Below are 55,090 nucleotides of genomic sequence, written 5' to 3'. Positions count from 1 at the left end.
GGCTCGTCGCCCGTAGCCCCGGCCGGTCGGCCAGGCGCCCGAGCACCAGCATGCCGAGGAGCCCGAACACGTACGGGATCGCGGCGACGAACGTGGTCGCGGTGTTCCCCAGCCCGAACGGCTTGAGGATCTGCGGCAGGAACGTGGACACCGCGCCGTTGAGGTTCGTCAGGCCGTAGTACGCCACGGCGAACATCAGCACCTTCGGGCTCAGCAGCGTTTTCAGCACCTTGCGCCGGGTGCTGCCGCTCCCGCCGAGCGCTTCCTTTTCCGCGGCCTCGCGCGCCAGCGTGGCGGTGAGCCAAGCGCGTTCCTCCTCGTCGAGGAACTTCGCCTTGTCCGGGCTCTTCGGCAGCAGCCACGGCATCAGGATCCCCATCAGCACGGCGGGCACGCCCTCGATCAGGTACACCCACTGCCAGCCGTGCAGGCCGAGCCAGCCTTCGAGGTTGAGGATCAGGCCCGACAGCGGGGTGCCGATGATCAGTGCCACCGGGATGCCGGCGGTGAACGTCGCCATGATGCGGCCGCGGTGCGCGGCGGGGAACCACAGCGTCAGGTAGAAGATCACGCCCGGGAAGAAGCCGGCCTCGGCCGCGCCGAGCAGCGCGCGTGCGACGTAGAGGCTCGGCACGTCCCACACCAGCGCGTGGGCGGCGGAGATGATCCCCCAGGTCACGAGGATGCGCGCGATCCACCAGCGCGCCCCGAACCGGGCCATCGCGAGGTTCGAGGGCACCTCGAGCAGCACGTACGGCACGAAGAACACGCTCGCGGCGAACCCGAACGCCGCCGCGCCGATCCCCAGGTCGGCGTTCATCGTGAGCGCCGCGACCCCCAGGTTCGCGCGGTCGATGATCGCCAGGAAGTAGCCGATGATCAGCACGGGCAGCAGTCTCAGCGACAGCTTCCGCACCACACGTGACTCGAGCATGGATCCTCCGCCCACGGGCAACCGGACGCCTCGGCGCGTCCACCGGAAACGTTACCGGAAACGTTTCCGGGTCGCCAGTGGGTGATCCACCCGCGATACTGTGAGCGACAACCTGAAGGGATGGGGGACGCATGGGCCGGGTCGGGATCCGGGAGCTGGCGGCCGAGCTCGGCATGTCGATCAGCACCGTGTCGCGCGCGATGAACGCGCGAGGCGAGGTCAGCGACGCCACGCGCGAGCGCGTCCGCTCGGCCGCGGAGCGCCTCGGCTACCAGCCGAACCAGTCCGGCCGCACGCTGCGCCGCGGAGCGACCGGCACCGTCGCGCTCGTGATGCAGACCAACACCGCGCGCACCGCGATGGGCGAGACGTTCTACTTCAGCGTCTGCGACGGCCTGCAGCAGGAGCTCGCGAAACGCTCGATGGACCTGGTGCTGCTGCCGGTCGGGCCGGCCAAGGATCCCTACCGGTACCTGGTCAACGCCGTCGACCGGCACATCGCGGACGCCTACGTCATCTCCAACACCCACCGCGTCGACCGGCGGGTGGAGCTGCTGACCGAGCGCGGCGTGCCGTTCGTGGCCCTCGGCCGCGGCGGGCCCGAGGGCCACGCGTGGCTCGACCTGGACTTCGAGGGTGTCGCGGCGGAGACGGTGGAGCGGCTCGTGGCCGCCGGACACACCCGGATCGCCCTGGCCTACGACGACGGAGAGGTCAACAGCACCTGGGAGTACACCCGCGGCTGCCGGCAGGCGCTGGCCGCGCACGGGCTCGAGCCGGCCGCCGAGATCCGCCTGCCCGATACGCCCGAGGGCGGCGGGCTGCTCGCCGAACGCCTGCTGGCGATGGCGCCGGCGCCGACAGCCGTGATGCTGGCGCAGGAGACGCTCGCGCTCGGGCTCTACCGGCGCTTCGCCGAAGCCGGTGTGCGGCCGGGCGCCGACCTGGCCGTGGTGGGGTTCCGCAAGAACCCGGTGTGCGACTACCTCGTGCCGTCGCTGACGACGTTCGCGGTGTCCTTGGAGGCCTACGGGCGGCGGCTCGGCGAGATCGTGCTCGCCCGGGTCGCCTCGGCGAAGGACCCGGTGCAGGAGGTCTGGCCGATGACGATCTCACCCGGCGACAGTGACACCGCTCCCCCGCGTGCCGCCGAACGGCTGGGCTGAGCCGGGCCGTCCACTTCGGACGACCCGGCCCGGTCTCAGCCGGCCCAGTAGAGCCGCATCGGGTTGTCCACCAACAGTTTCTGCCGCGCTTCGGCGTTCGGCGCGATGCGGGGCACGAAGTCGACCAGCGTGCCGTCGTCGGGCATGTGGCTCTTCATGTTGGGGTGCGGCCAGTCCGTGCCCCACAGGACGCGGTCCGGGAACTCCTCCACGAGCGCGCGGCCGAAGGGCACCACGTCGTCGTACGGCGGCCCGGCCACCGTGAGGCGTTCCGGGCCGGTGACCTTCACGTGGAAGTTCGGGTGCTCGCGCAGCAGCGTGCGGAACCGGCCGAACTCCGGGCCGTCGACGGGTTTCGTCACGTCCGGGCGGCCCATGTGGTCCACCAGCACCGTGGTCGGCAGCGAGGTGAACAGATCCCACTTCTCGGCGAGGTCAGCGGCCTCGAAGTAGATCACGATGTGCCAGCCCAGCGGCGCGATCCGTGCGACCAGGTCGTGGTAGTACGCGTCGGGCTTCGGGTCCACGAGCCGGCGCACGAAGTTCAGCCGGATGCCGCGCACGCCGGCCGCGTGCAGTCGGGCGAGCTCCTCGTCGGACTCGGTGCCGCGGATCGTCGCGATGCCCCGCGCACGCTCGCCCGCGGCGTCGAGCGCGTCGACCAGCGCACTGTTGTCGGCGCCGTGGCAGGTCGCCTGCACGATCACCTGGCGCTCGATGCCCAGGAAGTCGCGCAGCGCGAACAGCTGCTCCTTGCCCGCGTCGGTCGGCGTGTACTTGCGTTCCGGGGCGTACGGGAACACCTCGCCCGGGCCGAACACGTGCGTGTGCACGTCGACGGTGCCGGGCGGCAGCACGAAGACCGGCTTCGAGGGGTCCGGGTCGTAGGAGAGCCAGCCGGGGTCGGCCGTGAACGCGCTCACACCCCCCTCGCCTTCAGGGTCTGGTCCAGGCGCGGGTAGACGCGGCGCACGTTGCCCTCGTACACCTTCGTCTTGTCCTCTTCGGACAGTCCGAGCGCGTCGACGTAGCGGCGGGTGTCGTCGAAGTGGTGCCCGGTGCGCGAGTCGATGCCCCGCACGGCGCCGACCATCTCCGAGCCGAACAGCACGTTGTCCACGTTGATCACGTCGAACAGCAGGTTGATGCCCGGCTGGTGGTACACGCAGGTGTCGAAGAAGACGTTGGGCATGACGCCTTCGTCGGGCTCCGGGCGGCCGAGCATGTCGGCGAGCCCGCGGTAGCGGCCCCAGTGGTACGGCACCGCTCCCCCGCCGTGCGGGATCACGAAGCGCAGGCCCGGGAAGTCGGTGAACAGGTCCGACTGCAGGAACTGCATGAACGCCGTGGTGTCGGCGTTGAGGTAATGCGCGCCCGTGGCGTGGAAGCTCGGGTTGTCCGAGGCAGACACGTGCACCATGGCCGGCACGTCGAGCTCCACCATGGCCTCGTAGAACGGGTACCAGCTCTTGTCCGTGAGCGGCGGCGCGGTCCAGTGCCCGCCGCTCGGGTCGGGGTTGAGGTTGCAGCCGACGAACCCGAGCTCCTCCACGCAGCGGCGCAGCTCGGCGACGGAGTGCTCCACCGGCACGCCGGGCGACTGCGGCAGCTGGCAGACGCCGATGAACTTGTCCGGGTACAGCTGCGTGACGCGGTGCACGAGGTCGTTGTTGACCCGCGCCCACTCGGTGCTCACGGCCTCGTCACCGATGTGGTGACCCATCGCCGAAGCGCGCGGCGAGAACACGGTGAGGTCGACGCCGCGGTCGGCCATCAGCGCCAGCTGACCCTGCACGGATTCGCGCAGCTCGTCGTCGCCGATCGCCGGGTAGGCCGGGGCGGCGGTGCCCGCGTCGTACGCGGCGCGCTGCGCGTCCCGCCAGCTCGTGTGGGCCGCGGGCACGGTCGTGTAGTGGCCGTGACAGTCGATGATCACTCGGTGCCGCCTTTCGGGTCTTCTTCGGACATTCGCGTGCGGACCGCGTCGAGCAGCGGCAGCAGCCGCGCCTCCAGCTCGCCGAGGTCCGCGGGCCGGTGGGCCGCCGCCCAGTCCTGGCGGCGCGCGATCGCCTCCGCCATCACGGGCTCGACACCCGTCTCGGCCACGGTCACCGCGGCCTCCCGCAGCTCTTCGGCCCGGCGGACACCGTGCTCCAGCGAGCGGGAGATCATGTACGCGGCGAGGCTTTCCCAGTCGTCGCCGGGCAGCAGGTTCGACAGCGACCCGAGCACGCGCCCCTCCACGCCCCACTCGCGCGCGGCGAGCAGCGACTCGGTGAGCAGGGCCTCGACACCCTTGATCACCACGGAGCGGCACAGTTTGGTGGCCGCGGCCCGGCCGACCACGTCGGCGTAGACCTCCAGCCCGCTGAAGCCGAGCGGACGCGCGAACTCCGCGAACTCGGCCGCGTGCGGGCCGCCGAGCAGCATCGGGGCCGCGAGCCGCTTGGGGTTGATCGGCGACATCACGGCCGCCTCGACGTAGCGGCCGCCGGCCTGCTCGATCACCTCGGCCGAGGCCTGCTTCTGGCCGGGTGCCGCGGAGTTGAGGTCGAGGAACCAGCAGCCCGCGGGCAGCCCGTCGGCGATCGACCTGGCCGCCGTGAGGTCGTTGGCCGCGGTCACGGCGCTGATCACCAGATCGGCGTCGCGTACGGCGTCGTGCGCGTCCGCCGCGGACGCCAGCCCGAACCGTCCGGCGTTGCGCGCGGCCGCGCTCGCCGGGTCCGCCAGCGCCACGTCCCACGCGGTGAGCTCCACCCCCGTGAGGTCTTCCGCCAGCACGGAACCCACCTCGCCGAGGCCCAGCAGGGCGATGGTCGTCATGCGGTCACCGGCTTCACCTGCGGCCGGCCCGCGACCGCGACGCCGAGGTCGACGTCCTTGGTCTCCGGGCCGATCAGCGAGCCGACGAACACGAGCGCGCCACCGAGCACCAGCAGTGCCGCGGCCGTGAAGCCCGACGGCATGATGTGCTCCAGCCAGCCCTGGTAGTAGGCGTAGAACGAGGTCAGGATCAGCGGCATGCTGTAGCCGAGGCCGAACCCGCTGCCGCGCACCGCGGGCGGGAACCGCTCACACAGGTACGACGGCGTGACGGCGAACGTGCTGCCGCCCGAAATCCGGATCACGAACGTGAGCAGCAGCACCGCGCCGAAACCCGAGTACCAGCCGAGGCTGATCGTCGCGAACGCGCCGGCGCACACCACGCCGATGCCGATGCCGGACCACGCGAGGAACTTGCGGCGGCCGATCTTCTCCGACAGCGCCCCCAGGAACGGGAACAGCACGGAGTGGATGGCCTGCACGATCACCAGCGCGGCCGTCACCTGCGTCGCCGACACGTGCGCCTGGTACTGCAGCGCGCTCGGCAACAGGCCGGAGGCCAGGTTGGACGCGAACCAGATGCCGCTCATGATCACGAAGACCTGGAGGAACTGCTTGCGCGAGGAACCCACGAGCACGTCGCGGATCGGTGTGCGCGACTTCTTCGCCGACTTCCACGTCTCGGACTCCTCGACCGTGCGCGAGAAGTACACGCAGAACACCGCGCACAGCGCCGCACCCACGAGGAACGGTACGCGCCAGCCCCACTGCGAGTAGGCCGAGTCGGGGCCGCCCGAGGGCGTGATCCGCAGCATGATGAACGTCACCAGCGAGATCGCGCAGTACGAGATCGGGAAGCCCATGCCCACGAGGCCGCCGTACCAGCCGCGCTTGCCGGTGGGCACCGCCTCCATCGCCAGCGGCGTGGCGCCGGTGTACTCGCCGCCGAGGAACACGCCGTCGATCAGGCGCAGCACCACCATCAGCACGACGCCGAGCAGGCCCACGGCGTGGTAGCCGGGCAGCAGCGCGATCAGCAGCGTGCAGATGCCACAGCCGGTGATCGACCACAGCGTCACGCGGCGGCGCCCCACCTTGTCGGCCAGGCGGCCGAAGATGAGCGAACCGAGCGGCCGGCCGATGAGGGTGGCCACGAAGATCAGCGACGTGATCACGGCCCGGCTGCCCGGGGACACCGCGGGCGGGAGGAAGTAGTTCATCGCAGGCGTGAGCGCCACCACCGGCAGGTATACGTCGAACATGTCGACGAAAAAGCCGAAGGAAGCGCCGATCACGGCGTTGCGGGTCGAGGTCTTCGCCCCTCGGGCAGCGGGCGGTGACGTGGCCGGTCCGGTCATCGTCGAGATCATCTCCTGTCGTGCCGGGCGCGTCATCGCGGCCGGGGTGGTCCCGGGGAACGTAACTCGCCGACCCGGATCGTCACAAGAGTCGTCTACGAAATTGTTGACAATCTCGTATGGGATGCTTAGCGTCACCATCGAGGAGAGGAGCCGGGATGACCACCACGCCGAAGGAAGGGGAGGCCGGCAAGCACGCGGCGCTCGACGCGCTGCGGGCCGCCCTGCTGGCAGGCGATGTCGTCCCGGGGCAGCGGCTGGTGGAGGCCGAGCTGGCCGAGACCTTCGGCGTCACGCGCGCGAGCATGCGCGCGGCCTTGATCGACCTGACCGCGGAAGGCCTGGTGGAGCGCATCCCGCACCGCGGGGCCCGGGTGCGGGTGGTGTCGATCGAGGAGGCCGTGGCCATCACCGAGTGCCGCATGGTGCTCGAGGGCCTGTGCGCGGCCAAGGCGGCGGAGAAGGTGACCGACGACGAGATCGACTCGCTGCGCGAGCTGGCGGGGCGGCTCCGGGCCGCCGTCGACGAGGGCGAGTCGATGAAGTACTCGGAGCTCAACCGCGAGCTGCACCGCACGGTGCGCGAGATCGCGGGGCAGTCCGTGGCGGCGGAGCTGCTGGAGCGGCTCCACGGCCAGATCGTCCGCCACCAGTTCCGGCTCGCCATGCGCGCGGGCCGGCCGCACGTGTCGCTGCCCGAGCACCTGGCGATCATCGAGGCGATCGCCCGCCGCGACCCGGACGCCGCCGAACAAGCGGCCCGGGCGCACCTGCGCAGCGTGATCACCGCGCTGCGCGAGACCGACAACTGAGCGATGGAGCAGGCTGAATGAACACAGTGGTCGTGACCGACGTCCCCCGGGCGCCCGGCGAGAAGATCGACGAGCTGGCCGGCTTCGGCGTCGCCACGGTGCACGAAGCACTGGGGCGCACGGGATACCTGGGCACCGAGCACCGGCCGCTGCACCGCGGCTCGCGCATCGGCGGCTCGGCCGTGACGGCACTGTGCTGGCCCGGCGACAACATGATGATCCACGCGGCCGTGGAGCAGTGCCGGCCGGGCGACATCCTCGTCGTCACCACCACTTCCCCGTCCACGGACGGGATGTTCGGCGAGCTGCTGGCCACCTCGCTCGTGTCGCGCGGGGTGCGCGGACTCGTGATCGACGCGGGCGTGCGTGATGTCGCGGAGCTGAAGGAGATGGGCTTCCCGGTGTGGTCGCGGGCGATCAGCGCCCAGGGCACCGTGAAGGCGACGGCCGGTTCGGTGAACGTGCCGGTGACCGTCGGCGGGCAGACGATCCGCGCGGGCGACGTGATCCTGGCCGACGACGACGGTGTGCTGTGCGTGCCGCAGCGCGACATCGACCGGGGCATCACCGCCTCGAAGGCCCGGCTGGCCAAGGAGGAAGCGACCCGGGCCGCGCTGGCCGGCGGCGAGCTGGGGCTCGACCGCTACAACCTGCGCGAGAAGCTCGAGTCGCTCGGCGTGCGCTACCTGACTGCCGAGGAGTACGCGAAGGAGCAGGCGTGAGCGGCCTGCCCTGCCTGCTGATGCGTGGCGGCACGTCCAAGGGCGCGTACTTCCGCGCCGAGGACCTGCCCGCCGACGCGGCGGAGCGCGACGACCTGCTGCTGCGCGTCATGGGCAGCCCCGACCCGCGTCAGATCGACGGTATCGGCGGCGCCCACCCGCTCACCAGCAAGGTGGCGGTGGTTTCGCCGAGCACCTCGCCCGACGCGGACGTCGACTACCTGTTCCTGCAGCTCGGCGTGGCCGAGGCGACGGTGAGCGACCGGCAGAACTGCGGGAACCTGCTCGCGGGCGTCGGCCCGTTCGCGGTGGAACGCGGCCTCGTGCCGGCCGGAGACGGTGAGACGACCGTGCGGATCCGCATGGTCAACTCCGACAGCACCGCCGTCGCCCGCTTCCCCACGCCCGGTGGGGTCGTGGAGTACGCCGGTGACACGGCGATCTCCGGCGTGCCCGGCACCGCGGCGCCGGTGGTGCTCGACTTCGCCGACACCGCCGGGTCGACGGGCCACGGCCTGCTCCCGACCGGGCACCTCGTGGACACCGTGGACGGTGTGCCGGTGACCTGTGTGGACAACGGCATGCCCGTGGTCGTCGCGCGGGCCGCCGACTTCGGGCTCACCGGCTACGAATCGGTCGAGCAGCTCAAGGCCGACACCGCGCTGCGGGAGCGCATCCAGTCGCTGCGCCTGCAAGCCGCCGAGCTGATGGGCCTCGGCGACGTGCGCGACAGCTCGGTCCCCAAGACCACGCTCGTCGCGCCGCCCGTGGACGGCGGCACGATCTGCACCCGCACGTTCATCCCGCTCGAACCGCACACGTCGATCGGCGTGCTCGGGGCCGTCAGCGTGGCCACGGCGCTCCTGCTGGACGGCGCCGTCGGCCACGAGCTGGCGAAGCTGCCCGGCACCTCGCGCATCGACGTCGAGCACCCGACCGGCCACCTGCAGGTCGAGGTCGAGGTGGACGCGGGCGAGACCCCGCCGCGGGTTCGCCGCAGCGGGGTCGTGCGCACGGCCCGGAAGTTGTTCGACGGCACGGTTTTCCCGCGCTGACGCCGTTTCTCCGGGGGCGCCGCTCAGGCGCCCCCGGGGAACGCGTGCCTGCGTCCGCCGACCACCGCGACCGCCGAGAAGACCAGCAGCACCAGCGAAGCCCACGTGATCGACGCCGTGCCCAGGCCCGCGATCAGGAGCCCGCCGGCGAGACCGCCGAGCGCGATCGAGCCGGAGAAGAACGAGATCACGATCGACTGCGCGACGTCGGCGGCCTCGGCCGTCGCGGTGATCGCGGCGCCGATGAACAGGCTGGGCGAGCTGCCGAACGCCAGCCCCCACGCCGCCGCGGCGACGTACACGAGCGCGGGCACACCCGAGAGCACCGCCAGGACCAGCACGCTCACCCCGAACAGCAGGGTGCTCGCGACGATCAGCTTGCGCAGGTGGTGGTCGATGTGCGCGCCGACCACGACCACGCTGAGCACCGACGTGACCCCGAAGGCGAACAGCACCCACCCGGCCTGGCTCTCCATGCCCGCGAACCGCAGGAAGTCGGTCACGTAGGTGTAGAGGATGTTGTGCGCCACCATGTACGTGGTGAGCGCGAACAGGATCGTGCGCAGCCCCGGCATCGCGAGGACCTGGCGCAGCGTGAACCGTTCGTGGCCCGCCTGGCCGGGCAGGTTCGCCAGGTTCACGACGAACCACAGCATGTTCAGCACGCTCAGCGCGGCCGAGACCCAGAACGCCGTCTGCCAGCCGCCGAAGGTGCTCAGCCACGTGCCGACCGGGACGCCGAGGGCCAGCGAGATCGGCGTGCCCGCCAGCGCGATCGCGATCGCACGCCCCTGCACGCTCGGCGGCGACAGGCGCGCTGCGTACCCGGCGAGCTGCGTCCAGACCAGCGCGGTGCCGAGGCCGGCGACGAACCGGATTACCATCGTGAGGGTGTAATCGGTGGACAACGCCGTGAGCGCGTTGGTGATCGCCACGGTGCCCAGCGCGACCTGCAGCACGGTCTTGCGCGACCACTTCGCGGTCAGGCGCGAGAGCGGGATCGCGGCGAGCGCGGTGGCGGCGGCGTAGACGGTGACGATCTGGCCGGTGGCCGCGACGCTCGTGTGCAGGGTCCGGCTGATCTCGGGCAGCAGGCCGGCCGGCAGGCACTCGGTGAGGATGCCGATGAACCCGGCGAGGAACAGCCCGAACAGGGCCTTCCCCGGGAGCCGGTCCCGGCTGCGCGCGGTGGCGGGCGAAGCTGTGGTGGTTTCGGTCATCTCACTGATCCCTCTTCCCGGTGCCGGGCCACTCGGCGGGCACGGGTTCACTGTGCGCCGGGCGCGAGGGGTTACCCAGGTGCCCGTTTCGCGTACGTCCGGCGTGCCTACTACTGGCAGGGACAGGCTCAGGAGCAGCAGTTTCGTGGCCCGGGCGCGATACTGAGGGACATGGCGACGCACCCGAACACCGAGCCGGCGCTGGATCCGCGCGCGGAGCTGAGCGAATTCCTGCGCTCGCGGCGCGCCCGGCTGAAGCCGGCCGGCGTCGGGCTGCCCGAGTACGGCCGGCGCCGGCGCGTGCCGGGGCTGCGGCGCGAGGAGCTCGCCCAGCTGGCCGGGGTTTCCGTCGCGTACTACACGCGGCTGGAGCAGGGCAACGGCCGCAACGTCTCGCTCGAGGTGCTGACCGCGATCTCCACCGCGCTGCACCTGTCGGCGACCGAACACGCGCACCTGCTGCACCTGGCCAAACCGCAGCGGCGCAACCGGCCGGCGCCGCGGCGCCGGCAGCAGGTGCGGCCGGTGCTGCAGACGATGCTGGACGCGATCGAGAGCGTGCCCGCGTACGTGTGGGGCCGGCGCACCGACGTGCTCGCGTGGAACAAGACGGCGTCGGCGCTGTTCGGCGACTGGGCCGCGCGGGCGCCGGAGGACCGCAACTGGGCCCGCATCGTCTTCCTGGATCCGGCCGCGCGCAGCCTGTACGCGGACTGGCGCACGAAGGCGGCCGACGTCGTCGGGCAGCTGCGGCTCGACGCCGGGCAGCACCCGAACGACCCGCTGCTCACCGAGCTGGTCGGGGAACTGTCGGTGAAGAGCGACGAGTTCCGCACGATGTGGGCCGAACACGACGTGAAGCGCAAAACGCACGCGACGATGCGGCTGCGGCACCCGCTCGTCGGCGAGCTGACGTTGTTCTACGAGACGTTCACCCTGCCCGAGGACCAGGACCAGGCGTTGTCGGTGTACCACACCGAACCCGGTTCGAAGTCGCAGGAAGCGTTGCGGCTGCTGGCCAGCTGGGGCCCGGACGCGGCGGCCTCGGCCGAGCACGCTCACGCGTCGGAGGCTTCGGAGCACTAGCCTGGACCGTGTGACCTCCGCCTACACGTCCACTGTGGACATCGCCCGGCCCGCCGGCGACGAGCGCACCGCCGAGCAGTGGGCGCGCGCCGCCTGGGAGGACGCGCCGGCGCCGCTGCGGGCGTTCCTGCGCGTCGGCTGGCGGTGCCTCGGCCTGCGGACCCGGCCGGGGCCGGGCCGCGTGCTCGGCTGGACGGTCGCGAGCTCCGAGCCCGGCCGGGTGGTGCTCGAAGCGCCGTCGAGCCTGCTGACCGTGCGCAACACCGTCGACGTCGGCTCACGGGTGCGCTGGACCACCACAGTGCGGTTCGACCGGGCGCCGGCCCGGGCGTTGTGGGCGATCGCGGCGCCCGTCCACGCGGTGGTCATCCCGTGGCGGCTGCGCGAGGCGGCCCGGCGCGGAAGTGGCCGGCACCGGCTGGTGACGACGTTCCAGCGTCGCGTCGGCAATCCGGTGCTGTCGCGGCTGCCCGGCCAGGTGCTGCTGGAGACCACGGGCCGCAGGTCGGGTCTCCCCCGCCACACGCCCGTCGGTGGGCGGCGCACGGGTGGCGAGTTCTGGCTGGTGTCCGAGTTCGGCACCCGCTCCCAGTACGTCCGCAACCTGCAGGCCGACCCGCGCGTCCGCGTACGGCTGCGCGGGCGCTGGCACCGCGGGACCGCCCGCGTCCTCCCCGACGACGACGCCGTGGCCCGGCTGAAGTCGTTGCCGCGCTTGAACAGCCTCGGCGTGCGGGCCTTGGGCAACGACCTGCTGACGGTGCGCGTCGACCTGGAGTGAGCGCTAGCGGGCCAGCCGTTCGGCGAGCCACTTCAGGGCCAGGGGGTAGCGGTAGTCGATGCCGCCGTGGCCCGCGTCGAAGAGCTCGAAGTGCAGGCGGTCCTCGGGCAGGCCGGCTTTGAGGAGTTCGTCGCGGAACGCCGTGGCGCCGAGGTCGAGGAACCACTCGTCGCGGGTGCCGGCGTCGATCCAGACCGAGTCCAGGGAACGCAGCGTCTCGGCGTGGGCCGGCGCCATGCGGACCGGGTCCCAGGCGAGCCAGCGGTCCCAGACGTCCGGTCGGAGCACGCCGGTCACCGCGTCGAACGGCAGCTCGGGCGTGCCGTCCTCGCGTGCGGAGAAGCACGCGGCGACACCGAAGGCCACGAGCAGCGACTCGTCACCCGGCTTGGTGAACGGCGGGCGGGAGCGGAAGTCGTCCCACCAGCGGAAGATGTCGTGGTCGTAGTCGCGCAGCACGCGCACGGCCTTGCCGAACTCAGGCACGTACGACAGTTCGTAGAGGGTGTCGCCGGCGTGCGTGGCGAGCGCGCCGAACAGGTCGGGGCGCAGCATCGGGGTGATCATCGCGCCGAAACCGCCGGACGACTTGCCGGTGATCGCGCGGGACTCGCGCGCGGCGATGGTCCGGTAGTGCGCGTCGACCCACGGCACGATCTCGTCGCACAGGTACGAGTGGTAGCGGCCGGTGCCGGGCGAGTCGACGAACTGCGAGCCGCCGTAGGAGGTCCAGGCGTCGACGTAGACCACGATGCAGGGTGGCGCGCCGTCGGCGAAGACGGCGTCGGCCGTTTCCAGGTAGGGCTGCCGGAAGGCGGTGCGGTTGGCCCACATCGTGACCTGGCCGGTGTAGCCCTGGATCACGTGGATCACCGGATAGCGCGCGTCGGAATCGTCGTAGCCCGGCGGCACGTACACCCACAGGGGCCGCTCGTGCGGGTCGCCGAGCGGGTTGTCCCGCAGCAGCTCCGAGGTGAACGTGTGGCGGTCGAGCCGGCCGGCGAGCGGGGCGTCCCAGGGCAGCATGGGGACAGTCAACCAGGTCCGCGCGGTGGGTGGCGGCGTTCCACAGTGGATTCGGGCCCGGCCGGGGTTCTTGACACACGCGGTTTTGCCCGACCATGCTCGCGTCCGGGCCTGGTGCCCCCTCGACAGTGGGAGGCACGGCGGGCCATGACGGTTCTCGAGTGGCTGCGAAGCCGGGACAACAACCTCTCGGCGCTGCGCCGTACGGGCCGGGCCGCGATCATCCTGCCGTCGCTGTTCGCGGTCGGGAACCTGGTGCTGGGCAACGCGCTGACGGGCCTGTTCGCGTCGGTGGGATCGGTGGCGCTGCTGCTGTTCGTCGACTTCGGCGGGCCGATCCGCGACCGGGTGTTCGCCCAGGGCGCGCTCGTGCTCGCCGGCGGCTTGCTGATCTCGCTGGGCACGCTGGTGTCGCAGGTCGTGTGGCTCGCGGCGGTTTCCACGGTGGTGGTGGCGTTCGTGGTGCTGTTCGCCGCCGTGGTGAGCTCCGTGATCGCGAGTGCGACGACGTCGTTGCTCGTGTCGTTCATCCTGCCCGCGACGCTGCCCGGCTCGCTCGCCACGCTGCCCGACCGGCTGCTGGGCTGGGGCATGGCGGGGGTCGTGTCGATGGCCGCGATCGCCGTGCTGTGGCCCTCGCCGGTGCGCAACCCGCTGCGGCTCGCGACGGCGCGCGCGTGTGCGTTGCTGGCGCAGCGGCTGCGGATCGAGGTCGAGTGCGTGCGCTGCGGGTTCCTGCCGAACGTGGTGGCGCAGGTCGACGACGTCGTCGCGGAGTCGAGCACCGCCGTCGCCGCGCTGCGGCACTCGTTCTTCGGCACGCCCTACCGGCCGACGGGGCTGACGACCTCGACGCGCACGCTGGTGCGGCTCATCGACGAGGTCGTGTGGCTCGAGGAGATCCTGGCGCGGATGCCCGTCGCCGAGGGCCACGGCGCCACGACGGCGGCGGTGTCGGAGGTCAAGCTGGCCGCCGCCGTGCTGCTCGACCACGGCGCGGGGCTGCTGAAGGCGGTGGCTTCGGCGCCCGACGACCTGGTGGTCGAGCTCGCGCGGCTGCGGGACGCGCGCGGGGAGATGGAAGCCGTCGCGACGTCCGCGTTGCCGGATCCGGACACGGCGGAGTTCGTGACGTCGCTCGAACCGAGCTTCCGCGCGCAGGAGATGAGCTTCGCGATCTCGGCGATCGCGCAGAACATCGAGCTGACCGTGGCGGCGCGGCGGCGGACCTGGTGGGAGCACCTGATCGGGCGACGGCCGGACGGCGCGGGGTCGGCGTTGTCGTCGGTGCAGGAACGGACGGGCGCGCACGTCGCGTGGAACTCGGTGACGCTGCACAACAGCCTGCGGGGCGGCATCGCGCTCGGGGCGGCCGTGCTCATCGCGGAGCTGACCGGGGTGGAGCACTCGTTCTGGGTCGCGTTCGGCACGATGGCGGTGCTGCGGTCCAACGCGCTGAGCACCGGGCAGAGCGCGGTGCGCGCCTTGCTCGGCACCGTCGCGGGGATCGTGGTCGGCAGTGTGCTGATCCTGCTGCTCGGCCACGACACCGCGGTGTTCTGGGCGCTGCTGCCGATCGCGGTGGTGTTCACGGGGCTGGCGCCCGCCGTGATCTCGTTCGCGGCCGGGCAGGCCGGGTTCACGGTTTTGCTGTTGCTGCTGTTCTCCCTCATCCAGCCGGCCGGGCTGCGGATCGGGCTGGTGCGGGTGGAGGACGTGGCGCTCGGCTGCGCGGTCAGCCTCGTGGTGGGGATCGTGTTCTGGCCCCGCGGCGCCGCGGCCGAGCTGCGGCGCGCCGTCGCCGACGGCCTCGCCGAAAGCGCCCGCTACCTGCGCGGCGCCGTCGAGTACGGCGTGAGCCGCTGCGACGCGCTGGTCGCCCCGACCACCGAGCCCGGCGACGAGAACCGCCGCGCCGCCGCGGCGGCCCGTCGCCTCGACGACGCGTTCCGCGTTTTCCTCACCGAACGCGGGCCCAAGCACGTGCCCCTGGCCGACGTCGCGGCGATGATCACCGCGGTCGCCGTGCTCCGCCTGACCGCCGAGGCCGTGCTGGACCTGTGGCGCCGCGAAACCGGCGGCCCCGTCGGCGACCGCACCGCCGCGCGCACCGAGGTCCTCGCCGCGAGCGACGAACTGGCCCGCTGGTACGAAGCCACCGCCGCCGCCCTCACCGGTTCCGGCGTCCCCCCGCCCCTCAAGTCCCGCGACCCGGCCGCCGACGCCCGCCTCCTCACGGCCGTCCACCGTGACCTCTCCGGCGACGACCACCAGGGCACCGCCACGGCCGTGAAGATGATCTGGACCGCCGACCACCTCGACGCGGCCCGCCGCCTGCAGCCCACGCTGGTCGGCCCGGTGACCGCGGCTGCGCGGCATTCGTCGTTGTTGAGCTGAGGAGCAGCTTCGGGGCGCTGCCGAAGCGCGCCGGCGATGCCCAGTGTCCCGCGGCCACGAGGGCGGGCAGACCGTCACATCCGCGCCAGGTGTCCTGCGCGCCGTTCAACGGCCTTCGCCCCATGCCCGCCCAGGTCGCTGCGCTCGTCGCTCCTGAGCGCCCGGCCGTTGCCTTTCGCGGCGAGCCCGAGCCGACCGCCGTTCAGCAGCCCCGGGCGCCCGTCGTCGCTGAGCTGCGCCAACTCGCCTCGCGCGGTGAAGCACCGTCGCGGCGAGAAGGGCCCGCCGATGCGGCGGCGGGCAGAGCGCTGCGCCCTGCCCGCCGTTCAACCGCCTTCGCACCAAGCCCACGCAGTTCGTGCGGTAGCCGGGCGACTCCTACTCCGTCGCCTTGCCCACCAGTGTCTCGAGGCCCTTGCCCAGTGCCGCCACCGCGGCGGCGCTGGCGGCGCCCAGGCTGTGGCGTTCGGCGAGCCAGCCGGCGTCGTTGTAGGTGACGTGGGTGGCGCCGTCCTCGTCTTCCCAGGCGAGGGCGCGCAGGGGCAGGTCGAGGCCGCTCGTGGGGCCGTCGGCGAGCAGCGGGGTGCCACCGCGGCCGTGGCCGAACACGAGCAGCTGCATGGGCCGCAGCTCGAGGCCCGCGGCGACCGCGTTGGCCGCGTGGTCGATGCGCGCGAACACGATCAATCCCGCGCCTTCGGCCAGCGAAACGAGCCGGTCCACGGTCTCGCCCACTCCTCGGCTGCTCGCGACCGTCACCAGGCCTTCTCCCGCCATCACCACTCCTTCGTCCGCGCCGGGTTCCCGCGTGGACGCTACTCCCCCGCGTTATTCCCGATCGGGCGGGAAAACCCGGGCTTTCCCAATGGCTGGTTCCGGCTGCCGCACCCGTGCGTCCCGGCGCACACTGCGAAGGCAGGCCGAGCGGAAAGGACGCGCACATGGCAGGTGGACCCTTGCTCGCCGTCGCACTGGAGGGGGCCGGCTGGCACCCGGCGGCGTGGCGGGAGCCGGCGGCACGGCCGGCCGAGCTGCTCACGGCCGGGTACTGGACCGACCTGGTGCAGGAGGCCGAAGCGGCGAAGCTGGACTTCGTCACCTTCGAAGACTTCCTGTCCCTGCGCACCGACGCACGCGGCCCGTTCGAGGACCGCACCGACGTCGTGCAGGGCCGGCTCGACGCGGTGCTCATCGCGTCGCGGGTCGCGCCGCTGACCTCGCGCATCGGGCTGGTGCCGACGGCCGTCGTCACCCACACGGAGCCGTTCCACCTGTCGAAGGCCATCGCGACGCTCGACTTCGTCAGCGGCGGCCGCGCGGGCGTGCGCGTGCAGGTGTCGCGCCACGAGGAGGAGTACCGCAACTTCGGCCGGCGCGAACCGGCCGACGCGGCGGACCTGTTCGACGAGGCCGCCGACTACGTCGAGGTGCTGCGCCGGCTCTGGGACAGCTGGGAGGACGACGCGGAGATCCGCGACGTCGCCACCGGCCGGTTCGTCGACCGCGAGAAACTGCACTACATCGACTTCGAGGGCCGCTGGTTCTCGGTGAAGGGCCCGTCGATCACGCCCCGGCCGCCGCAGGGCCAGCCGCCCGTCGCCGCCCTCGCGCACAACGACCGGGCCTACCGGCTGGCCGGCAAGGCCGCCGACCTCGTGTACGTGACACCGCAGGACCGGTCGGACGTCACGAAGATCCGCGCTGCCGTGGACGAGCGGCTGCGCGTGTTCGCCGACCTCGTGGTGTTCCTCGACGAAAAGCCGGGCGCGGCCGCCGATCGCAAGGCGCGCCTCGACGACGTCGCGGGCGCCGAATACACCTCCGACGCGCGCGTGTTCACTGGCACGCCCGCCGAGCTCGCCGACCTGCTGCTCGACTGGCACGCCGCCGGCCTGACCGGGTTCCGCCTGCGGCCGGGCGCGCTGCCCGACGACCTCACCGCCGTCACGCGCGGCCTCGTGCACGAGCTGCGCGGGCGCGGCGCGTTCCGCCACGACTACGAAGCCGCCACGCTGCGGGGCCTGCTCGGCCTGCCCCGCCCCGCGAACCGCTACGCCGCCTGAGGAGGGACCCGATGACCGAGCCGAAGCAGATCCACCTCGCGGCGCACTTCCCGGGCGTCAACAACACCACCGTGTGGAGCGACCCGGAGGCGGGCAGCCACATCGAGTTCAGCTCGTTCGTGAAGCTCGCGCAGACGGCCGAGCGCGCCAAGTTCGACTTCTTCTTCCTCGCCGAAGGCCTGCGGCTGCGCGAGCAGAACGGCCTCATCTACGACCTCGACGTCGTCGGGCGCCCGGACACGTTCACGGTGCTCTCGGCGCTCGCCGCGGTCACCGAACGGCTGGGGCTCGCGGGCACGATCAACTCGACGTTCAACGAGCCGTTCGAGGTGGCGCGGCAGTTCGCCTCGCTGGATCACCTGTCGGCCGGGCGCGCGGCGTGGAACGTCGTGACGTCGTGGGACGCCTTCACCGGCGAGAACTTCCGCCGCGGCGGCTTCCTGCCGCAGGACCAGCGGTACTCGCGCGCCGAGACGTTCCTGCGCACGGCGTGGGAGCTGTTCGACTCCTGGCGCGGTGACGAGGTCGTCGCGGACAAGGCGCGCGGCCGCTTCCTGTCCGACGCCCACGCCGGCGCGTTCTCCCACCACGACCAGCATTTCACCATCGACGGCCGCTTCCCCGTGCCGCGCGGGCCGCAGGGCCGCCCGGTCACCATCCAGGCCGGCGACTCCGACGAGGGCCGAGAGTTCGCCGCCGCCACGGCCGACGCCATCTTCAGCCGCTACGGCACGCTCGAGACCGGCCGGCCGTTCTACCGCGACGTGAAGGGCCGCCTCGCGAAGTACGGGCGCACACCCGACCAGCTCGTGATCATGCCCGCGGCGACCTTCGTCCTCGGCGACACCGACGCCGACGCCCACGAGAAGGCCCACGAGGTGCGGCTGCAGCAGGTCAGCGAGCAGACGGCGATCAAGTTCCTCGAACAGCTGTGGAACACCGACCTGTCCGAGCACGACCCGAACGGCCCGCTGCCCGACTTCGACCCCGTCGTCGGCGAGGACCTGATCTCGAAGGGCCGCGCCAGCGTGCGGATGTACCGCGACCCGCTGGCCACGGCCAAGGAGTGGCGCCAGCTCGCGGAGGCCAAGAACCTCACCGCGCGGGAGGTCATCATCGAGGTCACCGGGCGCCAGACGTTCATCGGCTCCCCGACGACCGTCGCGACCGCCATCAACGACCTCGTGCAGAACGACGCCGCCGACGGCTTCATCCTCGTGCCCCACGTGACGCCGGGCGGGCTCGACGAGTTCGCCGACACCGTGGTGCCCCTGCTGCAGGACCGCGGGGTGTTCCGGACGGAGTACTCGGGAACGACGCTGCGGGACCACCTGGGGCTTTCGCTGCCCTGACCCCGCGTGTGCCGGCGACTCCGGGCGGCTACCCGGTGGCCATGCCGACGACCCGCCCGGACGGCGCCGCACCGCCGGACACCGCCGACCTCACCCGCCTGCGCCGGGCGGCCGCGGACTGCACGGGATGCGGCCTCCACCGCGCGGCCACACAGACGGTCTTCGGCGAGGGACCGCGGCACGCCGAGATCCTGGTCGCCGGCGAACAGCCCGGTGACCAGGAGGACCGGCAGGGCAAACCGTTCGTCGGCCCTGCGGGCAGGCTCTTCGACGAGGCGCTCACCGAAGCCGGCTTCGAGCGCGAAGCCTTGTACGTCACCAACGTCGTGAAGCACTTCAAGTTCACCGAACGCGGCAAGCGGCGCATCCACGCGAAGCCTTCGCGCCCGGAGGTCGTCGCGTGCCGGCCGTGGCTGCTCGCCGAACTGCGCGCGGTGCGGCCGCGGCTACTGCTCCTGCTGGGCGCCACGGCCGCCCAGTCGGTGTACGGGCCGTCGTTCCGCATCACCCGGCGGCGCGGTGACCCGCTGGCGCCGCCCGACGAGTACGCCGGCCTCTTCGACGTCGCGTTGGCCACCGTCCATCCGGCAGCGGTTTTGCGCGCGCCGGATCGGGAGGCGGCGCGGGCGGAGTTCGTCGCCGACCTCCGGAGCGCCGCGCGGTGACCTCCGGGCGCGCGGCCCCGAAATGACTTCCGCCGTCAGGAGCGCAGCCGCGAAACGATCCCCAGCCACGCCTTCGCGTCGGCCAGGTCGTGGTGGATCTGCAGCACGCGGTCGAGCCCGAGCATCCTCAGGGGCGCAGCACGGCGAGCCGGGCGGTGACGATCGCGTAGGGCACCGCCGCGGCGCGGGCGGCCTCGTGGGCGCGGACGAGGGTGCTGATGCCGTCGGAGGAGCAGAAGGTGACCTCGCGCAGGTCGATGAGCAGCACGTGGGGCCCGAGTTCGAGCTCCACGGCCAGCTGCCCGGCGAGCCGGCCGGCGATCGTCGCGTCGACGTCGCCGCGGACGGCCACGGTGGTGTTCTCGGCGGTGGCGACCACGACGACGACCGGCGGGTTCACGGGGGCGTCCCGAAGGGGTTCCGCCACGGCAGGCCTCCCTCCACGCATCGGGCGGAGACGCAGGCCAGGCCGGTCTCCGGAGTCCTCGGCACGGGCCGGGACGACGGCAGACGGCTTCTGGTTGAACCGCGGTCACCGAAGCTTACGCGGTCACGGCCGAGGTTGGGTCCCGCTCGGTCCGGGGTACCCGGCCGGGATGAAGAGGACGTTGTACAAACCGTTGAACTTCGCCGTCAGCGCGCTCGGCGGGCTCGTCGCCGGCCAGGTCTTCAAGCTGCTGTGGCAGCGCGTCTCCGGCGAGGACGACGCGCCGAGCGCGACGGACAAGCACCGCAGCTGGCAGGAGATCCTCATCGCCGCGGCCGTGCAGGGCGCGATCTTCGGCGCGGTGAAGGCCGCCGCCGAACGCGCCGGCGCCGTCGGCTACGAAAAGGCCAGCGGCGAATGGCCCGGCGACGACTGACCCCGGGAGCCACCGTGGACGACGAACAACTCACCCCCGGCGCCCACCCCGCCGCCGACGAGGACTCGAGCGGCAACCGCCCGCCGCCGGCACAGCGGAACGACCGCGACACGCCTCTCGAGGACGAGCACTGCCGGTCCCGCCGCGGCCACCCGGGCGGCTCGGAGAACTTCCGCGGCGACTGAGCGACCTGGATCCGAGGCGAAGGGTCGCTCGCGGTGAACGCGGTTCACCGAAGCGCCGCCCCACCTGATCGTTATTGTCCACATCGGACGTCCACTGAGCTGAGCTCGCCGGAACCCGCTGGCCTTCAGGGGTGCGGGCCGGATGGGGCACTTCAGGATCGGCGATGGGCGGCGGACATCCGGGCGTCGCCGTCGGTCTGCCGCCCCCGGGGCGATCGGGTGCCGGCCGGATGCGCAACCCCTCACCTTCCGGGTGAAGCGGAGTCGCGTTTGCTTGCCGCGGGGGCGGGTATCCGGAATCGTTGTGGGGCAATAGAGAACGGAGGCGCCAATGACCATGGCCGAACAGGAGATCCGACAACAGCCGGACGCGGACGCCGAACCCACGTCGCGCACTGCCGAGCTGCCGGGGCAGAACCGCTGGGAAGCGGGTAACGAGATCCGGATCGCCGCGCAGCGCGCCGGACGCGAGTGGCAGCAGCCGGAAACCGACTGACCTGCCGTTTTCGGCCACTCCCCCGTCCCCGAGCATCACTTCGGTGTGGCCCGATCACCCCTCGGCGGACCGACCTCGACCCGTGCGCGACACGGCGCGGAGCCGGCGCGGCCTGGCCGAACGGGCACGTCCGGCTCGGCACGACCAGGGCCGCAACGACGTACGGTGGCGGCCGCCCACGAAGCGGCCGCACCGGCTCCGGCGCCGAGCCTCACGAACTGCCTTCCGGCCGGTTGATCGGCACCGATCCCGAGCTCGTCGCGCCAGACGGCGTCGAACTCCTGGGCCTCGCCACCACGGCTCGACAGTCCTCAATGGACTCGCAGCCGAATCCGCGGGAACTGAGCCTTGCCCACCGCGCCCGGCTCAGAACGCGAACTGCTGCCCACCATCGATGTCATACGTGGCACCCGTCAGCGCCGTGTTGATCATCAGGTGCACCGCCAGCGCCCCGACGTCCACCGGGGTCACGACCCGGCCGATCGGCAACGTGGCCCGCAGTTCGGCGCGCCGGTCGTCCAGCCCCTCTCCCAGCAGGGACGCGGACAACGGCGTGTCCACGAACCCCGCGGCGATCAGGTTCACGCGCACCGGCGCGATCTCCAGGGCGAGCGTCGCCGCGAACGGGGGCAGGGCGGCGGTGGCCGAGGACACGATGCCGAGCGCGCGGCTCACCCGCCGGCCGCCGGTGCCGCCCATCAGGACGAGTGAGCCGCCCGGAGGCATCTTCGGGGCGGCGTTGCGGGCGGCTTCGAGGCCGACCACCAGGTGGTCGCTCAGCGCGTCGCGGATCTCGGCCGCGGTCATCTCCAGCAGCGGCCCGTAGTGCGGCGCGCCCGCGGTGATCATGACGTGGTCGACCGCGGCCAGGCCCCGGAAGAACGCGGCCATCGCCGCCGGGTCGGTCGCGTCGAAGGCCGCGGTGTCCTGCGCGCCGACGTCGGCCGCGGCCTTGCCGAGCTTCTCCGGACTGCGCCCGGTCAGCACGACCTGTGCGCCCTCGGCCCGCGCGAGCCGCGCGGTCTCCAGGCCGATCCCCGCACTGCCCCCGATGACGACGACCGTCTGGCCCGCCAGACCCCGCCCCCGCTCGACGTCCGCCATCCGTCCTCCGTGGTCGTGACAAGCCCTCAGAGCGGCAGTTCCGTGCCCGCCTGCTCCGCCACCATGTACCGGCTGTACCAGTCCGGCCAGTTCGCGTCGGCCTCGCCGGTGCGTTTCTCGTGCTCACCGTGCGCCACCGACGCGCGGCGCATCGCGTCGGCCAGGTCGCTCACCGACGCGAACGACGTCTCCGCCGCGTCGACCCGCCCGGGCAGCCGGGTGGTGATCTCCTGCAGCTGCCACTGGTTCCCGTCGGGATCGGCGAACGTGGCCTGCGACCGGTAGCTGGTGCGATCCGGGTCCAGGCCGGGCTCCGGTCCCTCCGGGCCGAAGTGGAAGATCTCGCTCACGGTCACGCCGGCGGCGACCAGGGCGGCGCGCGTCGCCTCGATGTCGGAGACGACCGCGTACCCCTTCGCCGACCCGGGTTTCGCGTCCGTGAGGTTCGAACCGAACTGGACCGAGCACGGCGACCCGTGCGGGGTCAGCTGCACGACCCACGGCGGCGTCTCGTCGAGCCGCCAGCCGATTCCCGTGTAGAACGCCTTGGCCCGCTCGACATCCGCGACGGGGATCACGAGCACCTCGACCTTCATGTCGACGTTCTCGAGCCCGCTCTCCGAAGTGGTCATCCCGCCTCCCGTGGCAACGCAGGCGCCCCAGCGTAGCCGGTGCGCCCCGGAGCGGGCCCGGCATTGAAAATGTCCCCACCGATCGGGTTCGGCCGCTCACCCGCGTTTGAGCGAACGCGGCATGACACCCCAGAAGACGACGAACAGCAAGAACGCGAAGCCGGCCACGCCGAACATCGCCGCCGCACCGTAGACGACCTTCGCGATGAGCGCGACCGTCACCGTGATGGCCAGCGCCAGGCACGCCAGCCCGGCGACCACCACGCGGTTGCCCACGGCCACGATGTGCTCGCGGCTGCCCGTCCGGAACAGCAGCCGGTGCCAGGCCGCGGGCGCGGTCAGCAACGCCGTCGCCGCCACCGCGAGCACGACGGCCGCCATGTGCAGGCCCTTCTCGAACCCGCTCGCCTCGCGGAACAGGGACGTGAACACCACCGAAAGCAGGAACCCGAAGAGGATCTGCACCCCCGGCCTGGGCCACGCGCAGCTCCTGGAGGAGCTCGTTCACATTCCGCCCGAGCTTCTCGTCGCGGGTCTCGCCGGAGTGCTCCGTCACCTGTCCGAGTGTAAGCAGGACCGGCGAAGACGGCAGCGCACGCCAAAGTTTCACCGGCGGCGGAAGGGGTAGTCGAATTTCAGGCGCGGCTCGCGGTCCCAGCCAAGCCGCGCCGACCGGGCGTCGCCGGTCCACGAGGTCGGCGACGCCCTTCCACCTGCCCGGAGAACGCGGGATTCCCGCACCGTCCACATCGGCCGGTGCAGGAATTCCCGTTACCCCGTCAGGGAATCTCGCTCCCGCCCGGGCTCGTGCGCCGGGTCGCGGTGAGCGCCTCCAGGTCCACCGTCACGCCGTACACGTCGAGTGCCTCCTCCACGGAGAGCAGCTCGTCCCGCACGTCGCGCAGCACCGCCTCGACCGGACGGTCCACAGGGGACCCGTGCCCACCGCCGCCGGCCGTGCGGAGGGTGACCGTGGGTGCACCGGCGTCGAACGGCAGCGCCCCCAGCCGGGCCGAGGTCTCGGACACCGGCACGGCAATGCCGTCGATCCGTGCCTCGGTCGGCTGGGCCGCGAGGCCGCCCGCGAGGCCGAACGGCGGGTGGCTCTGCTGGTGACACCCGGCCGCCAGGGTGAGCCCGCTGCCCGCCCGCGGCGGCCGCAGCGTGACCACCTGCCCGTGCCCGCCCCGGAACCGGCCCGCGCCGGCCGTCCCCGGTGCCAGTTCCTTCCGCCCGATCCGCGCCCCGGTGGTGGTTTCGTAGATCTCGACCGGGATGCTCGACGAGCTCGTCGGGTAGCAGATCGCGTCGACCCCGTCGCCGCCGTGGCCCGCGCCCAAGCCGCCGCCGGTGAAGGCGAGCGAGCTGACGGCGACGTCGTGCGCACCGGTGCCGATGAGCCGCAGGCTGCTCTTGAACCCGCCCGCCGCCGGGATCCGCTCGGGCAGCACGCCCGCGAGCGCGCCCTGCACCAGCGGGATGACGTGCCAGCCGACCTTGGTCCGGTCGTTCACCGACGCCGGGTGCACGGGGTTGAGCACCGAGCCGGACGGCGCCTGCACCCGCACCGGGCGGAACAGGCCCTGGTTGCTCGGGATCTGCGGGGTCAGCAGGCAGTTCAGCGCGTACGTGGTGCGCGCGGTCGTGAACGTCAGCGTCGAGTTGATCCCGCCGTGGGGGTGCTGCGGCGGCACGCGCACGTAGTCGACCAGCAGGTCACTCCCGGACACGACCAGCTCGACCCCGAGCGTCAGCTCGCCGTCCAGCTCGTCGAACGTCAGCTCGAACGGGTAGGTGCCGTCCGGAATGGACTCGATGGTCACGCGCATCGCCTTCTCCGCGCGGGACTGCACGGCGTCGGACAGCTGCTGCAGGTCGTCGAGGCCGTACTCGTCGAGCAGGTCGACGGTGTGGGTGGCGGCCACGGAGTTCGCGGTCACGATCGCGTTGATGTCGCCGATCACCAGCTCCGGCGTGCGCACACTCCCCCGCAGCGTGGAGAACACCGCGTCGTTGCGCACACCCGCGTCGTACAGCTTCAGCGGCGGGAAGTACACGCCCTCCTCGTAGACGCTGCGGGCCTCGGACTGGTTGAGCAGGCCGCCGATGTCGCTCACGTGCGCGATGGACCCCGCGAACCCGACCACACGGCCGCGCTTGAAGAACGGCGTCACCACGGCCACGTCCGGCAGGTGCCCGGCGCCGATCCACGGGTCGTTGGTGAACAGCACGTCGCCCTCGCGCAGCGTTTCGGCGGGGAACGTCTCCAGCAGCGCCGCCGTGAGGTGCGGCAGGGTGAGGTTGAACGTCGGGTTGCTGGTCACGGCGTGGGCGACGGACCAGGCGCGGGCGTCCATGATCTCGCAGCCGAGGTCGTTGCCGGTGGACACGACGGTGCTGAACGCGGTGCGCCGCAGCACCGTCTGCATCTCGTCGGCCAGCGTCACGAGCCGGCCCCACACCACTTCGAGCGTGATCGGGTCATCGAAGACGGATCGGTTCACAGCTGCGCCTCCGTTCGGGTGACCACCAGGTTGCGGTACTCGTCGACCACGGCCGTGCTGCCGGGCGCGACCAGCACCGTGGACTCGCGTTCCTCGACCAGCGCCGGACCCGCCACGGTCATCCCCGGCACCAGCGGGTACCGGTCGTACACGGGGGTGTCCACAAAGGAACCGAGCTCGATCCAGTACGCCGGGCGAGTGTGCTTCGGCACCGGATCCTCGCCGGCACCGGCGCTGCGCCGTTCGACTGCGACCTCGGCGAGCCGGCCGCTCGCCACCACACGCCACGTCATGACCTCCACGGGGATGTCGTCGTGCGCGTGGCCGTAGAGATCGGTGTAGGCCTTGAGGAACCGCGTACGGACCTCGTCGCGGCACGACGCGTCGAGCTCACCGGCCGGCAGCGGCACGGAGATCTCGTTGATCTGCCCGGCGAACCGCGCCGACACCTGGCGTTCGAGCGTCACGTCCGCGCGGGCCACCCCGGCCTCGGCGACCACGTCGCGGCCCTGCTCCTCCAGCTCGGTGACGAGCCGGCCGACGGCGTCCCAGTCGGTGGTGTCGAGCAGCTGCGGCTGCGAGCGCGAGAACTCGAACGACACCGGCGCCACGAGGAACCCGATCGCCGAGAGCACCCCGGCGGCCAGCGGGTAGAGGATCCGCTCGTTGCCGAGCAGCCGGGCCACCGACGCGGCGTGGATCGGGCCGCTCCCCCGGACGCGAGCAGCGCGTAGGACCGCGGGTCGCCCCCGCGTTCGACGATGTGCAGCTTCGCCGCGGCGGCCATGTTCTCCACCACGAGCTGGTGGATGCCCCACGCCGCCTCCGTGCGGGAGACGCCGAGCGGCGCGGCGACGTGCTCGTCGATCGCGCGTTCGGCGGCCGCCCGGTCGAGGGTCATTTCGCCGCCGAGGAAGCTCGCGGGGTCGAGGTAGCCGAGCACGAGGGCGGCGTCGGTGACCGTCGGCAGAGTGCCGCCGAGGCCGTAGCAGGCGGGGCCGGGCGCGGCGCCCGCCGACTGGGGACCGACCTTGAGCAGGCCGAGCTCGTCGATCCACGCGATGCTGCCACCGCCGGCGCCGATCTCCAGCATCTCCACGGACGGGAACTGGATCGGCAGACCGGAGCCCTTCTTGAAGCGGTGCACCCGCGCGACTTCCAGCTGGTGCGAGATCGCAGGCCGGCCGTCCTCGATGAGGCAGATCTTCGCGGTGGTGCCGCCCATGTCGAACGCGATGAGGTCGCGCTCGCCGCACAGGCCGCCGTAGTGCGCCGCGCCGATCGCGCCGCCCGCCGGCCCGGACTCGATGAGCCGCACGGGCAGCTCGGACACGGTCTCCACCGTCGCGATCCCGCCCGAGGACAGCATCAGGTAGAGCCGGCCGCGGTAGCCGGTCTCGGCGAACGCCGTGGCCAGCGTGCGCAGGTACTCCCGGGTCAGCGGGCGCACGAAGGCGTTGGCCACGGTCGTGCTGGTGCGTTCGTACTCGCGGATCTCGGGCGCGACCTCGCTGGAGACGGAGATGTCGGCCTCGGGCCACAGCTTGCGCACCAGGTCCGCCGCCGCGCGCTCGTTCTCGGGGTTGCGGTAGGAGTGCAGGAACGAGATGGCGACGCTGGAGAGCTCCGGCGCGCCCGGATCGCCGCGGCGGTCTTTCGCATCCTCCTCCCGGATCCGCGCCAGCGCCGCGGCCACGTCGGCTTCGCGGACTTCGGCGACGATCTCACCGGTGTGCTCGGTCCGTTCGCCGATCTCGCGCCGCAGGTAGCGCGGCACGAGCGGTTCGGGAAAGCGCAGGGCCAGGTCGTAGATGTCGTAGCGCTGCTCGGTGCGCAGCGCCAGTGTGTCGCGGAAGCCCTCGGTGGTCAGCAGCGCGACCTTGGCGCCCTTGCGTTCGATCAGCGCGTTGGTCACCAGGGTGGTCCCGTGGATGACGTTGGTCAGCGCCTCGGCGCCGACGCCCGCGCGTTCCAGCAAGGTCCGGGAGCCGTGCAGCGAGGCGCGGGACGGGTCGTCCGGGGTGGTGAGGCACTTGAAGATCTCGAGTGCGCCCGTCTCGGTGTCGAGCAGGGCGAAGTCGGTGAACGTGCCGCCGATGTCGAAGGCCAGCCGGTAGGTGGGTGCCACGGGTCAGGATTCCTTTCGCTGGCCGGTCAGGGGCCGGGCGCCGGTTTCGATGGCGAAGCCGCGGCTTTCGGGGATGCCCTTGACGAGGAACGGGAGCGCGATCACGGCGATCAGCACGCCGTAGAGGGCGGGCAGGAGCTTGCCGCCGGCGTCGAGCAGCACGGCGTCGAGCAGCGGCGCGGTACCGGCGAACACGGCGTAGGAGAAGGTGTAGGCGATCGAGCCGGCGGAGTAGCGGACCTCCGGCGGAAAGACCTCGGCGTTGGTCACGTTGCCCGCGGCCTGCACGCCGGCGACCGGGATGACCAGCAGCGCCTGCGCCACGCAGACCAGCGGCAGGTTCCCGCCCGCGATCAGCAGGTAGGCCGGCACGGTGAGGACGGGGATCGCGACGGCCGCGGTGATCATCACCGGCTTGCGGCCCACCCGGTCGGTGAGGGCGCCGAACCCGACGCAGGACACGGCGAACGTGACGAACGCGAAGAGGCTGATCCACAGGGCCGTGGTCGAGGACAGGCCCGCGACCTTGGTCATGTACGTGGGCATGTAGCCGAGCAGGGTGTGGAAGCCGATGCCGACGAGTGCGTAGAAGACGATCAGCACGCCGATCGTGCGGCCGTGGCGGCGAAGCGTCTCCCGGAACGAGACGGCCGCCTTCTCCCGCGTCCGCAGGTGCACGCCGGTTTCGGCCAGGCGCAGCCGCAGGTAGATCCCGCCGCACGCGAGCACCCCGCCCGCGACGAACGGCCAGCGCCAGCCGCCGGAGGCGTAGAAGTCCTCGTTCAGGCGGAACAGCAGCACCACCAGGGTCGCGATGGCCGTGCCGACGCTGCCGAAGCACAGCACGATGTTCACGTACAGGCCGCGTTTCCCGGCCGGTGCGGACTCGGCGGCGTAGGTCGCGGCGCCGTTCAGCTCGCTCGCCGCCGCGAAGCCCTGCACGAGACGGCAGAGTGTGAGCAGCAGCGGCGCGGCGAAGCCGATCGTCGCGTACGGCGGGATCACGCCGATGAGCGCGGTGGACAGTCCCATCAGGACCAGGGAGACGGCGAGCGCGGTGCGGCGGCCGTGGCGGTCGCCGACGCGGCCCATCACCACGCCGCCGATCGGGCGGGCGAAGAAGGACACGCCGTAGATCGCCAGCGTGCCGAGCAGCGCCGCGGTCGGGTTGGTGCCCGGGAAGAACTGGGTGGCGATGATCGCGGTCGAGAACCCGTAGAGCGCGAAGTCGAACCACTCCACGAAGGTGCCGACCGACAACGCGAAAGTGGTCTTCGCGCTCATTCTCGCCACTGGAGCCGGCTCGGTGGCGCCGGATTCGGTGCGTGCCATCGGTTTCATGAGGACTCTCCTGCGGAGGCGGAGGTGGCCGCGCCGACGGCGGTGCGATAGCCCGCCGTGGTCGCGAGGGTCACGTACTCGTCGAGTGCGCCGGCGGCGTTGCGCGCCACGGCTTCCTCGTCCCACTGCAGCCGGGCCACGCACTTCTCGCGGAAGATCGTGGCCGCGGCGGCGAGGTCCTCGAACGCGCCGACGAGCGCGTCGAGGACCACCGGTTCCATCACGTTCAGCTCGAGCTCGCCGGCGTCGGCGGCCGCGTCGACGGTCGCGGCGGCCCCGCGGACGCGGAAACCGAACTGCAGCACCAGTTCCGGCACGACGGGGTTGACCTTGCCCGGCATGATCGACGAGCCCGCCTGCAGCTCCGGCAGCCGCACCTCGCCGAAGCCGCCGACCGGGCCGGACGAGAGCAGCCGCAGATCGCGGGCGATCTTGCCGAGCACGCCGGACGCGCGGACGAGCGCGGCGGCGACGGTGGCGTAGGCGTCGAGGTGGGCCAGGGCGTCGAAGTAGTCCTCGGCCGGTTTCAGGGAGCGTCCGGACAGGTCGGCGAGGTGGCGCACGGCCAGCTCCGCGTAGCCGGCGGGGCTGCCGATACCGGTGCCGACGGCCGTGGCGCCGAGGGGGACTTCCGCCAGGGCAGCCACTGCTTGGGCCACGGCGTCACGCGTGCGGCGGATCGCGTGGGCGTGGCCGCGGTGGGTCTGGGCGACGGTGAGCAGGACCGCGTCCTGCAGGCAGGTGCGGCCCAAGCGCACCAGCGCGCCCTGGTCGGCGGCCAGGGCGTCGAACGCGTCGGCGAGCCGGCCGAGTGCCGTCGTGACGGGTTCGGCCAGCTCGGTCAGGGCGAGCGCCATCGCGGTGGGGTAGGTGTCGTTCGTGGACTGCGAGCGGTTGACGTGGTCGTTGGGGTGCACCGAAAGCGGCTCCCCCGACTCGCGCAGCAGCTGCTCGGCGCGGGCGGCGAGGACCTCGTTCACGTTCATGTTGGTCGACGTCCCGCCGCCGCCCTGTACGAGCGTGAGCGGGAACTGGTCGCGGTGGTGCCCCACGCCGACCTCGTCCGCGGCGTGTGCGATGGCGTCGGCGCGCGCGGCGTCGAGCACCCCCAGCTCCGCGTTGGCGCGCGCGGCGGCGGCCTTGACCTGGGCGTACGCGGTGAGGAACGCCGGCACGTCGGCCAGGTGCCGGCCGTGGGCCGGGAGGTGGGCGAGCGCCTTGCGGGTCTGCTCGCCGAACAGTGCGGCCCCGGACGGGGCGGTGATGGACATGGCCGGGGAGTCTGCGATCCGCGGCCCGTCCGAGGCCATCGGTGTTGCCGCGAGAGCACTCTGAATCGTCTCAGTGTGCTCTGGTGGCTACTTGTGTAGCGCTCACAGCACCACTACCGTCGGGGCATGGCCGAAAACTCCGACACCTCGACCGTCGGCCGCGTGGCCGCCGTGCTCCGCACCCTCGGCGAGGACGAGCGTCACCCCGAGCTGTCCGGGGCCGAGATCGCCCGCCGCGTGGGCCGGGAGCGCAGCCAGATCTCGCGGATGCTCAAGGCGCTGGCCGCCCACGGGCTCGTGGAGCAGAACCCCGAGACGCGGGGTTACCGGCTCGGCTGGCAGCTGCACGTGCTCGCGGCGCGCGCCGGCGACCAGCGCCTGCTCGGCAGCGGCACGGCCGTGCTGCGCGCGGTGGTGGCCGAGACGGGCGAAAGCGCGCTGCTGTCGATCCTGCAGGGCGACCAGTCGTTCACGATCCTGCGCGAGCGGTCGCCGCACACCGTGCAGGCCGGCGGCTGGGTCGGGCGCACCTCTCCGCTGCACGTGACCGCGTCGGGCCGCGCGCTGATCCTCGACCACGAGGACGACGACATCCGCGCGCTGCTCGCGCGCACGCCGCCGGGCGAGTTCGGCCCGCGCGCGCTGCGCAGCGTCTCCGAGGTGCTCGAACGGCTGCACCACGAGCGCCAGGAGAGCTGCACCGTGGCGATCGACGAGCTGGAGGGCGGGCTGCTGTCGGTCGGCGCGCCGGTGCGGGACGCGACCGGGCGGATCATCGCGTCGCTCAACGTGTCAGCCCCGACGAGCCGCGCGCTGGACCGCCTCGCCGAGCTCAGCGCGACGACCAAGGTCGCCGCACGCCGGCTCAGCGCCATCATGAGCCGCGCGTCGTGATGGCCGTGCTGTCAGAGCAGCACCACGTGACGGCACAGCCACCGCCCGCCTAGACTCGCCGGCGATTCCACTGTGGACCGTCGAGGGAGTGCCTGTCATGACCGAAGCAGCCGCCCTGCACCACGACGCCGTCGTCGCGGACGCGCACAACGACCTGCTGATGCTCTGCTCGCGCCACCCCGCCGGGCGGCAGGCCGAGTACTTCCGTCGCGTCTGGCTGCCGCAGCTGCGCGCCGGCGGCGTCGACCTCCAGGTGCTGCCGGTGTTCCTCGAACCCGAGTTCCGTCCCGAAGGCGCGCTGCGCCAGACGCTGCGGATGATCGAGACCGCGTGGCGCGTCGAAGCCGGCAACCGCGACGCCGTGCGGATGTGCCTCACGGGCGACGACATCCGCGAAACCCTCGCCGGCGGCCGGATCGCGCTGGTCCTGGCACTGGAAGGCTGCGAAGCCGTCGGCCTCGACGTCGGCCTGTTCGAGACGTTGCACCGGCTCGGCGTGCGGATGGCGTCGTTCACGCACTTCGGGCGCACGATGCTCGCCGACGGCTCGGCCGAGGACGACACGGGCGGCCGCCTCACGGGCGCGGGCGTGGACGCCGTGGCGGTGTGCGAGGAGCTGGGCATCATGCTCGACGTCTCCCACCTCGGCGCCGCGTCCACCGACCACCTGCTGGAGCTCGCCACCCGGCCGCTCGTCGCGTCGCACTCCTCGGCCTTCGCGGTGCGCGCCCACCACCGCAACCTCACCGACGCCCGCCTGCGCGCGATCGCCGGCGCCGGTGGCGTCGTCGGGATCAACGTGCTGGCCCAGTTCGTCGACGAGCGCGAGCACACCGTCGCCCGCGTCGCCGACCACATCGAGCACGCCGCGGACGTCGTCGGCGTCGCCCACGTCGGCCTCGGCCCCGACTTCATCAAGGAGGTCTCCGACAGCCTCCGCCGCGCCGACGAGCGCTCCTGGGACGACCGCACGGCCCGCGAGTTCGTGCCCGGGCTCGAAGGCCCCGCCGGACTCCCCCGCATCACCGCCGAGCTGCAGCGCCGCGGCTGGGCCGAGCCCGACGTGCGCCAGGTGCTCGGGCTCAGCTTCCACGACCTGTTCCTGAAGGAGCTCGGCGTCCCGGGAGCCGCTCGCTAGCCCGCACAGTCCACTGTGGTCAGTTCGGTCAGCCGAGCATTCGCACCGTTTCGTCCCACAAGCGCGCCGCCAGGGCCGGGTCGATCGCGTACGGCGCGACGCCGCTGGCGCCCGGCACCGGGTTCGGCTGGACCGGCGCGACGGCGTTGTCCTCGAAGTACCGGCCGGTGATCCCGGCGACGAGCGGCGAACCCGCGAGCAGCACCGACGTCGACGCACCCTGCTCGGGGGTCTTCCAGCCCGGCGGGACGGCGAGGACGTGGCCCTGGTCGTCGGTGGCGCCGACGAAGCCGAGCTGGGCTTCGTCGAGGTGGCGCTGCAGGTTGGTCATGATGCCGCCCGGGTGCAGCGCGTTGACGGTGATGCCGTCGGCTGCCCAGCGTTCGGCGAGCGCGACGGTGAACAGGATCATCGCCGTCTTCGAGCGGGCGTAAGCGGTCCACGCTTCATAGGGCGTGCGCTCGAAGTGCGGGTCGGCGAAGTCCACCGGGGACATGAGGTGGGCCGAGGACGCGACGTTGACCACGCGGGCACCGCCGGCCCGGGTGAGGGCGTCGTACAGGCCGAGGGTCAGCGCGGCCGGGCCGAGGTGGTTCACGGTGAACTGGCGCTCCCACCCGTCGGCGGTGCGGGTGAGCTCGGGCAGCGCCATGACCCCGGCGTTGTTGACGAGGATGTGCAGCGGCCCGTCCCACGCGGCGGTGAACGCGGCGATGCTCGCGCGGTCGGCCAGGTCGAGCCGTACGGCGGGCAGGTCTTCGACAGCCTGGGGGTCGCGGACGGCGACGGTCACGTCGGCACCGGCCGCCGCCAGGGCTCGCGCCGTGACGAGCCCGATGCCGGACGCGCCCCCGGTGACGACGGCGCGGCGGCCGGTGAGGTCGACGCCGTCGAGCACCTCGGCAGCCGTGGACGAAGCGGTGAACGGCAGTGCGGTGTCAGTCATTTTCGGCTCTCTTCGCTCTTCCCGGCACCCTCGTGCCGGGCTCTCAACGGGGGAAATCGGTGCTGCGGGCCACTTTCTCGCCCGCTTCCAGCTCGGCGAGGCGCGTGGTCAGCGCGGCGCGGATCGCTTCGAAGGCGTCGCTGCCGAGGGCGAGGCGACGCGGGGCCGGGGTGACGTCGGCGGAGTCGATCACGGCCTTCGCGACCCGGGCCGGGTCGCCCGGGGCGTCGCCGGTGAGGTTGCCGGCGCCTTCGAGGTACCGGCGGATCTGCCCGACGGGCGTGCTCGCGTAGCCGTCGAGCGGTTCGGCGACGGTCATCGCCGCGCCGAAGCCGGTGCGGACGGTACCGGGCTCAACCATCGTGATGCCGACGCCGAACGGCGCCACCTCGCCGATCACGGACTCCAGGAAGCCCTCCACCCCCCACTTCGACGCGTGGTACAGGCTGCCGCCGGGGCTGGAGAGGTGGGCGCCCATCGTGGACGTCTGGACGAACCGCCCGCCACCCTGCGCGCGCAGGTGCGGCAGCACGGCGCGGAACAGCTGGATCGGTGCGAGGGTGTTGAGCTCGAGCTGCCGCTCGATCACCTCGTCCGACAGCTCCTCGGCCGCGCCGAACGCCGCGGCGCCGGCGTTGGAGAAGACCACGTCGATGCGCCCGAGCTCCGCGAACGCCTGCTCGACCACGGCCCGCAGCCGCACCGTGTCGGTCACGTCCAGCCGCGCGGTCCACAGCAGATCCGCGGGCCCCAGGCCGGCCAGCGTCTCCGGCCGGCGCGCCGTGGCGGCCACGCGGTGTCCCCGTGCCAGCAGCTGCTCGGTGACCGCCCGGCCGATGCCGCTCGACGCGCCCGTGACGAACCAGGTGACCATGGCGTACCCCTCGATAGTTCCAACTGGTTGGTTTAATCTGCGTTCAAGTCTAAACCAACTGGATGGTTTAAAACCTAGCCACGGTCGCGGCCGATTGTCAACCAGCCAGTTGGTTTATTACGCTGGCCCCATGACGTACGACTCGGACGCCACCCGCGCCCGCCTGCTGGAGGCGGCCCACGACGAGTTCGTCGAGCGCGGCCTCGCCGGTGCCCGGGTCGACCGCATCGCGGCCGCCGCCTCGGCCAACAAGCAGGCCATCTACGCCTACTACGGCTCCAAGAACGCCCTCTTCGACGCCGTTCTCGACGCCCGGCTGGGCGTGCTCGCCGACCTGGTCCCCTTCACGCCCGACGACCTGCCCGGCTACGTCGGCGCCTTGTTCGACTACCTCGTCGCCGAGCCGGCGGTGATGCGGCTCATGCAGTGGAAGGCGCTGGAGCGCCCCGACGCGTCGGCCGCGGAGGTGCGCGCCCACGTCGACAAGGCCGCGGAGATCTCCGCCGAGCACGGCGTCGACGAGGAGGAGGGCATCGACGTCCTCATGCTCACCCTCGCGCTCGCGCAGTCCTGGAACCTCACCCCGCCGGAGATCCGCTCCCCCGGTGGCCACGCGTCGGCCGCCCGGCTCAAGCGCCACCGCGAGGCGGTGTTGCGCGCGACCGCGGCCGTCGTGGCCGAGCTCCTGGGCGCCGACGGTGCAGACTGAGCCCTGATCACCCACGAGCGGAGGGAGCGGCATGAGCCGGTACGCGCGTTTCGAGCACCTGAGGGTCGACGGGCCGGACGAGGACGGCGTGGTCGAGCTGGTGCTGGACGGGCCGAACCTCAACGCCGTGAGCAAAGCCGCACACGGCGACCTGGCCGAGATCTGGCGCGAGTTCGACCGCGATCCCGCGGTGAACGCGGTGCTGCTGCGCGGCGAGGGCATGGGGTTCTCGGCCGGCGGCTCGTTCGACCTGGTCGAGAAACTGACCACCGACTTCGAGGCCCGCTCGCGCACGATGCGGGAGGCGCGGGACCTCGTCTACAACATCATCGACTGCTCGAAGCCGATCGTCTCGGCGATCCACGGCCCGGCCGTCGGCGCGGGCCTGGTGGCCGGCGTGCTCGCGGACGTGTCGGTGGTCGCCAAGACCGCGAAGATCGTCGACGGGCACACGCGGCTCGGTGTCGCGGCCGGGGACCACGCGGCGATCTGCTGGCCGCTGCTGTGCGGGATGGCGAAAGCCAAGTACTACCTGATGACCTGCCGGCCGATGACCGGCGAGGAGGCCGAGCGGATCGGCCTCGTTTCGCTGTGCGTGGACGAAGAGGCGGAGCTGCTGCCGACCGCGCGCGACCTGGCCCGGGAGCTGGCCCTCGGCGCGCCGAACGCGATCCGGTGGACGAAGCAGAGCCTCAACGCGTGGTACCGGCAGATCGCGGGCGCGATCTTCGACTCCTCGCTGGCGCTGGAGTTCTACGGGTTCGCCGGGCCGGAGGTGCGCGAAGGCCTGGCGTCGCACCGGGAACGCCGCAAGCCCGACTTCACCGGCCGGGGCGGTGCGGATGCCTGAGGCGCTGCTCGACGGGCTGCGGGTGGTCGAGATCTCCAGCTACGTCGCCACTCCCCTGTGCGGCATGACCCTGGCCCAGCTGGGCGCCGACGTCGTGCGCGTCGAGCCGCCGGGCGGCGCGCCCGACCGCACGCGCTGGCCGCTGGCCGGCTCGGGCACGAGCCTGTACTGGACCGGGCTCAACAAGGGAAAACGCGCGATCACAGTGGACTTCGCGTCCGAAGTGGACCGGCAGCGGCTGGCGGAGCTGATCGTCCACGGTGGACCGTGCGTGGTCGTCACCAACACCGCCCGGCATCCCGAGCTCACGCACGCCGCGCTGTCCGCCCGGCGTCCCGACGTGATCCACGCGCTGCTGGAAGGCCGCTCCGACGGCGGCGCCGCCGTGGACTACACCGTCCAGGCGGCCACGGGGTTCCCGCTCGTCACCGGCCCGGCCGACGTGCCCGGGCCGGTGAACCACGTCCTGCCCGCGTGGGACCTCGCCGCCGGCCTGTACCTCGCGACGGGCCTGCTCGCCGCCGAGCGCCGCCGCCTGCGGACCGGCCGGGGCGCGTCGTTGCGCGTCGCGCTGGAGGACGTCGCCCTCGCCACCGCGGGCAACCTCGGCTACCTCGCCGAAGCCCAGGTCACCGACCACGAGCGCACCAAGTCCGGCAACGACATCCACGGCACCTACGGCCGTGACTTCACCACGGCCGACGGGGTGGCGGTCGTGGTCGTCGTCCTGACCGAACGCCACTGGACAAAGCTGCTGGCCGCCACGGGCCTCACCGCCGCCTTTGCCGCGCTGAGCGAGTCCCTTGCGATCGACTTCTCCGGCGAAGCGGCCCGCTTCGAACACCGCGACCTGATCTCGGCGCTGCTCGCCCGCTGGTTCGCCACCACGCCGTACGCCGACGCCGCCAAGGCCCTCGACGCCCACCGCGTCCTGTGGCAGCGCTACCGCACCTTCGCCGAGATCGGCCGCGACCCGGCGCTGGCGGACGACGATCTCTTCGCGCCCCTCGACCAGCCTGGCGTCGGCCCGCACCTGGCACCGAAGTCCCCCCTCGTCGTCGACGGCACGCGTGCTGATCCGAGCCCGGCGCCGTCGGTCGGGGAGCACACCGCGGAGGTCTTCGGAACGGAGCCGGACCGTTGAGCACCTACGACGCGATCGTCATCGGCGGTGGGCACAACGGGCTCGTCGCGGCGCTGTACCTCGCGAAGGCCGGGTGGTCCGTGGCCGTCGTGGAGCGCAACGGCAGCGTGGGCGGGGCGATCGCGAGCGGGGAGGTGACGCTGCCGGGGTTCGAGCACGACCTGTACTCGACGAACCAGAACCTGTTCCTCGGTTCCGGCGCGTACGCCGACTTCGGCGCCGACCTCACGCGGCTCGGCCTGAAGTTCCGGGTCACGCGCCGGCCCTACGCCAACGTCTTCCCCGGCGGGCGGAGCCTGCGCGTCCACCACGACCACGCGACGACGCTCGAAGGCCTCGCCGCGCATTCGCCGGCGGACGCCGACGGGTTCGCGCGCCTGTACGCGGTGTACCAGCGGTTCGCGCCGCACCTGTTCGCGCTCTACGGCTCGGCGCTGCCGTCGAAAGCGGCCGTCCTGGAGGTCGCGCGGCTGGCCCGCAAGCAAGGGGTCAGCGGTGCGCTCGACCTGGCCCGGACACTGCTGATGAGCACCCGCGAGCTCGGCGAAACCTGGTTCGCGACCCGCGAAGCCCAGGCGATGGCCGCGTGCTGGGGCCTGCACCTCGACTTCGCGCCGGACGTGAGCGGGGGCGCGATGTTCCCGCTGCTGGAGCTGTTCGCCGACCTCGACAACGGCATGTCCGTCGTCGAAGGCGGAGCGCGGCGGCTCCCGGAAGCGCTCGCCGCGCTGCTGGTCGAGCACGGCGGCGAAGTCCACACAGGACTCGAAGTCGACGGGGTGCTGCGCGAGAACGGCCGGGCCGTCGGCGTACGGACGGCGGACGGCACGCGGTTGCGGGCGCGGCGCGCGGTCGTGGCCAACGTGGGGCCACGGGCGTTGTACGGGAAGCTGCTCGACGACGTCCCCGAAGACCTCCGGCGCAAGGCGGAGAACTTCAGCTACGGCCCCGCCACGCTCATGCTCCACCTCGCCCTCGACGGCCCTCTCCCCTGGGCCGCCGGCGAAGACCTCGCCGAGTTCGGTTACGTCCACGCCGCGCCCTACGTCGACGACCTCGCCCGGACCTACACCGAGGCCCAGGCCGGCCTCCTGCCTGCCGACCCGCTGCTGGTCGTCGGCCAGACCACGGCCGTCGACCCGACGCGGGCGCCGGCCGGAAAGCACGTCGCGTGGCTGCAGGTCCGCACCGTGCCGTCGATGATCCGCGGCGACGCGGCCGGCACGATCAGCGCGACGACCTGGCCCGAAGCGGCCGAGCCGATGGCCGAACGCGTGCTCGCGAAGCTCGAGCGGTACGCACCGGGGGCGTCGGCCCGGATCGCGAGGTACGCCGTGCACACGCCCCAGGACCTGGAAGCGGCCAACCCGAACCTCGTCGGCGGCGACAGCGCCGGCGGCAGCCACCACCTGCCGCAGAACTTCCTGTTCCGCCCGCTCGGCTGGGGCCACCACGGCTACCGCACCGCCGTCGACGGCCTCTACCTCACGGGCGCGGCGACCTGGCCGGGCGCCGGCACCAACGCGACGTCCGGCCGGCTCGCCGCCCAGCGCGTGCTCCGGGACGCGAAGCGCCGCCGCTGACGGTTCACGCGCGGTCCTTGTTCACCACGCGCAGCACCAGCCACTGGTCGAACCAGGCCCCCACGGTCGTCACCACGAGCATGACCAGGCCGAGGATCAGGTGGGTGTAGCTGTGCAGCGGCGCGACGCTGTCGGTCAGCCGCGTCAGGGCGAGCTGCACCAGCAGCCGCGCCACGAACAGCGTCGCCACCAGGCCCATCGCCTGTTTGCGGCGCCACACCGCGCGCAGCAGCTGCCGGCGCCGCGCCAGCATCGTGGACCACAGCACCAGGTGGACCGCCACCACGACGAGCGGCAGCAGCGCCACCCACGGGTACCGGTCCTGGAACTGCACGGTGAGGTCCCCGCTCGCAGCGAGCAGACCCACGAGCGCGAAGTACCACGCCGGCAGCCCGGTGATCCGGCCCTGCGGCAGCTGCTGTGTCTCGGGGATGAAGTCCGTCTTCAGCATCGGGTTCTCCTTCGTGTGCCGATGCGTCGAGACTCCCGGAACCGGCCCCGGCGAAGATCGACCGCGCGAACGAACCTCGGCGGCCACCTCATACCTCCGGACGAGACGCGCGGTTCACCGCCGGAGCCGGTAGCCCGCCGCCTCGCGGTCCCACGTGCCGTCGGTGACTCCGCGGGCGCGCAGGGCGGCTTTGCGCACCTTGCCGTTCTCGGTCAGGGGCAGCGAGTCCACGAGGTCGACGTACCGCGGGATCGCGAAGTACGACAGCCGTGGTTCGCACCACTGGACGAGCTGCAGCGGCGTCACCTCCGCGCGGGTCACGACCGCGGCCATCACCTCGTCCTCGGCCAGCTCCGACGGCACGGCGAACGCCGCGACGGCCGCGACGGCGGGGTGTTCGCCCAGGACCTGCTCGACCTCCAGCGACGAGATGTTCTCGCCCCGGCGGCGGATGCTGTCCTTCACGCGGTCGACGAACCGCAGCCGGCCGGTGCCGTCGCGCACCACGCGGTCGCCCGTGTGGAACCAGAGGTCGTGCCAGGACGCGGCGGTCGCGGCGGGGTTGCCGAAGTAGCCGGTGGCGAAGGCGTACGGCAGGCGTGAGCGGCACAGCAGCTCCCCCGCCTCGCCGTCGGGGGCGTCGAGCCCGGCGGCGTCGACCACGCGCGCCTCGTAGTCCGGCAGCACCACGCCCATCCAGCCCGGCCGCTGGGCCGACGCGTGGGCGCCGACCATCATGTTGGTCTCGGTCGACGCGTAGCCCTCGATCAGCCGCACGCCGAAGCGCGCGTGGAACCGCTCGTGGGACACGGGCGGGGTCGCCGGTGCCAGGGCGATCCGCACCCGGTGCCGGCTGTCCACTTCGGACTCGGGCGCGGCCAGGAGCATCTGCACCATGGCGCCGAGGACGTAGGTCACCGTCGCCCCGCACGCGGCCGCCTCGGCCCAGTAGCGCGACACGGAGAACTTCGCGCCGAACACGATCCGCGCGCCGGTCAGCAGGGCCTGGAAGAACGCGGTGAGCGCGTTGATGTGGAACAGCGGCAGGCACGTGTAGAGCACGTCGTCCGCGCCGAGCTCCAGGCATTCGCCGACTCCGACGCCGAACCAGAAGAACTGCGCGTGCGGGCAGCACACGCCCTTGGGCAGGCCCGTGGTGCCGGAGGTGTACAGAATGGCCAGCGTGTCGCCCGGCGCGGCGTCGACCGGCGGCACGGCGTCGGCGAGCGCGGGGTGGTCCGGGCCGTCGAGCACCCAGACCTGCGCGAGCGTCTCGGGCACGTCGAGGTGCTCCAGCGCGGTGACGAGGTGCGGCTCGGCGACGAGCACGCGCGCGCCGGAGTCGGCCAGCGTGTGCCGCAGGCCCGCGCCTCGCAGGGCGGTGTTCAGCGGTACGGCGATCGCCCCGAGCCACGCGCAGCCGAGCACGATTTCCAGCAGCTCCAACCGGTTCCCGCACAGCAGCGCGACCCGGTCCCCGGCCACGACCCCGCGGCGCTGGAGCATCCCCGCCGCCCGCGCGGCGCGGTCCGCGGTGTCCCGGTAGGTCCACGTGACCTCGCCGCAGACGACCAGCGGCCGGTCCCCGTACAGCTCGGCCTGCCGGGTCAGCAGCTTCGGCACGGTGCACGCGCCGGGCCACAGCGCCCGCAGAGACTCCGAGCGGTCCGGCAGCCGGTGGGCGGCCGGCACCCACGCCGTGCCGGGGCCTTCCGGTGCCGCCGTCACGCGGACCTCGGCACCCGGTTCCTCGGCACCCTCGAGCCGGCCGACGACCACGGCCCCGGCGCTGGTGCGCAACGTCGCCACCCGGACGCCGTTCGCCTCGGTCACCTGCTCGACCCGTGCGGTCGGCGTTTCCGTCATCGTTTCCCCTCCAGGATCGTGGCGTTGGCGCAGGCGCCGTAGCGGTGCAGGACCATCCCGTAGCCGGTCACGAGCGCGTGCCGGGCTGGCACCTGCCGCTCGCCCGCACGGCCGAGCAGCTGCCGCACGGCCTCGACGAGCCCGTGCAGCCCGGCGGCGGCTCCCGCCTGTCCGGCCGAGAGCTGGCCGCCCGACGGGTTCAGCGGCCAGTGGTCGACGGCGAGCCGCTCGTGCAGCAGCCGGCCCGGATCCGGTGCGAGCCCGAGGTCCTGCAGCTGCGCCAGGGCCATCACCGGGTAGTCGTCGTAGACGCAGGCGAGGCCGACGTCGGCCGGCTCGAGCCCCGCGTCCGCCCACAGCCGGCCGGCGATCAGGTGGTGGCCGGTGTGCAGCCCGTCGCCCTGCTGTCCGTCGTGGTTGTGACTCGCCCCGAACGCGCGCACCTCGGCCCGGGCGCCCCGTCCGGCGGCGGTGACGACCACGGCGTCGGCGCCCGTAACCACCGGCACGCAGTCGTAGCGGCGCAGCGGCGGAGCGACGACGGGCGCCGCCAGGTACTCGTCGAGCCCGAGCGGCGCGCGGTAGACGGCGCCGGGGTTGCGGCCGGCCCACCACCGCTGCGAGATCGGCACCTGCGCGTAGTCCTTCTCCGTCAGGCCCGTGGCCCGCATGTGCCGCTGGGTGAGCATGGCGAACAGCGCGTTCGGCCCCGCAAGGCCCAGGGGCGTCAGGGTTTCCGCGGTGGCGCGGTTGTAGTTCGCGACCAGTGCGCGGAACGCCGCGCGGTCGAGGTGGTCGCCCGCGACCAGGACCACCGTCCGGGCATCCCCGGCCTCGACCGCCCGCACCGCGTGCTGCAGGAGGTTGAGCCCGCTCGCGCCGCCGTGCGGGTCTTCCATGAGCCAGCGCAGCCGCAGCCCGAGCCGCCACGCCAGGTCGATCGCGTGGTCGGGCGCGAGGGTGAAGCTGGCGACGCCGAGCCCGTCGACATCGTCCGGCTGCAGAGCGGCTTCGCGCAGGACCCCGTGGAACGCGGCGGTGAGCACCTGCTCGGTGGTCGTCCCCGGACCCGCGTGGCGGGTGTAGGGGTGTTCGTACGCGGCGACGACGGCGGCGGTCATCGGGCGAGCTCACTCGACCGCGCGGGCTCGGGTTGCCCGATGGCGTCCAGGTCGCGGGCCCGCGTTTCCGGCGCCCACGCGAGCGCGGCGACCGTCAGCAGCCCCAGCAACCCGAGGTAGGCGGCGACCGGCCACCACGAACCGCTCCACGCGAGGAGCACCGTCGCGATGAGCGGCGACAGGCCGCCGGCGAGGACCGACGCGAGCTCGTGGCCGAGCGCGACCCCGCTGTAGCGCACGCCGCTGCCGAACAGCTCGCTGAAGAAGCTCGCCTGCGCGCCGATCATCGCGCCGTGGCACGCGGCGTTGGCCACCACGATGGCCAGCCACACCAGCCAGGTCTCCCGGGTGTGCAGCAGCGCGAAAAACGGGGCGGCCCACACGATCATCGCGATCGCGCCGCCGAGGTACACCGGCCGGCGGCCCACCCGGTCGGTCAGGGCTCCCCACAACGGCATCGCGATCGCTTCGAGCAGTTCGCCGAGGATCACCCCGACCAGCGTCACCCACTGCGGAATGCCGATCTGGCCCGCGTAGGTGAGCACGAAGACCAGGAAGATGTAGCTGCCGCCGTTCTCCGCGAGGCGGGCGCCGAAGGACACCACGACGGCGCGCGGGTGCTTGCGGATCGCGGCGAGCACGGGGAACCGCTCGGTCTCGTGGCGCCGCTGAACCCGGGCGAACGACTGCGTCTCCAGCACGTTCATCCGGATCACCAGCCCGACGACCATGAGCACGACCCCGACGAGGAACGGGATCCGCCAGCCCCACGACTGGAACGCCTCCGCGCTCGTGGTCCCGCTCAGCAGCGCGAACACCGCGGCGCTGAGCACGAACCCGATGCTGACGCCGCTCTGGCCCAGCGCGCTCTGCATGCCGCGCCGTTTCGGATCGGCGTTCTCGCTGATCAGCAGCACACCGCCGCCCCACTCGCCGCCGACCGCGATGCCCTGGACGATCCGCAGCACGGTCAGCAGGATCGGGGCCCACAGGCCGATCTGCTGGTACGTCGGCAGCACGCCGACCAGCGCCGTCGTGAGGCCCATCAACGTCAATGTCGTCACGAGCATCGCGCGCCGGCCGATGCGGTCGCCGAAGTGGCCGAAGACGATGCCGCCGATGGGCCGCGCGGCGAAGCCGAGCGCGTAGGTGCCGAACGCGGCGATCGTGCCGGCGATCGGGTCCACGGCCGGGAAAAAGAGCTTGTTGAACACGATCGCGGCGGCGGTGCCGTAGAGGAAGAAGTCGTACCACTCCAGGGCATTGCCGACCAGGCCCGCCAGCACGACGCGGCGCATCGACTGCCGCGGTGGGTGAAGAGAGTCCGGCATTGGTCCTCCTCGGGTGCCGGGACGGCGCGCGTCCCGATGGGGAGCGGCCATGGTGCTCCGGCGCCACGGCGGGCAGAAGGGCAACGGTCCAGTCAGCGGAACGCTTGTGCCTGGGCGCCGCGGAGCCTGCGGGTCAGGGCGGTGCAGGCGAGCCGCAGCGCCGCGGAGAACCGGCCGATGTCCAGCCGGTCGCCCGGGGCCACGATGCTCAGCGCCGCGACCACCGTCGCGTCGGACCAGACCGGGGCCGCGATGGCGCCGTAGCCCGGAGCCGGCTCGATGTGCGACACGGCGTAGCCGCGGCGGCGGATCTCGGCGAGCTCGGCCCGCAACCGGGGCTCGTCGAGCGGCGGCTGCGTTTCGGGACCGGTCGTGGCACAGAGTTCGTCGACGCGCTCGGGCGGCCCGAACGCGAGAATCGCCTTGCCCGAAGCCGCCGAGTGCGGGGGAACGCGGCCGTCGAGCTGCGTGACGACGCGGCCTCGGCCCCGGCTGCCGACGTACTTCTCGGTGAACAGCATCCCGCCCTGGCCGGGCACGACCAGCAGCACGGTCTCCTGCGTGACGTGCGCCAGATCGTCGAGGAACGGCGCGGCGACCACGCGCAGCGAACGGTGCGCGGGCGCGCGCTGGCCGAGTTCGTACAGCCATGTGCCGAGGCGGTAGCGGTGCCCGTCGCGTTCCAGCAGCTCGCATTCGACAAGCTCCTGCACGAGCCGGTGCACCGTCGCCTTCGGCAGGCCGCTGCGGCGGGCAAGCTCGCTGATCCCGAGCGCGGACGAGCTCGCGTCGAACGACCGCAGGATCGCCCGCGCGCGGCGCAACACCGCCTTCGCGGGCGCGGTCCCGGAGGGTTCACTGCCCGCCATGCCGCCTCCCCGCCTGCCGCCGTGATCGCTGATGCCAGGTCGGTTTCCCGGCCGTCGCACCCGTCGCCACGGGCCACTGTTCAGGAGCGCGAGCCCCTGAGCCACGACGTCAGCGTGGCCTTCGCCGTCTCCGCGCGCGACGGGTTCGTGAGGCTCTGGGCGACGAGGTGGCCGGAGCCGCCGCCGAGGCCGGCGCCCGGGTGCGTCGACGCGCCGATGTGCCACAGGCCCGGCACCGGAGTGCGGTGGTGGGCGGCGCTGGGCAGCGGGCGCCAGAGGAAGCTCTGGTCGACTTCGGCGGCGCCGCCGTACGGATCGCCGGCGACGGCGTTGACGTTCGCCGCTTCGAGATCGGGCGGGGTGATCACGTCCACGGCCAGCACTTTCTCCCGCAGCCCGGGCGCGTGCCGCGCGATCCGGTCCAGCACGCGGTCGGCGTAGGCGGTGGCGAGCCGGGGCGTCCAGCCGCCGGTGACGTCGAGCTCGCCCGCCGCGTCGCCGACCGGGGCGAACGGCGTTTCCTGCAGCTGCAGCCACAACGCGCCCGCGCCCGCGGGCACGCGCGACGGGTCGAGCAGGTACTGCTGGCCGACCACGATCGTCGGGCGGTCCGGCAGCAGGCCGGCTTCCGCCTGGGCGCAGGCGATGCCGGTGCTGGCGGAGCCGTCGGAGACGTGGACGAGCGGGATTTCGCGCAGCCGCTCGTCACGCCAGTCCAGCGGCGCGGAGAGAGCGACGTGGATCTGCAGCTCCGCGCGGCCGTAACGGAACCGCCGGGCCTCGTCGGTGACCTGCTCGGGCACGGACCCGGCCGGCAGCAGCTCGCCGTACAGCGCCGTCGGCGTCACCGACGCGACGACCGCCCGCGTGGCCCGCAGCGTCTCGCCGCCGGCCACGACTCCGACCGCGCGTCCGCCCTCGACGAGGATGCGCTCGACCGGCGCACCCGTGCGGATCTCCACGCCCCGGGCTTCGAGCAGCGACCGGAACGCCTCGACGAACCGCCCGGCCCCGCCCTCGACCACGGGCAGGCCGAACCCGTGCATGGTGGCGGCCAGCACGGGCACGAGGAAACCGCCCGAAGCCTGGTCGGGCGCGAGGCCCGCGTGCAGGAGCCACGGGATCCACAGGTGGTCGACCTCGGAGCCGGTGAACTCCCGCGCGCACCACGAACGGCCGCTGCTCACGAAGTCGCGCAGCCAGCGTTCGGTGCCCGCGCGGCCGAGGCCACGGGCGAGCCCGCCGACGTGCTTGAACAGCAGAGGCGAGCGCAGCTCCGAGCCCATCAGCCCGCCGACCGGGCCGGCGTGGTCCAGGAAGTCCTGCAACGCCTTGAGGTACCGCGCGCGGTCCTCGGCGTGCGCGAACCCGGCCGCGGTCTGTTCGGGATCGCGGTGCGCGACCACGGCGTGGCCGTTGTCGCCGATGCTCGCGACGAGCGGGCCGTCGGCGTTGCGGTAGACCAGCCCGTGCCGGTGCAGCTCCTCCCCCAGCGCCGCGTAGGCCCCGCCCGAGACGAACAGCGGGTGCCAGGAGGAGAACGTGTCGTGCACGTAGCCCGGCAGCGTGCGTTCCTCGCTCGCGATGAACCCGCCGAGCCGGTCGTTGCGCTCCACGAGCGTCACCGACCAGCCGGCGCCGGCCAGCTCGGCCGCCGCGACCAGGCCGTTGACGCCACTGCCGATCACGATCGCGTCCGGCATCCGCTTCCCCTTCGTCACGCCAGGTGGGCCCGCACCGACTCCTGCCGCGGATCGGTCCAGCCCTTGCTCGCAGCGTAGGCGATCATCTTGCCGAACGCCTGCGTCCACTGTGGATCGTCATCCGGCCCTGCACCCCGCAGCCACGCCACCGACAGCCACGCGTGCCCGTCGGCCGCGGTGCCGGCTGCGGCCCCGCGCAACGCCGCGTCGACGCCGGCTTCGGTGACCCCTTCGGCTCGCTCGACCGACAGCGAGGTCAGCTCCCCGGCTTCGACCACCGTCGGCCGGAGCTCCGCACTGATGACGACCTTCACGCCTTCTCCTCCCGTGCGACCTGCTTTGGCAGGTGCGTTCCGAACGCCCGGTTGTGGTCGGTCAGCGGCTCGTCCCGCCGCGGCACCGCCGACGTGACCTGCGCGAACACGACGACGTGGTCGCCACCGTGCACGAGCTCGGCCACGGCGCGGGCCGGCCGGCCCGCGCCGGGCAGCCCGTCTTCCAGGGGCCACCCGACGCCGGCGAACTCGTCGTCGCCCTTGCCCGCGAAGGCCAGGGCGAGGCCGGCGTGCTCGCGCGTGAGCACGTTGATCCCGAGCCGGCCCGGATGCCGCACGGGGGCCGGCAGCCGCGAACCGGTGTCCAGTGCGACGCTGACCAGCGGCGGATCGGCCGACAGCGCCGCGAACGCGCTGACCGTCGTGCCGTGCGGCACCCCGTCGTGCAGCGTCGCCACGATGGACACCGGTGCGCACATGCCCGCCATGGCCTCGCGGAACAGCCTGCCGTCGACGCCGGTGGCTCCCGTGGTCACGCTCATGACACTCCTCTCCGAGCGGCGTCCCGAGTCTGCCTCACCCGCCCGTGGTGAGCGCGACGATCGTGGTGAACGCCTCTCGCCGAAGCACACGATGGATTCGTCTTTCCTGCCCGGCGTCCGCTTCGGTCAGGCAGATCGCCGCGAGGGCGAGCCGTTCGTCGGCCTGGGTGGGTCCGAGGGCCGCCGAGCAGCACCACCGTCCGTTGTGGACTTCGTCCCGCTCGAAGTGCAGCCCGTGCTTCACCCGGTCTTGATCACGCTCTTGAGCTCGGCCGGGTCCACCGGCGGCTGTCCCGCGAGGCGGGCCGCGGCTAGGCTTTCGCGCGCAGTCCGTCCACGAGTTCGTCGGCGGCGCGGTGATCTTCCGCGGTGGCCGCGAAAGTCGACGTCGCCTTGGTGTACGAGCGGGTCAGCTGGAGGATCTCGATCGTGTAGTCGTCGAGGATTTCGCGGTGGCCCAGCGCTTCCACGGCCCGGTGCTCGGGGTCGTCGTACCAGGCGCGCATGTGCTCTTCGGTCTCGAAGTACGCGATGGCCAACTCCCGCCCGTCCGGCACGGCGAGCTTGTGCAGGGCGACGAATCCCGGCATCGCGCAGGCCCGCTCGAACATGCGCGCTCCGATCGTGGCGTACTCGTCGTTCTGCCACTCCGGCTTGACCTTGCCCCAGAAAAGCGCGACGTACATTCCGTACCTCCTGCGAACGGGTCCACGGTGACCGCCCGCGAGCGTATAGCACCTGTGCCGACCGTCACAACTACGCTATGGCGAGGCCGCGCGATCCGGCCATCGCCCTCGCGTTCCGGATGGCCGCGGGCCGGCGGCGGGATGAGACTTCCGCACACCACATCGGCACCACACCCCGAGGAGGGGCCATGGTCAAACCCGTCGCCGACGGCAAAGGGTTCAAGCTGGGGCTGTTCTCGGCCAACTGCTCGTCCGGGCTGGCCGTGACCAAGATCCCCGAGCGCTGGTCGGGCAGCTGGGAGGACAACCTGCGCCTGGCCGGGCTGGCCGACGAGGTCGGGATCGACTTCCTGCTGCCCATCGCGCGCTGGATCGGCTACGGCGGCGAGACCAACTTCCACGAGGGTGTGCTCGACCCGACCACGCTCGCGGCGGCGCTGCTCGCCCGCACCAAGCGGATCACGGTGTTCACCACCGTGCACACCGCGTTCAACCACCCCGTGGTCGTCGCCAAGCAGCTCGCCACCGCCGACCTCATCGGGTCCGGCCGCGCGGGGATCAACATCGTGGCCGGCTGGAACGAGCCCGAGTACCGCGCGCTGGGCGCGGACCTGCCGGCCGAGCACGACGCCCGCTACGCGCTGGCGCAGGAGTGGTGGGACGTCGTCCGCCGGATCTGGACCGAGAACGGCCGGTTCGACCACGAAGGCCGGTTCTTCAGGCTCGAGGGCGTCGAGGGGATGCCGAAGCCGCACGACGGGCCGCTGCCGGTGCTCAACGCCGGCTCGTCGAAGCAGGGCCGCGGCTTCGCGGCGCGCAACGCGGACGTCGCGTTCACCATCGTCGGCGGGCCGGAGGACGGCGCCGGGATCGTGCGGTCCGTCCGCGCCGAGGCCGAACGCGAGCACGGGCGCCAGGTCGGCGTGTTCACCCTCGGCCACGTCGTCTGCCGCCCGACGCGCGCCGAAGCCGAGGAGTACCTGCGCTACTACGCCGACGAGCATGCCGACTGGGCCGCCGTCGACAACCTCATGCGGCTGCAGGGCCTGCACGCGCAGTCGTTCACGCCGGAGATGCTGGAGACCTTCCGCGCGCGGTTCGCCGCCGGTCACGGCAGCTGCCCGCTGATCGGCACGCCCGACGAGGTCGCCGACGGGATCGCCGCGTTCCACGAGGCCGGGTTCGCCGGGATGACGCTGTCTTTCGTGGACTACGCGGGCGAGCTCGGCTACTTTGCCCAGGAAGTGCTGCCGCGCCTCGAGGCCCGCGGAATCCGGGCCCCTGCCGGCTGACGGGACGCGAGAGGGGAGCCGCCGGTGACCGGGTTCCCGCCGAGCTCCGGAGACGGCACGCTGCTCGCGCCGTCCCCGCGTTCCACCCGGCTCACCGACCTGCGCGATCGCGTGCAGGACGTGACGGTCGTGCACGAGATCGAGCCGCGCCGCGGCCGCCCGGACGGCACCGTCGCCGTGGCGGGGCTCGGGGCGCTGAACCTGGTCGTGGTCCGCTACGGCGCCCAGGTCACCGTGGACGCCTTCCCCACCCGCAACCGGTTCGCGCTCACCGTGCCGCTGGGCCCGATGTGGGTCTCGGCGCCCGAGGTCGCCGGCGAAGTGCTCACGTCCGGCTTCGCCCTCGCCGGCGACGCGCACACGGTCATGCGCCCCGACCCACACGCCGGCGCCCTGGTGCTGTCCACGCGGATGTCCCGGGTCGAGGAGCACCTCGGCACCCTGCTGGGCCGCCCGCCGCGTACCGCGCTGCGGTTCCTGCCGCCGAACGCCCCGGCGGCGGGACCGGCCGCGCTGCTCGACTCCGCGTGGCGCGCCGCCTGCCTCGCCCTCGCCGACGCCCGCGCGCCGCTCGGGCCGGCCGTGCTGCGGGCGCTGGAGGACCAGCTGCTCACCGCGGTCCTGCTCGGCCTGCCGCACACGTCGTCGGCCGAGCTGCTCGACGGTCCCGCCGACGAGCCGGCCGACGTGGTCGAGCGGGCCCGCGCGTGGCTGGAGGAGCACCACGCCGAACCGGTGACCGTCGCCGACCTCGCCCGCGCGAGCGGCCTCGGGCCGCGCCAGCTGCAGGCGCACTTCCGCCGCCGGCTCGGCACGACACCGACCGCTGTGCTGCGCGACATCCGGCTCGGCCGGGCGCACCGGGCACTGCTCGGCGCCGACCGGACGGTGGCCGAGATCGCGCACTCCTGCGGGTTCACGCACCTGAGCCGGTTCGCGCAGGAGTACCGCGCGCGCTACGGCGAGCTGCCCTCCGAGACGGCCCACCGGCGACGGCCGGTCTGACCACAGTGGACTCAGTCGCGGTGCGCCGGCCGCAGGCGGTCCACGACGTCGGCGACGAGCTCGTACGAGCGCCGCCGGTCCGCGTGGTCGTACCCGGGCGTGGTGATCATCAGCTCGTGCGGGCCCGTCCGGTCGACCAGGCCCTGCAGTCGCTCCCGCACGGTCGGCGGTGAGCCCACCACGAGGTGTCCGCACCGCGCCTCGAGCTCCGCGCGGTCGGCGTCGGTGTACGGGTGCGCGGCGGCCGTTTCCGGGTCCGGCAACAGGATCCGGCGGCCGTGGTGCCGGCTGAAGATCTTCAGCCGCTCGGGTCCCGCGAGCCACTGCGCGCGCTCGTCGGTGTCCGCCGCGATCACGGCCACGCTCAGCAGCGTCGGGCGCACGGTGATCTCGCGGTACGCGAGCAGTGCTTCGAACGCGTCGCGGGCGTTGAGGTGGTGGGCGAATGCGTAGGGCAGCCCGAGCCCGCCGGCCACCCGCGCCCCGGCCACGCTCGACCCGAGCACCCAGAGCTCCGGCGTGTTGCCGATCGCGGGGACCGCGCGAACGGATCCCTCGCCGGCGAAGTAGCCCAGCAGCTCTTTCACTTGCTCCGCAAAGCTTTTCGCCGCACGTTCGCGGTCACTGCGTACCGCGTCGGCGGCCGCGCGGGGACCGCCGAGCGCCCGTCCGAGCCCGAGGTCGATGCGGCCCGGGTGAAATGCCGCCGGCGTCCCGAACTGCTCGGCCACCACGATCGGCGGGTGGTTCGGCAGCAGCACCCCGCCGGCGCCCACGCGGATCCGGCTCGTCGCGGCCGCGAGCCGGCCCACGACCATCGCCGGCGCCGAACCGGCGACGCCGCGCAATGCCGTGGTGCTGTGGCACCCAGTAGCGGTGGTACCCGAGCCCGTCGGCGAGCAGCGCCAGGTCCACGGTGCGGCGCAGGGCCTCGGCCGCCGTGGACCCCGCCACGATCGGGGAGGTGTCGAGCACCGAGACGCGCACCCGTCCTGCCTACCACGGCCGCGCACGAAAACGGCGGCGCACTCGATCAGGGGTGCACCGCCGTCGTCGTGTGCGCGTGCCTCAGTCGACCTTCATCTCGCCCAGCTCCGACCAGGTGTCCTGGTCGAGGGTGGTGTTGATGATGTCCGGGGTCTTCTGCAGGTACTGCGGGAAGTCGGCCTGCGCCTTCTTGAAATGGTCCGCGTTGACGTGCGCCGCGGCCGCGTCGTCGGCGAAGGCCTCCACGAGGACGTACTCGTTCGGGTTGTCGAGGCTGCGCGACCAGTCGAACCACTTGTTGCCCGGTTCGGCTCGCGTGGCCTCGGTGAACTCCCGCGAGAGCTCCGGCCACCGGTCGGCGTACTCCGGCTTGATCTGCCACTTCACGGTGATGAAGATCATCTGTTCCTCCTTCGTGCCCTCAGCAGCCTAGCGCCGCCGCGGGCGCGTCCGCTGTGGACGGCCGCGCTCACGGGACCAGGATCGCCCGCCCGCGGATGCGGCCGCCGTCGAGGTCGTCGAGGGCCTGCTGGAAGTTGTCGAGCGAGTACTTCGTGGTGTGCAGCTTCACCTTGTCCTGCGCGGCCAGCACCATCAGCTCGCACAGGTCGGTGTAGGAGCCGACGAGGTTCCCGATGAAGTTGATCTCGGTGGAGATCACGTCGATCGTCGGGATGTTGATGTTCTCGCCGTAGCCCACCACGTGGTAGTCGCCCGCGCGGCGCAGCATCGCCACGCCGTCGCGCGTCGCGCCGCCTTCGCCGACGAAGTCGACCACGACCTCGGCGCCGTGGCCGCCGGTCAGCTCCTGCACGGCCGCCACGTGGTTGCCGTCGGCGACCACGCCGTGGTCCGCGCCGATCGACTCGGCCAGCTTCACCGCGTCGGCGTTGCGGTCGACCACGATCAGCTCGGCCGCGGTCATCGCCTTGAGCACCTGGATGCCGATGTGCCCGAGCCCGCCCGCGCCGATCACCACGCACTTGTCACCCGGGTGTAGACGACGCGACGCCTTCGCCGCCGCGTGGTACGCCGTCAGGCCGGCGTCGGCCAGCGCCGCGACGTCCGCGGGCTCCAGCGAGTCGTCGAGCTTGACCACGCTGCGCGCCGACGTCTTGAGCACCTGCGCGTAGCCGCCGGCGGTGTCGATGCCGGGGAACTGGCTGTTCTCGCAGTGCACGTCGTCGCCGCGCCGGCACGCCGGGCACAGCCCGCACGTGATCAGCGGGTGCACGATCACCTTGTCGCCCTCGGCCACGTTCGTGACGGCGGAGCCCACGGCCTGCACCCAGCCCGCGTTCTCGTGCCCGATCGTGTAAGGCAGCGTGACGCCGGACTTCTCCGCCCACTGCCCCTCGAGAATGTGGAGGTCGGTGCGGCAGACGCCCGCCCCGCCGATGCGCACGAGCACGTCGTGCGGCCCGGTCACCTCGGGTTCGGGAACGTCGGTCATGCGCAGCTTCTCGTCGTACCCGACGACCTGGACAGCCTTCACGAAGCTCGTGCCTCCTCACCGGCGACAGCCGAAACGGACGGGTCGTGCGGCCGGGCCGTCTGGTCGGTCTCCGACCCGGGGTAACGCGTGCGGAGCAGGCCGCGGCAGAAGTGCGCGTTGCCGTCGATCGAGATCCGGATCGACCGGGCGAACCGCAGCCGCAGCGGCACTTCCTCGCGCGGGTAGGGCTCGCCGTGTTCGTCGACGAGCACCGGTTCACCCGGTTCGACGCTCAGGCCGAGCGCCGCCCGCCGCCGCAGCAGCGCGTCGGTCGTGCGGCCCGCGGGCAGGCCGCCGAGCGTGACGTCGTGCAGGTCCTCTTCCTTCAGGTCCTTGTCCGCGCGCAGCAGGCCCGTCAGCGCCCGCTCCATGGCGGCCGTGTGCGCCTTGCGGCGGAAGGTGAGCCGCAGCTCGTCGAGGTCCTTCTCGGCCTCGGAGCCGAACGTGCCGAGGTACCCGGCGTCGGCGGCGAGACCGCGGTTGATCAGGTCGGAGTCGTGGTGGTCGTCGAGCTGCACGACCACGCGCCGCTCGCCCGGCAGGGCGGTCAGCACGTCCTTCGCGTCCGAAGCCATGAGGTACGCGAAGTTGGGCGAGCAGAACGAGGTCGGCAGCCGCAGGTGCACGGTGAGCTCGTCCCCGGTCGCGGCCACGGACCGCACGAACCCCAGATCGGTGATGGGTTCGTCCAGCTCCGGGTCGTAGACCGAGTCGAGCGCACTGCGCGCCAGCTCTTCGAGATCGGGCATCAGGCAACCGCCGCCGCTTCGGCCTTCGCGTCCGCCGGCGGGTTCTTCACCTGAAGCTCCTCGGGCACCGGGATGTCGTACATGGCCGCGGCGTTGAGGCCCAGGATCTTCTTCTTGATGTCCGTGGTCAGCGGCGCGTACTCCGTCATGTCCTCGGGGATCTGGAAGTCCACGAACTTCTCGACGAGCCACTTCGGCGTCCAGATCGCGTAGTCGCTGGAGAACTGGATGCGGTTCTCGTCGAGCCAGTAGAGCAGCTCGCCGACGATCTGCGCGAAGTAGCGCGGTCGCGTGTGGATGAACGGCATCGCGACGGCCAGGCCGGCGTGCACGTTGGGCTCCTGCGTGGCGATCCAGCAGAAGTCCTCCAGCCGGGGCAGGCCGCAGTGCTCGATCACGAAGTTGAGGTCGGTGAAGTCGGTGGCGACCTTGTCCACGTCGGCGACGTCGAACGCGTCGCGGTCCAGGGGCCGGATGGTCGGGCCCTTGTGGATGTGGATGTTCTTGATCCCCAGCTCCTGCGCGGCCTCCAGGTAGCGGTAGCTCCACTTGTCGTCGAGCTTCCAGCCGCGCGAGTCGCCGAACCACTCGGCCGTGTACAGCTTGGCGCCCTTGAGGTTGAAGCGCTTGGCGTCCTCCCGCAGCTGCTTGAGGCCGTCCTCGCCGTAGCGCGGGTCCCAGCAGTGGTTGTAGGTGAGCTTGTCGGGGTGCTTCTGCGCCAGCGCAAACGCCTCGTCGGTCTGCCCGAAGTTGTTGTTGTAGAAGGCGGGCAGGGCCGCGGGCTGGAAGATGGCGTGGTCCACGTACCCGTCGGTGAACAGGTCCTTCATCAGCTTCTCGCCGCCGTAGTAGAGGTAGTCCTCGTACGGCCACACCTCGGACTCGGGGCTGAGGTTGCGGTGGTAGTCGTAGAAGCAGTCGATGAACTGTTTGCCGTGGATGTTGCGCTGGTTCTCCGGCCGCGCGTCCCAGAGCGCGACGTGCGCGTCGAGGATGAAGTACTTCTCGCCGTCCTTGCTGTACATGGGCTTTCCTCCGCATTCGTGACCACATCGGCACGTCAAGACCGGAACTTAGGGCGATCATTGCCGGTCGGGGTGGGCCTTGCTGTCTCGATTTGAGACACGAGAGTGCGGCGGCGCTACCCTGGGTCTCCTAGCCTTACCCAAGCCGGACGCACAATCGGCCGAGACGCAGTGCGGCGTCTCCCGGGAGGTGGCATGACACGCGGTGACGGGCTCGAGCCCCGCGGCGACACCACGCCGAGGCTTCGGGCGTCGTGGCAGCGCAGCGCGCGTTACGGGGTGCCCGACGACGAGGTGAAACCCGTGTTCACGGCCACGGTCGACACGGGGTCGCTGCTGTTCGAGTGCGGCAACGAGGTGCTGCGCGGCCTCCACGCGACGCTGGCCGACGAACCCATCAGCCTGATGCTCACCGACAGCGAAGGCCTGGTGCTCAGCCGGCTGTGCGGCGACCCGGGGATGACCCGGTCACTGGATCGGGTGCACCTCGCGCCGGGGTTCTCCTACGCGGAGAGCAACGCCGGCACCAACGGCCTCGCCCTCGCGCTGGCCGACCGCACGCCGTCGCTGGTTCGCGCGGGCGAGCACTACTGCACCAGCCTGCGCGGCTACACGTGCGCCGCCGTGCCCGTGCTCGACCCGATCACGGGCGCGCTGGCCGGCAGCGTGAACCTCACGACGTGGTCCGAACAGTCGTCGGGGCTGCTGCTCGCGCTGGCGCAGACGGCCGCCGGGCACACCACCTCGCTCATGCTCGCGCGGGCCTCGGGCCGGCGCCCGCGCCCCGCCCCGCGCGGCGAGGTCTTCCGCGTGTACGCCGATCGCATCGACCCACCGGAGCTTTCCGCCGCGTGGCAGCACGCGCTGCTGGAGGCGATGGACACGATGGGCCGCGGCCGCGCCGTCGCCGTGGTCGGCGAGCCGGGCGTCGGGAAGACGGCGCTGGCCGCGCTGGCCCGCCGTGAGCTGTACCCGCGCGAGCGCGTGCTCAACGCGCGACCGCCCGCGCCCGACGACGTGGACGCGTGGCTCGCGATGTGGGCCCCGGAGGTCGGCAAGGCCGACACGTGCGTGATCGTCTCCGGCGTCGACGCCCTGCCCGCCTGGGCCGCCGGTGAGCTGGCCGCCCGGTTCACCGGTCACCCGGCCGGTTTCGTCCTGACCGCGGCGGATTCCGCCGCGATCCCGAAGCCGTTGCTGTCCTTCGTGGACACCGTCGTCGAGCTCCCGCCCCTGCGCCTGCGGCCCGACGACATCCTCCCGCTGGCCCACCACTTCGCCCACCGCGCCCGCGGCCGCGCCGTCTCGTTCACCCCGGCCGCCGCCCGCGCCCTGGCGACCCACGACTGGCCCGAGAACGCCAAGCAGCTCCGGCGCGTCGTCGCCGAGGCCGCCGCCCGCGCCGACACCGTCGACACGCACCACCTCCCGCCGGAGGTGTTCACGACGACGGGCCACCGGCTCAGCCGCCTGCAGGCGATGGAACGCGACGAGATCGTGCGCTGCCTCGCCCAGCCCGGCGCCACCGTCGTCCGCGCGGCCGCCGAGCTCGGCATGGGCCGCGCGAC

55 protein-coding genes and 1 pseudogene (2 of these 56 cut by a window edge) are annotated in these 55,090 nt (G+C 72.5%); 22 read left to right on the top strand and 34 right to left on the bottom strand.

The features are described from left to right. Positions 1-934: the 5' portion of an MFS transporter gene (locus ACQPXB_RS23775; protein WP_366587007.1), read on the bottom strand. The gene continues 389 nt to the left of window position 1, outside the view; only the first 934 of its 1,323 coding nucleotides appear in the window; its start codon is at positions 932-934; its stop codon lies off the left edge, out of view. A 131-nt stretch (positions 935-1,065) separates the two neighbouring features. Between ACQPXB_RS23775 and ACQPXB_RS23770 the strand changes: the two genes are divergently transcribed. After that, positions 1,066-2,100 carry a LacI family DNA-binding transcriptional regulator gene (locus ACQPXB_RS23770; protein WP_366587010.1) on the top strand — a complete coding sequence of 345 codons (1,035 nt, stop codon included), beginning with the start codon at positions 1,066-1,068 and terminating at the stop codon, positions 2,098-2,100. Between the two features lie 35 nt (positions 2,101-2,135). Here ACQPXB_RS23770 and ACQPXB_RS23765 read toward each other — a convergent pair whose 3' ends face one another. Genes ACQPXB_RS23765 through ACQPXB_RS23750 form a run of 4 tightly spaced genes read right to left on the bottom strand, consistent with a single transcriptional unit; the run spans position 2,136 to position 6,284 of the window. Continuing rightward, positions 2,136-3,023 (bottom strand): amidohydrolase family protein, encoded by an 888-nt coding sequence (locus ACQPXB_RS23765; protein ID WP_432856019.1) that lies wholly within the window; start codon positions 3,021-3,023, stop codon positions 2,136-2,138. Further along, positions 3,020-4,036: an amidohydrolase family protein gene (locus ACQPXB_RS23760; RefSeq protein ID WP_432856016.1), complete on the bottom strand. Its 1,017-nt coding sequence runs from the start codon at positions 4,034-4,036 to the stop codon at positions 3,020-3,022. Before ACQPXB_RS23760 ends, ACQPXB_RS23765 begins: the two co-directional genes overlap by 4 nt. After that, the gene (locus ACQPXB_RS23755) at positions 4,033-4,926 is read right to left on the bottom strand and encodes a DUF1932 domain-containing protein (protein ID WP_386945857.1); all 894 of its coding nucleotides are present in this window, start codon (positions 4,924-4,926) and stop codon (positions 4,033-4,035) included. The genes ACQPXB_RS23760 and ACQPXB_RS23755 overlap by 4 nt, the downstream gene beginning before the upstream one ends. Continuing rightward, positions 4,923-6,284, bottom strand: coding sequence for an MFS transporter (locus ACQPXB_RS23750; protein ID WP_366587020.1), 1,362 nt, complete (start codon positions 6,282-6,284; stop codon positions 4,923-4,925). Before ACQPXB_RS23750 ends, ACQPXB_RS23755 begins: the two co-directional genes overlap by 4 nt. Before the next feature lie 158 nt (positions 6,285-6,442). Between ACQPXB_RS23750 and ACQPXB_RS23745 the strand changes: the two genes are divergently transcribed. From ACQPXB_RS23745 to ACQPXB_RS23735, 3 genes are read left to right on the top strand one after another with little or no spacing between them, the layout of a single operon-like run. Then, positions 6,443-7,096 carry a GntR family transcriptional regulator gene (locus ACQPXB_RS23745; protein ID WP_366587023.1) on the top strand — a complete coding sequence of 218 codons (654 nt, stop codon included), beginning with the start codon at positions 6,443-6,445 and terminating at the stop codon, positions 7,094-7,096. 17 nt (positions 7,097-7,113) lie between these two features. Beyond that, positions 7,114-7,818: a 4-carboxy-4-hydroxy-2-oxoadipate aldolase/oxaloacetate decarboxylase gene (locus ACQPXB_RS23740; protein WP_432856013.1), complete on the top strand. Its 705-nt coding sequence runs from the start codon at positions 7,114-7,116 to the stop codon at positions 7,816-7,818. Then, positions 7,815-8,873, top strand: a complete 1,059-nt coding sequence (locus ACQPXB_RS23735) for a 4-oxalomesaconate tautomerase (protein ID WP_366587027.1) — start codon at positions 7,815-7,817, stop codon at positions 8,871-8,873. The genes ACQPXB_RS23740 and ACQPXB_RS23735 overlap by 4 nt, the downstream gene beginning before the upstream one ends. A 23-nt stretch (positions 8,874-8,896) precedes the next feature. Here the strand turns inward: ACQPXB_RS23735 and ACQPXB_RS23730 are convergent, their stop codons facing one another. Further along, positions 8,897-10,093, bottom strand: a complete 1,197-nt coding sequence (locus tag ACQPXB_RS23730; RefSeq protein WP_366587029.1) for an MFS transporter — start codon at positions 10,091-10,093, stop codon at positions 8,897-8,899. 171 nt (positions 10,094-10,264) lie between these two features. Here ACQPXB_RS23730 and ACQPXB_RS23725 point away from each other — a divergent pair, with 171 nt between their 5' ends. Continuing rightward, positions 10,265-11,179 carry a helix-turn-helix domain-containing protein gene (locus tag ACQPXB_RS23725; RefSeq protein WP_432856010.1) on the top strand — a complete coding sequence of 305 codons (915 nt, stop codon included), beginning with the start codon at positions 10,265-10,267 and terminating at the stop codon, positions 11,177-11,179. Between the two features lie 10 nt (positions 11,180-11,189). Further along, positions 11,190-11,960 carry a nitroreductase/quinone reductase family protein gene (locus ACQPXB_RS23720; protein WP_432856007.1) on the top strand — a complete coding sequence of 257 codons (771 nt, stop codon included), beginning with the start codon at positions 11,190-11,192 and terminating at the stop codon, positions 11,958-11,960. A 3-nt stretch (positions 11,961-11,963) separates the two neighbouring features. Here ACQPXB_RS23720 and ACQPXB_RS23715 read toward each other — a convergent pair whose 3' ends face one another. Further along, positions 11,964-12,986: an alpha/beta hydrolase gene (locus ACQPXB_RS23715; RefSeq protein WP_366587036.1), complete on the bottom strand. Its 1,023-nt coding sequence runs from the start codon at positions 12,984-12,986 to the stop codon at positions 11,964-11,966. Between the two features lie 147 nt (positions 12,987-13,133). Here ACQPXB_RS23715 and ACQPXB_RS23710 point away from each other — a divergent pair, with 147 nt between their 5' ends. Further along, positions 13,134-15,383, top strand: coding sequence for an FUSC family protein (locus tag ACQPXB_RS23710; protein ID WP_432856003.1), 2,250 nt, complete (start codon positions 13,134-13,136; stop codon positions 15,381-15,383). A 378-nt stretch (positions 15,384-15,761) separates the two neighbouring features. Here ACQPXB_RS23710 and ACQPXB_RS23705 read toward each other — a convergent pair whose 3' ends face one another. Then, complete coding sequence (locus ACQPXB_RS23705; protein WP_366587041.1) at positions 15,762-16,160, bottom strand: DUF302 domain-containing protein; 399 nt, start codon at positions 16,158-16,160, stop codon at positions 15,762-15,764. A 164-nt stretch (positions 16,161-16,324) separates the two neighbouring features. On the opposite strand from ACQPXB_RS23705, the gene ACQPXB_RS23700 reads away from it, so the two are divergent. Genes ACQPXB_RS23700 through ACQPXB_RS23690 form a run of 3 tightly spaced genes read left to right on the top strand, consistent with a single transcriptional unit; the run spans position 16,325 to position 19,463 of the window. Further along, on the top strand, positions 16,325-17,446 hold the full coding sequence (locus ACQPXB_RS23700) for an LLM class flavin-dependent oxidoreductase (RefSeq protein WP_432856000.1): 1,122 nt from the start codon (positions 16,325-16,327) through the stop codon (positions 17,444-17,446). Positions 17,447-17,457: 11 nt separating this feature from the next. After that, entirely contained in the window at positions 17,458-18,798 is a 1,341-nt protein-coding gene (locus tag ACQPXB_RS23695; RefSeq protein WP_432855997.1) for an NtaA/DmoA family FMN-dependent monooxygenase, read from the top strand. A 41-nt stretch (positions 18,799-18,839) separates the two neighbouring features. After that, positions 18,840-19,463, top strand: a complete 624-nt coding sequence (locus tag ACQPXB_RS23690) for a UdgX family uracil-DNA binding protein (RefSeq protein ID WP_432855995.1) — start codon at positions 18,840-18,842, stop codon at positions 19,461-19,463. A 127-nt stretch (positions 19,464-19,590) separates the two neighbouring features. On the opposite strand, the gene ACQPXB_RS23685 is transcribed toward ACQPXB_RS23690, so the two are convergent. Beyond that, a complete protein-coding gene (locus ACQPXB_RS23685; RefSeq protein WP_432855994.1) occupies positions 19,591-19,890 on the bottom strand; it encodes an STAS domain-containing protein in 300 nt (99 codons plus the stop codon). A gap of 169 nt (positions 19,891-20,059) precedes the next feature. Here ACQPXB_RS23685 and ACQPXB_RS23680 point away from each other — a divergent pair, with 169 nt between their 5' ends. The 3 genes from ACQPXB_RS23680 (at position 20,060) to ACQPXB_RS23670 (ending at position 21,007) form a co-directional block, all read left to right on the top strand. Beyond that, the gene (locus tag ACQPXB_RS23680) at positions 20,060-20,326 is read left to right on the top strand and encodes a DUF4235 domain-containing protein (protein WP_432855993.1); all 267 of its coding nucleotides are present in this window, start codon (positions 20,060-20,062) and stop codon (positions 20,324-20,326) included. 14 nt (positions 20,327-20,340) lie between these two features. Beyond that, positions 20,341-20,511 carry a hypothetical protein gene (locus ACQPXB_RS23675; protein ID WP_432855991.1) on the top strand — a complete coding sequence of 57 codons (171 nt, stop codon included), beginning with the start codon at positions 20,341-20,343 and terminating at the stop codon, positions 20,509-20,511. 331 nt (positions 20,512-20,842) lie between these two features. After that, on the top strand, positions 20,843-21,007 hold the full coding sequence (locus tag ACQPXB_RS23670; RefSeq protein ID WP_366587056.1) for a hypothetical protein: 165 nt from the start codon (positions 20,843-20,845) through the stop codon (positions 21,005-21,007). Between the two features lie 366 nt (positions 21,008-21,373). On the opposite strand, the gene ACQPXB_RS23665 is transcribed toward ACQPXB_RS23670, so the two are convergent. The 8 genes and pseudogenes from ACQPXB_RS23665 to ACQPXB_RS23630 all read right to left on the bottom strand — a co-directional run bounded on the left by ACQPXB_RS23665 (position 21,374) and on the right by ACQPXB_RS23630 (position 29,987). Then, positions 21,374-22,111, bottom strand: coding sequence for an SDR family oxidoreductase (locus ACQPXB_RS23665; RefSeq protein WP_366587058.1), 738 nt, complete (start codon positions 22,109-22,111; stop codon positions 21,374-21,376). A gap of 26 nt (positions 22,112-22,137) precedes the next feature. Continuing rightward, positions 22,138-22,743, bottom strand: a complete 606-nt coding sequence (locus tag ACQPXB_RS23660) for a VOC family protein (RefSeq protein WP_386945880.1) — start codon at positions 22,741-22,743, stop codon at positions 22,138-22,140. Positions 22,744-22,839: 96 nt separating this feature from the next. Next, positions 22,840-23,299 (bottom strand): annotated as a pseudogene (locus ACQPXB_RS23655) (DUF6328 family protein). A gap of 223 nt (positions 23,300-23,522) precedes the next feature. Then, positions 23,523-25,247, bottom strand: coding sequence for a hydantoinase B/oxoprolinase family protein (locus tag ACQPXB_RS23650; RefSeq protein ID WP_432855990.1), 1,725 nt, complete (start codon positions 25,245-25,247; stop codon positions 23,523-23,525). Next, a complete protein-coding gene (locus tag ACQPXB_RS23645) occupies positions 25,244-25,729 on the bottom strand; it encodes a hypothetical protein (RefSeq protein ID WP_432856760.1) in 486 nt (161 codons plus the stop codon). The genes ACQPXB_RS23650 and ACQPXB_RS23645 overlap by 4 nt, the downstream gene beginning before the upstream one ends. Next, entirely contained in the window at positions 25,711-27,375 is a 1,665-nt protein-coding gene (locus ACQPXB_RS23640) for a hydantoinase/oxoprolinase family protein (protein ID WP_432855989.1), read from the bottom strand. The genes ACQPXB_RS23645 and ACQPXB_RS23640 overlap by 19 nt, the downstream gene beginning before the upstream one ends. A gap of 3 nt (positions 27,376-27,378) precedes the next feature. Next, positions 27,379-28,659 (bottom strand): MFS transporter, encoded by a 1,281-nt coding sequence (locus ACQPXB_RS23635; protein WP_432855987.1) that lies wholly within the window; start codon positions 28,657-28,659, stop codon positions 27,379-27,381. A 53-nt stretch (positions 28,660-28,712) separates the two neighbouring features. Further along, on the bottom strand, positions 28,713-29,987 hold the full coding sequence (locus tag ACQPXB_RS23630) for a lyase family protein (RefSeq protein ID WP_432855986.1): 1,275 nt from the start codon (positions 29,985-29,987) through the stop codon (positions 28,713-28,715). A 126-nt stretch (positions 29,988-30,113) separates the two neighbouring features. Here ACQPXB_RS23630 and ACQPXB_RS23625 point away from each other — a divergent pair, with 126 nt between their 5' ends. Both ACQPXB_RS23625 and ACQPXB_RS23620 read left to right on the top strand, forming a co-directional pair. Further along, entirely contained in the window at positions 30,114-30,881 is a 768-nt protein-coding gene (locus ACQPXB_RS23625) for an IclR family transcriptional regulator (RefSeq protein ID WP_386945888.1), read from the top strand. Between the two features lie 97 nt (positions 30,882-30,978). After that, entirely contained in the window at positions 30,979-32,019 is a 1,041-nt protein-coding gene (locus ACQPXB_RS23620; protein ID WP_432855985.1) for a dipeptidase, read from the top strand. Positions 32,020-32,047: 28 nt separating this feature from the next. Here ACQPXB_RS23620 and ACQPXB_RS23615 read toward each other — a convergent pair whose 3' ends face one another. Both ACQPXB_RS23615 and ACQPXB_RS23610 read right to left on the bottom strand, forming a co-directional pair. Then, positions 32,048-32,965 (bottom strand): SDR family NAD(P)-dependent oxidoreductase, encoded by a 918-nt coding sequence (locus ACQPXB_RS23615; RefSeq protein WP_432855984.1) that lies wholly within the window; start codon positions 32,963-32,965, stop codon positions 32,048-32,050. A gap of 43 nt (positions 32,966-33,008) precedes the next feature. Next, entirely contained in the window at positions 33,009-33,839 is an 831-nt protein-coding gene (locus tag ACQPXB_RS23610) for an SDR family oxidoreductase (RefSeq protein WP_432855982.1), read from the bottom strand. A gap of 130 nt (positions 33,840-33,969) precedes the next feature. Between ACQPXB_RS23610 and ACQPXB_RS23605 the strand changes: the two genes are divergently transcribed. Genes ACQPXB_RS23605 through ACQPXB_RS23590 form a run of 4 tightly spaced genes read left to right on the top strand, consistent with a single transcriptional unit; the run spans position 33,970 to position 38,125 of the window. Next, positions 33,970-34,548 carry a TetR family transcriptional regulator gene (locus ACQPXB_RS23605; protein WP_432855980.1) on the top strand — a complete coding sequence of 193 codons (579 nt, stop codon included), beginning with the start codon at positions 33,970-33,972 and terminating at the stop codon, positions 34,546-34,548. A 31-nt stretch (positions 34,549-34,579) separates the two neighbouring features. Beyond that, complete coding sequence (locus tag ACQPXB_RS23600; protein ID WP_432855978.1) at positions 34,580-35,398, top strand: enoyl-CoA hydratase/isomerase family protein; 819 nt, start codon at positions 34,580-34,582, stop codon at positions 35,396-35,398. Further along, complete coding sequence (locus tag ACQPXB_RS23595; protein WP_432855976.1) at positions 35,391-36,542, top strand: CoA transferase; 1,152 nt, start codon at positions 35,391-35,393, stop codon at positions 36,540-36,542. The genes ACQPXB_RS23600 and ACQPXB_RS23595 overlap by 8 nt, the downstream gene beginning before the upstream one ends. Continuing rightward, the gene (locus ACQPXB_RS23590) at positions 36,539-38,125 is read left to right on the top strand and encodes a phytoene desaturase family protein (protein WP_432855974.1); all 1,587 of its coding nucleotides are present in this window, start codon (positions 36,539-36,541) and stop codon (positions 38,123-38,125) included. Before ACQPXB_RS23595 ends, ACQPXB_RS23590 begins: the two co-directional genes overlap by 4 nt. Positions 38,126-38,129: 4 nt before the next feature. On the opposite strand, the gene ACQPXB_RS23585 is transcribed toward ACQPXB_RS23590, so the two are convergent. From ACQPXB_RS23585 to ACQPXB_RS23540, 10 genes are all read right to left on the bottom strand, one after another. Beyond that, positions 38,130-38,576, bottom strand: coding sequence for a hypothetical protein (locus ACQPXB_RS23585; RefSeq protein WP_366587081.1), 447 nt, complete (start codon positions 38,574-38,576; stop codon positions 38,130-38,132). A gap of 114 nt (positions 38,577-38,690) precedes the next feature. Beyond that, the gene (locus ACQPXB_RS23580; RefSeq protein ID WP_432855971.1) at positions 38,691-40,442 is read right to left on the bottom strand and encodes an ATP-dependent acyl-CoA ligase; all 1,752 of its coding nucleotides are present in this window, start codon (positions 40,440-40,442) and stop codon (positions 38,691-38,693) included. Beyond that, entirely contained in the window at positions 40,439-41,563 is a 1,125-nt protein-coding gene (locus tag ACQPXB_RS23575) for a thiolase family protein (RefSeq protein ID WP_432855968.1), read from the bottom strand. The genes ACQPXB_RS23580 and ACQPXB_RS23575 overlap by 4 nt, the downstream gene beginning before the upstream one ends. Beyond that, the gene (locus ACQPXB_RS23570; protein ID WP_432855965.1) at positions 41,560-42,894 is read right to left on the bottom strand and encodes an MFS transporter; all 1,335 of its coding nucleotides are present in this window, start codon (positions 42,892-42,894) and stop codon (positions 41,560-41,562) included. The genes ACQPXB_RS23575 and ACQPXB_RS23570 overlap by 4 nt, the downstream gene beginning before the upstream one ends. A gap of 92 nt (positions 42,895-42,986) precedes the next feature. Continuing rightward, positions 42,987-43,763: an IclR family transcriptional regulator gene (locus ACQPXB_RS23565; RefSeq protein ID WP_366587090.1), complete on the bottom strand. Its 777-nt coding sequence runs from the start codon at positions 43,761-43,763 to the stop codon at positions 42,987-42,989. An 80-nt stretch (positions 43,764-43,843) separates the two neighbouring features. Continuing rightward, the gene (locus ACQPXB_RS23560; protein ID WP_432855962.1) at positions 43,844-45,466 is read right to left on the bottom strand and encodes a phytoene desaturase family protein; all 1,623 of its coding nucleotides are present in this window, start codon (positions 45,464-45,466) and stop codon (positions 43,844-43,846) included. 14 nt (positions 45,467-45,480) lie between these two features. Then, the gene (locus ACQPXB_RS23555; protein ID WP_386945910.1) at positions 45,481-45,780 is read right to left on the bottom strand and encodes a hypothetical protein; all 300 of its coding nucleotides are present in this window, start codon (positions 45,778-45,780) and stop codon (positions 45,481-45,483) included. Then, the gene (locus tag ACQPXB_RS23550; RefSeq protein ID WP_432855958.1) at positions 45,777-46,283 is read right to left on the bottom strand and encodes a flavin reductase family protein; all 507 of its coding nucleotides are present in this window, start codon (positions 46,281-46,283) and stop codon (positions 45,777-45,779) included. The genes ACQPXB_RS23555 and ACQPXB_RS23550 overlap by 4 nt, the downstream gene beginning before the upstream one ends. A 34-nt stretch (positions 46,284-46,317) precedes the next feature. Next, positions 46,318-46,527, bottom strand: a complete 210-nt coding sequence (locus ACQPXB_RS23545) for a hypothetical protein (protein ID WP_432855955.1) — start codon at positions 46,525-46,527, stop codon at positions 46,318-46,320. Positions 46,528-46,594: 67 nt separating this feature from the next. Beyond that, the gene (locus ACQPXB_RS23540; RefSeq protein WP_432855952.1) at positions 46,595-46,969 is read right to left on the bottom strand and encodes an antibiotic biosynthesis monooxygenase family protein; all 375 of its coding nucleotides are present in this window, start codon (positions 46,967-46,969) and stop codon (positions 46,595-46,597) included. Between the two features lie 188 nt (positions 46,970-47,157). On the opposite strand from ACQPXB_RS23540, the gene ACQPXB_RS23535 reads away from it, so the two are divergent. Continuing rightward, the gene (locus tag ACQPXB_RS23535) at positions 47,158-48,261 is read left to right on the top strand and encodes an LLM class flavin-dependent oxidoreductase (protein WP_432855949.1); all 1,104 of its coding nucleotides are present in this window, start codon (positions 47,158-47,160) and stop codon (positions 48,259-48,261) included. A 24-nt stretch (positions 48,262-48,285) separates the two neighbouring features. Further along, a complete protein-coding gene (locus ACQPXB_RS23530; protein WP_432855946.1) occupies positions 48,286-49,266 on the top strand; it encodes an AraC family transcriptional regulator in 981 nt (326 codons plus the stop codon). A gap of 11 nt (positions 49,267-49,277) precedes the next feature. Here the strand turns inward: ACQPXB_RS23530 and ACQPXB_RS23525 are convergent, their stop codons facing one another. The 5 genes from ACQPXB_RS23525 to ACQPXB_RS23505 form a co-directional block, all read right to left on the bottom strand. After that, the gene (locus ACQPXB_RS23525; RefSeq protein ID WP_432855943.1) at positions 49,278-50,114 is read right to left on the bottom strand and encodes an MsnO8 family LLM class oxidoreductase; all 837 of its coding nucleotides are present in this window, start codon (positions 50,112-50,114) and stop codon (positions 49,278-49,280) included. Positions 50,115-50,334: 220 nt separating this feature from the next. After that, the gene (locus tag ACQPXB_RS23520; protein ID WP_366587111.1) at positions 50,335-50,655 is read right to left on the bottom strand and encodes a putative quinol monooxygenase; all 321 of its coding nucleotides are present in this window, start codon (positions 50,653-50,655) and stop codon (positions 50,335-50,337) included. Positions 50,656-50,722: 67 nt separating this feature from the next. Beyond that, positions 50,723-51,748 carry an NAD(P)-dependent alcohol dehydrogenase gene (locus ACQPXB_RS23515; protein ID WP_366587114.1) on the bottom strand — a complete coding sequence of 342 codons (1,026 nt, stop codon included), beginning with the start codon at positions 51,746-51,748 and terminating at the stop codon, positions 50,723-50,725. Beyond that, positions 51,745-52,497 (bottom strand): iron-sulfur cluster assembly protein, encoded by a 753-nt coding sequence (locus ACQPXB_RS23510; RefSeq protein WP_366587116.1) that lies wholly within the window; start codon positions 52,495-52,497, stop codon positions 51,745-51,747. The genes ACQPXB_RS23515 and ACQPXB_RS23510 overlap by 4 nt, the downstream gene beginning before the upstream one ends. Further along, a complete protein-coding gene (locus ACQPXB_RS23505) occupies positions 52,497-53,522 on the bottom strand; it encodes an amidohydrolase family protein (RefSeq protein ID WP_366587118.1) in 1,026 nt (341 codons plus the stop codon). Before ACQPXB_RS23505 ends, ACQPXB_RS23510 begins: the two co-directional genes overlap by 1 nt. A gap of 195 nt (positions 53,523-53,717) precedes the next feature. Between ACQPXB_RS23505 and ACQPXB_RS23500 the strand changes: the two genes are divergently transcribed. Continuing rightward, a protein-coding gene (locus ACQPXB_RS23500) for a helix-turn-helix domain-containing protein (RefSeq protein WP_366587120.1) crosses the window boundary here: on the top strand, positions 53,718-55,090 show its 5' portion. 55 nt of this gene lie beyond the right edge of the window; only the first 1,373 of its 1,428 coding nucleotides appear in the window; the start codon lies at positions 53,718-53,720; the stop codon falls past the right edge of the window.

This window comes from Amycolatopsis sp. CA-161197 (assembly GCF_050942255.1).
In the GTDB taxonomy this organism is placed as follows: Bacteria; Actinomycetota; Actinomycetes; order Mycobacteriales; family Pseudonocardiaceae; genus Amycolatopsis.
Note: the sequence above shows the minus strand (reverse complement) of the source record. Positions and strands in the feature narration are given on the sequence as shown.

Bases quoted from the DNA above. Each gene is read 5' to 3' on its own strand.
- ACQPXB_RS23725 (WP_432856010.1), top strand. From the start codon at position 10,265: ATGGCGACGCACCCGAACACCGAGCCGGCGCTGGATCCGCGCGCGGAG.
- ACQPXB_RS23630 (WP_432855986.1), bottom strand. From the start codon at position 29,987: ATGTCCATCACCGCCCCGTCCGGGGCCGCACTGTTCGGCGAGCAGACC.
- ACQPXB_RS23695 (WP_432855997.1), top strand. From the start codon at position 17,458: ATGACCGAGCCGAAGCAGATCCACCTCGCGGCGCACTTCCCGGGCGTC.
- ACQPXB_RS23610 (WP_432855982.1), bottom strand. From the start codon at position 33,839: ATGGTCACCTGGTTCGTCACGGGCGCGTCGAGCGGCATCGGCCGGGCG.
- ACQPXB_RS23700 (WP_432856000.1), top strand. From the start codon at position 16,325: ATGGCAGGTGGACCCTTGCTCGCCGTCGCACTGGAGGGGGCCGGCTGG.
- ACQPXB_RS23730 (WP_366587029.1), bottom strand. From the start codon at position 10,093: ATGACCGAAACCACCACAGCTTCGCCCGCCACCGCGCGCAGCCGGGAC.
- ACQPXB_RS23570 (WP_432855965.1), bottom strand. From the start codon at position 42,894: ATGCCGGACTCTCTTCACCCACCGCGGCAGTCGATGCGCCGCGTCGTG.
- ACQPXB_RS23680 (WP_432855993.1), top strand. From the start codon at position 20,060: ATGAAGAGGACGTTGTACAAACCGTTGAACTTCGCCGTCAGCGCGCTC.
- ACQPXB_RS23535 (WP_432855949.1), top strand. From the start codon at position 47,158: ATGGTCAAACCCGTCGCCGACGGCAAAGGGTTCAAGCTGGGGCTGTTC.
- ACQPXB_RS23710 (WP_432856003.1), top strand. From the start codon at position 13,134: ATGACGGTTCTCGAGTGGCTGCGAAGCCGGGACAACAACCTCTCGGCG.
- ACQPXB_RS23740 (WP_432856013.1), top strand. From the start codon at position 7,114: ATGAACACAGTGGTCGTGACCGACGTCCCCCGGGCGCCCGGCGAGAAG.
- ACQPXB_RS23660 (WP_386945880.1), bottom strand. From the start codon at position 22,743: ATGACCACTTCGGAGAGCGGGCTCGAGAACGTCGACATGAAGGTCGAG.
- ACQPXB_RS23550 (WP_432855958.1), bottom strand. From the start codon at position 46,283: ATGAGCGTGACCACGGGAGCCACCGGCGTCGACGGCAGGCTGTTCCGC.
- ACQPXB_RS23745 (WP_366587023.1), top strand. From the start codon at position 6,443: ATGACCACCACGCCGAAGGAAGGGGAGGCCGGCAAGCACGCGGCGCTC.
- ACQPXB_RS23575 (WP_432855968.1), bottom strand. From the start codon at position 41,563: ATGACCGCCGCCGTCGTCGCCGCGTACGAACACCCCTACACCCGCCAC.
- ACQPXB_RS23715 (WP_366587036.1), bottom strand. From the start codon at position 12,986: ATGCTGCCCTGGGACGCCCCGCTCGCCGGCCGGCTCGACCGCCACACG.
- ACQPXB_RS23605 (WP_432855980.1), top strand. From the start codon at position 33,970: ATGACGTACGACTCGGACGCCACCCGCGCCCGCCTGCTGGAGGCGGCC.
- ACQPXB_RS23615 (WP_432855984.1), bottom strand. From the start codon at position 32,965: ATGACTGACACCGCACTGCCGTTCACCGCTTCGTCCACGGCTGCCGAG.
- ACQPXB_RS23540 (WP_432855952.1), bottom strand. From the start codon at position 46,969: ATGTACGTCGCGCTTTTCTGGGGCAAGGTCAAGCCGGAGTGGCAGAAC.
- ACQPXB_RS23690 (WP_432855995.1), top strand. From the start codon at position 18,840: ATGCCGACGACCCGCCCGGACGGCGCCGCACCGCCGGACACCGCCGAC.
- ACQPXB_RS23670 (WP_366587056.1), top strand. From the start codon at position 20,843: ATGACCATGGCCGAACAGGAGATCCGACAACAGCCGGACGCGGACGCC.
- ACQPXB_RS23770 (WP_366587010.1), top strand. From the start codon at position 1,066: ATGGGCCGGGTCGGGATCCGGGAGCTGGCGGCCGAGCTCGGCATGTCG.
- ACQPXB_RS23625 (WP_386945888.1), top strand. From the start codon at position 30,114: ATGGCCGAAAACTCCGACACCTCGACCGTCGGCCGCGTGGCCGCCGTG.
- ACQPXB_RS23665 (WP_366587058.1), bottom strand. From the start codon at position 22,111: ATGGCGGACGTCGAGCGGGGGCGGGGTCTGGCGGGCCAGACGGTCGTC.
- ACQPXB_RS23595 (WP_432855976.1), top strand. From the start codon at position 35,391: ATGCCTGAGGCGCTGCTCGACGGGCTGCGGGTGGTCGAGATCTCCAGC.
- ACQPXB_RS23580 (WP_432855971.1), bottom strand. From the start codon at position 40,442: ATGACGGAAACGCCGACCGCACGGGTCGAGCAGGTGACCGAGGCGAAC.
- ACQPXB_RS23750 (WP_366587020.1), bottom strand. From the start codon at position 6,284: ATGACCGGACCGGCCACGTCACCGCCCGCTGCCCGAGGGGCGAAGACC.
- ACQPXB_RS23505 (WP_366587118.1), bottom strand. From the start codon at position 53,522: ATGTACAGCAAGGACGGCGAGAAGTACTTCATCCTCGACGCGCACGTC.
- ACQPXB_RS23510 (WP_366587116.1), bottom strand. From the start codon at position 52,497: ATGCCCGATCTCGAAGAGCTGGCGCGCAGTGCGCTCGACTCGGTCTAC.
- ACQPXB_RS23635 (WP_432855987.1), bottom strand. From the start codon at position 28,659: ATGAGCGCGAAGACCACTTTCGCGTTGTCGGTCGGCACCTTCGTGGAG.
- ACQPXB_RS23560 (WP_432855962.1), bottom strand. From the start codon at position 45,466: ATGCCGGACGCGATCGTGATCGGCAGTGGCGTCAACGGCCTGGTCGCG.
- ACQPXB_RS23755 (WP_386945857.1), bottom strand. From the start codon at position 4,926: ATGACGACCATCGCCCTGCTGGGCCTCGGCGAGGTGGGTTCCGTGCTG.
- ACQPXB_RS23565 (WP_366587090.1), bottom strand. From the start codon at position 43,763: ATGGCGGGCAGTGAACCCTCCGGGACCGCGCCCGCGAAGGCGGTGTTG.
- ACQPXB_RS23600 (WP_432855978.1), top strand. From the start codon at position 34,580: ATGAGCCGGTACGCGCGTTTCGAGCACCTGAGGGTCGACGGGCCGGAC.
- ACQPXB_RS23620 (WP_432855985.1), top strand. From the start codon at position 30,979: ATGACCGAAGCAGCCGCCCTGCACCACGACGCCGTCGTCGCGGACGCG.
- ACQPXB_RS23705 (WP_366587041.1), bottom strand. From the start codon at position 16,160: ATGGCGGGAGAAGGCCTGGTGACGGTCGCGAGCAGCCGAGGAGTGGGC.
- ACQPXB_RS23585 (WP_366587081.1), bottom strand. From the start codon at position 38,576: ATGCTGAAGACGGACTTCATCCCCGAGACACAGCAGCTGCCGCAGGGC.
- ACQPXB_RS23520 (WP_366587111.1), bottom strand. From the start codon at position 50,655: ATGATCTTCATCACCGTGAAGTGGCAGATCAAGCCGGAGTACGCCGAC.